This window comes from Aureimonas sp. AU22 (genome assembly GCF_001463745.1).
In the GTDB taxonomy this organism is placed as follows: Bacteria; Pseudomonadota; Alphaproteobacteria; order Rhizobiales; family Rhizobiaceae; genus Aureimonas.
Window position 1 is genome coordinate 55,850 of sequence record NZ_BBWJ01000032.1, and the last position, 57,671, is coordinate 113,520.

48 protein-coding genes and 2 pseudogenes (2 of these 50 running past the window's edge) are annotated in these 57,671 nt (G+C 67.3%); 32 read left to right on the forward strand and 18 right to left on the reverse strand.

Annotated elements, in window-relative coordinates:
* Window positions 1–956, forward strand: partial view of an acyclic terpene utilization AtuA family protein gene (locus AUL34_RS10940; protein WP_061933749.1) — the 3' portion only. The gene continues 439 nt to the left of window position 1, outside the view; only the last 956 of its 1,395 coding nucleotides appear in the window; the start codon falls outside the window, past its left edge; the stop codon is at window positions 954–956.
* Window positions 949–1,269: a hypothetical protein gene (locus tag AUL34_RS10945; RefSeq protein ID WP_061933750.1), complete on the forward strand. Its 321-nt coding sequence runs from the start codon at window positions 949–951 to the stop codon at window positions 1,267–1,269. Before AUL34_RS10940 ends, AUL34_RS10945 begins: the two co-directional genes overlap by 8 nt.
* On the opposite strand, the gene AUL34_RS23090 is transcribed toward AUL34_RS10945, so the two are convergent.
* Window positions 1,262–1,474 carry a hypothetical protein gene (locus tag AUL34_RS23090; protein WP_061933751.1) on the reverse strand — a complete coding sequence of 71 codons (213 nt, stop codon included), beginning with the start codon at window positions 1,472–1,474 and terminating at the stop codon, window positions 1,262–1,264. The genes AUL34_RS10945 and AUL34_RS23090 overlap by 8 nt on opposite strands.
* A 204-nt stretch (window positions 1,475–1,678) precedes the next feature.
* Here AUL34_RS23090 and AUL34_RS22735 point away from each other — a divergent pair.
* Window positions 1,679–1,834, forward strand: a pseudogene (locus tag AUL34_RS22735) (IS5/IS1182 family transposase); the annotation flags it as partial.
* A gap of 27 nt (window positions 1,835–1,861) precedes the next feature.
* Here the strand turns inward: AUL34_RS22735 and AUL34_RS10955 are convergent.
* The 8 genes from AUL34_RS10955 to AUL34_RS10990 form a co-directional block, all read right to left on the reverse strand.
* Entirely contained in the window at window positions 1,862–2,878 is a 1,017-nt protein-coding gene (locus AUL34_RS10955; RefSeq protein ID WP_082653307.1) for an ABC transporter permease, read from the reverse strand.
* Window positions 2,879–2,911: 33 nt separating this feature from the next.
* Complete coding sequence (locus AUL34_RS10960) at window positions 2,912–4,438, reverse strand: sugar ABC transporter ATP-binding protein (protein WP_061933752.1); 1,527 nt, start codon at window positions 4,436–4,438, stop codon at window positions 2,912–2,914.
* Between the two features lie 72 nt (window positions 4,439–4,510).
* A complete protein-coding gene (locus AUL34_RS10965; protein ID WP_061933753.1) occupies window positions 4,511–5,587 on the reverse strand; it encodes a sugar ABC transporter substrate-binding protein in 1,077 nt (358 codons plus the stop codon).
* Window positions 5,588–5,773: 186 nt separating this feature from the next.
* Window positions 5,774–6,487 (reverse strand): ribose 5-phosphate isomerase A, encoded by a 714-nt coding sequence (rpiA, locus tag AUL34_RS10970; RefSeq protein WP_061933754.1) that lies wholly within the window; start codon window positions 6,485–6,487, stop codon window positions 5,774–5,776.
* 53 nt (window positions 6,488–6,540) lie between these two features.
* Window positions 6,541–7,380 carry a MurR/RpiR family transcriptional regulator gene (locus AUL34_RS10975; RefSeq protein ID WP_061933755.1) on the reverse strand — a complete coding sequence of 280 codons (840 nt, stop codon included), beginning with the start codon at window positions 7,378–7,380 and terminating at the stop codon, window positions 6,541–6,543.
* 5 nt (window positions 7,381–7,385) lie between these two features.
* The gene (locus AUL34_RS10980) at window positions 7,386–8,072 is read right to left on the reverse strand and encodes an HAD-IA family hydrolase (RefSeq protein WP_061933756.1); all 687 of its coding nucleotides are present in this window, start codon (window positions 8,070–8,072) and stop codon (window positions 7,386–7,388) included.
* 24 nt (window positions 8,073–8,096) lie between these two features.
* Complete coding sequence (xylB, locus tag AUL34_RS10985; protein WP_061933757.1) at window positions 8,097–9,617, reverse strand: xylulokinase; 1,521 nt, start codon at window positions 9,615–9,617, stop codon at window positions 8,097–8,099.
* 4 nt (window positions 9,618–9,621) lie between these two features.
* Window positions 9,622–11,079: an aldehyde dehydrogenase gene (locus tag AUL34_RS10990; RefSeq protein ID WP_061933758.1), complete on the reverse strand. Its 1,458-nt coding sequence runs from the start codon at window positions 11,077–11,079 to the stop codon at window positions 9,622–9,624.
* A gap of 760 nt (window positions 11,080–11,839) precedes the next feature.
* Here AUL34_RS10990 and dld point away from each other — a divergent pair.
* On the forward strand, window positions 11,840–13,627 hold the full coding sequence (gene dld / locus AUL34_RS10995; protein WP_061933759.1) for a D-lactate dehydrogenase: 1,788 nt from the start codon (window positions 11,840–11,842) through the stop codon (window positions 13,625–13,627).
* A gap of 384 nt (window positions 13,628–14,011) precedes the next feature.
* On the opposite strand, the gene AUL34_RS11000 is transcribed toward dld, so the two are convergent.
* Genes AUL34_RS11000 through AUL34_RS11025 form a run of 6 tightly spaced genes read right to left on the reverse strand, consistent with a single transcriptional unit; the run spans window position 14,012 to window position 19,145 of the window.
* A complete protein-coding gene (locus AUL34_RS11000) occupies window positions 14,012–14,785 on the reverse strand; it encodes an SDR family NAD(P)-dependent oxidoreductase (RefSeq protein WP_061933760.1) in 774 nt (257 codons plus the stop codon).
* 19 nt (window positions 14,786–14,804) lie between these two features.
* Window positions 14,805–15,686, reverse strand: a complete 882-nt coding sequence (locus AUL34_RS11005) for an SIS domain-containing protein (RefSeq protein ID WP_061933761.1) — start codon at window positions 15,684–15,686, stop codon at window positions 14,805–14,807.
* Window positions 15,687–15,743: 57 nt separating this feature from the next.
* Window positions 15,744–16,628 (reverse strand): MBL fold metallo-hydrolase, encoded by an 885-nt coding sequence (locus AUL34_RS11010; RefSeq protein ID WP_061933762.1) that lies wholly within the window; start codon window positions 16,626–16,628, stop codon window positions 15,744–15,746.
* Complete coding sequence (locus AUL34_RS11015; RefSeq protein WP_061933908.1) at window positions 16,625–17,551, reverse strand: NAD(P)-dependent oxidoreductase; 927 nt, start codon at window positions 17,549–17,551, stop codon at window positions 16,625–16,627. The genes AUL34_RS11010 and AUL34_RS11015 overlap by 4 nt, the downstream gene beginning before the upstream one ends.
* 5 nt (window positions 17,552–17,556) lie before the next feature.
* Window positions 17,557–18,519 (reverse strand): shikimate dehydrogenase, encoded by a 963-nt coding sequence (locus AUL34_RS11020; protein ID WP_061933763.1) that lies wholly within the window; start codon window positions 18,517–18,519, stop codon window positions 17,557–17,559.
* Entirely contained in the window at window positions 18,516–19,145 is a 630-nt protein-coding gene (locus AUL34_RS11025) for a glucose-6-phosphate isomerase (RefSeq protein WP_061933764.1), read from the reverse strand. The genes AUL34_RS11020 and AUL34_RS11025 overlap by 4 nt, the downstream gene beginning before the upstream one ends.
* 269 nt (window positions 19,146–19,414) lie before the next feature.
* Here AUL34_RS11025 and AUL34_RS11030 point away from each other — a divergent pair, with 269 nt between their 5' ends.
* The 25 genes and pseudogenes from AUL34_RS11030 to AUL34_RS11150 all read left to right on the forward strand — a co-directional run bounded on the left by AUL34_RS11030 (window position 19,415) and on the right by AUL34_RS11150 (window position 50,728).
* The gene (locus AUL34_RS11030) at window positions 19,415–20,359 is read left to right on the forward strand and encodes a substrate-binding domain-containing protein (protein WP_370539042.1); all 945 of its coding nucleotides are present in this window, start codon (window positions 19,415–19,417) and stop codon (window positions 20,357–20,359) included.
* A 78-nt stretch (window positions 20,360–20,437) separates the two neighbouring features.
* A complete protein-coding gene (locus AUL34_RS11035; protein ID WP_061933766.1) occupies window positions 20,438–21,955 on the forward strand; it encodes a sugar ABC transporter ATP-binding protein in 1,518 nt (505 codons plus the stop codon).
* Window positions 21,952–22,941: an ABC transporter permease gene (locus AUL34_RS11040; protein ID WP_061933767.1), complete on the forward strand. Its 990-nt coding sequence runs from the start codon at window positions 21,952–21,954 to the stop codon at window positions 22,939–22,941. The genes AUL34_RS11035 and AUL34_RS11040 overlap by 4 nt, the downstream gene beginning before the upstream one ends.
* A 7-nt stretch (window positions 22,942–22,948) precedes the next feature.
* On the forward strand, window positions 22,949–24,457 hold the full coding sequence (locus tag AUL34_RS11045) for an FGGY-family carbohydrate kinase (protein WP_061933768.1): 1,509 nt from the start codon (window positions 22,949–22,951) through the stop codon (window positions 24,455–24,457).
* Window positions 24,458–24,493: 36 nt separating this feature from the next.
* Window positions 24,494–25,252 (forward strand): SDR family oxidoreductase, encoded by a 759-nt coding sequence (locus AUL34_RS11050; RefSeq protein ID WP_061933909.1) that lies wholly within the window; start codon window positions 24,494–24,496, stop codon window positions 25,250–25,252.
* A 96-nt stretch (window positions 25,253–25,348) separates the two neighbouring features.
* Window positions 25,349–26,482, forward strand: a complete 1,134-nt coding sequence (locus AUL34_RS11055) for a glycerol dehydrogenase (protein WP_061933769.1) — start codon at window positions 25,349–25,351, stop codon at window positions 26,480–26,482.
* Window positions 26,483–26,508: 26 nt separating this feature from the next.
* Window positions 26,509–27,525 (forward strand): galactitol-1-phosphate 5-dehydrogenase, encoded by a 1,017-nt coding sequence (locus AUL34_RS11060; RefSeq protein ID WP_061933770.1) that lies wholly within the window; start codon window positions 26,509–26,511, stop codon window positions 27,523–27,525.
* A gap of 9 nt (window positions 27,526–27,534) precedes the next feature.
* The gene (locus tag AUL34_RS11065; protein ID WP_061933771.1) at window positions 27,535–29,055 is read left to right on the forward strand and encodes a ribulokinase; all 1,521 of its coding nucleotides are present in this window, start codon (window positions 27,535–27,537) and stop codon (window positions 29,053–29,055) included.
* Window positions 29,052–30,041 carry a sugar-binding transcriptional regulator gene (locus tag AUL34_RS11070; protein WP_061933772.1) on the forward strand — a complete coding sequence of 330 codons (990 nt, stop codon included), beginning with the start codon at window positions 29,052–29,054 and terminating at the stop codon, window positions 30,039–30,041. Before AUL34_RS11065 ends, AUL34_RS11070 begins: the two co-directional genes overlap by 4 nt.
* Before the next feature lie 107 nt (window positions 30,042–30,148).
* Window positions 30,149–30,910, forward strand: a complete 762-nt coding sequence (locus AUL34_RS11075) for a DeoR/GlpR family DNA-binding transcription regulator (RefSeq protein ID WP_061933773.1) — start codon at window positions 30,149–30,151, stop codon at window positions 30,908–30,910.
* A gap of 169 nt (window positions 30,911–31,079) precedes the next feature.
* Window positions 31,080–32,009, forward strand: a complete 930-nt coding sequence (gene deoC / locus AUL34_RS11080; RefSeq protein ID WP_370539043.1) for a deoxyribose-phosphate aldolase — start codon at window positions 31,080–31,082, stop codon at window positions 32,007–32,009.
* A gap of 2 nt (window positions 32,010–32,011) precedes the next feature.
* A complete protein-coding gene (locus AUL34_RS11085) occupies window positions 32,012–34,402 on the forward strand; it encodes an aldehyde dehydrogenase family protein (protein ID WP_061933775.1) in 2,391 nt (796 codons plus the stop codon).
* Window positions 34,403–35,436: 1,034 nt separating this feature from the next.
* Window positions 35,437–36,627, forward strand: a complete 1,191-nt coding sequence (locus AUL34_RS11090) for a carbohydrate kinase family protein (RefSeq protein ID WP_061933776.1) — start codon at window positions 35,437–35,439, stop codon at window positions 36,625–36,627.
* 32 nt (window positions 36,628–36,659) lie between these two features.
* The gene (locus AUL34_RS11095; protein ID WP_061933777.1) at window positions 36,660–37,412 is read left to right on the forward strand and encodes an ATP-binding cassette domain-containing protein; all 753 of its coding nucleotides are present in this window, start codon (window positions 36,660–36,662) and stop codon (window positions 37,410–37,412) included.
* 62 nt (window positions 37,413–37,474) lie between these two features.
* Window positions 37,475–38,461: an autoinducer 2 ABC transporter substrate-binding protein gene (locus AUL34_RS11100; RefSeq protein ID WP_082653309.1), complete on the forward strand. Its 987-nt coding sequence runs from the start codon at window positions 37,475–37,477 to the stop codon at window positions 38,459–38,461.
* A gap of 171 nt (window positions 38,462–38,632) precedes the next feature.
* Window positions 38,633–39,550, forward strand: a complete 918-nt coding sequence (locus AUL34_RS11105) for an ABC transporter permease (protein ID WP_192845732.1) — start codon at window positions 38,633–38,635, stop codon at window positions 39,548–39,550.
* The gene (locus AUL34_RS11110; protein WP_061933779.1) at window positions 39,547–40,527 is read left to right on the forward strand and encodes an ABC transporter permease; all 981 of its coding nucleotides are present in this window, start codon (window positions 39,547–39,549) and stop codon (window positions 40,525–40,527) included. Before AUL34_RS11105 ends, AUL34_RS11110 begins: the two co-directional genes overlap by 4 nt.
* A complete protein-coding gene (locus AUL34_RS11115) occupies window positions 40,528–41,490 on the forward strand; it encodes a carbohydrate kinase family protein (RefSeq protein WP_061933780.1) in 963 nt (320 codons plus the stop codon).
* Window positions 41,483–42,463: a hypothetical protein gene (locus AUL34_RS11120; protein WP_061933781.1), complete on the forward strand. Its 981-nt coding sequence runs from the start codon at window positions 41,483–41,485 to the stop codon at window positions 42,461–42,463. Before AUL34_RS11115 ends, AUL34_RS11120 begins: the two co-directional genes overlap by 8 nt.
* Window positions 42,460–43,476 carry an SIS domain-containing protein gene (locus AUL34_RS11125; protein ID WP_061933782.1) on the forward strand — a complete coding sequence of 339 codons (1,017 nt, stop codon included), beginning with the start codon at window positions 42,460–42,462 and terminating at the stop codon, window positions 43,474–43,476. Before AUL34_RS11120 ends, AUL34_RS11125 begins: the two co-directional genes overlap by 4 nt.
* An 879-nt stretch (window positions 43,477–44,355) precedes the next feature.
* Window positions 44,356–45,519 (forward strand): sugar ABC transporter substrate-binding protein, encoded by a 1,164-nt coding sequence (locus AUL34_RS11130; protein ID WP_082653311.1) that lies wholly within the window; start codon window positions 44,356–44,358, stop codon window positions 45,517–45,519.
* 129 nt (window positions 45,520–45,648) lie between these two features.
* Window positions 45,649–47,184 carry a sugar ABC transporter ATP-binding protein gene (locus AUL34_RS11135; RefSeq protein WP_061933915.1) on the forward strand — a complete coding sequence of 512 codons (1,536 nt, stop codon included), beginning with the start codon at window positions 45,649–45,651 and terminating at the stop codon, window positions 47,182–47,184.
* Window positions 47,181–48,161 carry an ABC transporter permease gene (locus tag AUL34_RS11140; protein ID WP_061933783.1) on the forward strand — a complete coding sequence of 327 codons (981 nt, stop codon included), beginning with the start codon at window positions 47,181–47,183 and terminating at the stop codon, window positions 48,159–48,161. Before AUL34_RS11135 ends, AUL34_RS11140 begins: the two co-directional genes overlap by 4 nt.
* A complete protein-coding gene (locus AUL34_RS11145; protein WP_061933784.1) occupies window positions 48,158–49,147 on the forward strand; it encodes an ABC transporter permease in 990 nt (329 codons plus the stop codon). The genes AUL34_RS11140 and AUL34_RS11145 overlap by 4 nt, the downstream gene beginning before the upstream one ends.
* A gap of 2 nt (window positions 49,148–49,149) precedes the next feature.
* A pseudogene (locus AUL34_RS11150) lies at window positions 49,150–50,728 on the forward strand (isochorismatase family protein).
* Window positions 50,729–51,028: 300 nt separating this feature from the next.
* Here the strand turns inward: AUL34_RS11150 and AUL34_RS11155 are convergent.
* The 3 genes from AUL34_RS11155 to AUL34_RS11165 form a co-directional block, all read right to left on the reverse strand.
* A complete protein-coding gene (locus AUL34_RS11155; protein ID WP_061933785.1) occupies window positions 51,029–52,411 on the reverse strand; it encodes an aspartate aminotransferase family protein in 1,383 nt (460 codons plus the stop codon).
* Window positions 52,412–52,439: 28 nt separating this feature from the next.
* Window positions 52,440–53,933, reverse strand: a complete 1,494-nt coding sequence (locus AUL34_RS11160) for an NAD-dependent succinate-semialdehyde dehydrogenase (RefSeq protein WP_061933786.1) — start codon at window positions 53,931–53,933, stop codon at window positions 52,440–52,442.
* Window positions 53,934–54,024: 91 nt separating this feature from the next.
* Window positions 54,025–54,543, reverse strand: coding sequence for an Lrp/AsnC family transcriptional regulator (locus AUL34_RS11165; RefSeq protein WP_061933787.1), 519 nt, complete (start codon window positions 54,541–54,543; stop codon window positions 54,025–54,027).
* Window positions 54,544–54,626: 83 nt separating this feature from the next.
* On the opposite strand from AUL34_RS11165, the gene AUL34_RS11170 reads away from it, so the two are divergent.
* The 3 genes from AUL34_RS11170 to ehuB all read left to right on the forward strand — a co-directional run.
* Entirely contained in the window at window positions 54,627–56,009 is a 1,383-nt protein-coding gene (locus AUL34_RS11170; RefSeq protein ID WP_061933788.1) for a PLP-dependent aminotransferase family protein, read from the forward strand.
* Between the two features lie 122 nt (window positions 56,010–56,131).
* Entirely contained in the window at window positions 56,132–56,917 is a 786-nt protein-coding gene (gene ehuA, locus AUL34_RS11175) for an ectoine/hydroxyectoine ABC transporter ATP-binding protein EhuA (protein ID WP_061933789.1), read from the forward strand.
* Between the two features lie 24 nt (window positions 56,918–56,941).
* A protein-coding gene (gene ehuB, locus AUL34_RS11180; RefSeq protein ID WP_061933790.1) for an ectoine/hydroxyectoine ABC transporter substrate-binding protein EhuB crosses the window boundary here: on the forward strand, window positions 56,942–57,671 show its 5' portion. 116 nt of this gene lie beyond the right edge of the window; the window shows 730 of its 846 coding nt (coding positions 1–730); the start codon lies at window positions 56,942–56,944; its stop codon lies beyond the right edge, outside the window.

The window sequence follows — 57,671 nt, forward strand, 5'->3', positions numbered from 1 at the left end:
CCAACGCCGCGGAGATCGTCTCGGCCAACGCCTATATCGGCGCCCAAGGGATCGCGCAGGGGCTCGATGCGGGGGCCGACGTGGTCGTCGCGGGCCGCGTCGCCGATCCCTCGCTGGCGCTCGGGCCCTTGATCCATGCCTTCGGCTGGCGCCTCGACGACTGGGACCGCCTTGCCGCCGGAACGCTCGCCGGCCACCTTCTGGAATGCGGTTCGCAGGTCACGGGTGGATACTTCGCCGATCCCGGTATGGCTGAGGTCCCAGACCTCGCCGAAGTCGGCTACCCCATCGCGGAGATCCTCGCCGACGGCACGATCACGCTGACCAAGCCGCCCGGGACGGGCGGCCGCGTCGACCGCGAGACCGTCACCGAGCAGCTTCTCTACGAGATTCACGATCCCGCGGCCTATCTCACCCCGGACGTCGTCCTCGACCTCACCGAGGTCGCGATCGAGGTGGTCGGCAAGGACCGTGTGAGGGTGGCCGGTGCGCGCGGTCGACCAAGACCCGAACGCCTGAAGGCGACGGTGTGCGTCGATGGCGGCCATCTCGCCGAAGGCGAGATCTCCTATGCCGGCGCGAACGCCGCGCGCCGGGCGGCCCTGGCGATCCAGGTCGTGCAGGAGCGGATGGCGCGGCGCTGCCCGGGTCTCGTCGTGCGCGCGGACGCGATCGGCATCGCCAGCCTGTTCCACCCTGCCGGTCCCGCGGCGCTAGGTCCGGCTCTGGCGGCCTCCCGCTGCGAGGACGTTCGCGTCCGCCTGTCGGCGGCCTCGTCCGACCGGGCGGGTCCGGAGGAACTCCTGCACGAGGTTCGCGCGCTTTACTGCGCCGGTCCCGGTGGCGGCGCGGGCATCCGCACGCGCCTCACCCACCGCGTCGCCAGTGCGTCGTGCCTGGTGGAGCGCGAGCGCGTAGAGCCCCGCATGTCGATCCTGGAGGCGCACCATGGTTGAAACGACGCTCCGGTCCCTGGCTCACGCCCGTTCGGGCGACAAGGGAAACCGCGCCAACATCGCGGTGATCTGCCGTGATCCCGCGGACTACGAGCGCCTGCGCCAGACGGTTACGGAAACCTTCGTCGCAGAGGTCTTCGCCGCGCGGCGGCCCACGAGGGTCGTGCGATACGAACTGCCGCGGCTGGCCGCTTTCAACTTCGTCCTCGACGGCGTTCTCGAAGGCGGTGTCAACGCGAGCCTTGGGCTCGACGGCCATGGCAAGTCCCTGTCGTTCCAGCTCCTGTCCGCGAAGTTGCCACCAGCTAACTGAATGTCTGGACCATGACGGTCTCGTCCGGCGTCCCCTGCCGGCAGACGCGGCCGGCGCGCATCGCGACGATGTGGTCGGAATGCCAGGAGGCGGCGTTGATGTCGTGGAGGACGACGCGATGGCGCGAATGCCCGACCAGCGCATGCGCGAGGCTCGCGACCGGTAGGCCGAAGGGGGCGAGCAGGCCGAGGGTAATCAACGGCATCCTGCGGCGGTTTCGGACCGGGTCGTCCTGGTGCGACGTTCGTTGCGATCGACCACGCTAGTAAGTCGGCTTGGATCCCGGCAGATGCGCTTCGACATGATCTGCGAGGCAACAGCATCGAGCACCGCCTCACCAAGCCGGACCATCCGTGGAGTTCGATGGATCAAGAAACGATCCAATCCACCAGATGCCAGGACTGAACGGTTCCGAGACGCTCTTGAAGCGAAGGGGATCGAACCCTGCATTTCAGGCCGAAAGGCCCGAAATGCACCGGTGCGCTACGACAGACGCCGCAACCGCCTCGAGATCATGTTCGGGCGACTGAAGGACTGGCGACGGATTGCGACCCGCCATGACCGGCGCCAGTTCGGCATCGGCGCCGGGGGATCAGCTGAAGTAGCGGACCCGGAGGGCGTCGATCGCGACCGCGATGAAGATCATGAAGCCACCGATCATGCCGACGTAGAAGGACGGCACGTTGACGATGGCAAGGCCCACCTGGATCACGGTGAGGAGCAGGACGCCGCCCAGCACCCCGACCACGTTGCCGCGTCCGCCGAAGACGGATACGCCGCCGATGATGGGCGCCGCGATGGCGTAGAGAAGGTAGCTCGACCCCTGGTTGGATGTGATCGCCATCTGCCAGGAGGCCAGCAGGAACCCCGCGACGCCCGCCAGGAAACCGGCGATCGTGTAGGTCGCGATCTTGATGCGGTCGACGCGGATGCCTGCCGAGTTGGACGCCACCGCGTTGCCGCCGACGGCATAGATGCTGCGGCCGAGGATCGTGCGGTTGAGGAGCACGGCCATGGCGATGAGCGCGACCACGAAGATTGCAGGCATCACCGGCCAGCCGCCGATCGTCGCCTGGCCGATCCAGATGTAGCCGTCCGACATATTGGTGATGGTTCGCCCCTGCGTCAGCGCCAGGAGCGAGCCTTCCAGAATGATCATCATCGCAAGCGTCTCGATCAGGGACACCATGCGCAGCTTGGTGATGCAGAGCCCGTTGAAGAAGCCGATGAGGGTCGCGACCCCGACGCCCGCCAGCATCGCCACGAACCACGGCAGTTCGAGGTTGGAATAGGCGAGCGCGCCGATGGCCGAGGAGAAGCCGAGATTGGCCGGCAGCGACAGGTCGATCTCGGCGACCAGAAGCGGCAGCGAGACGGCGAGCCCGATCATGCCGAGCACGGTCGCTTGGACCATGATGTTCTGCAGGTTGAACAGCGTGAAGAAGTAGGGGTTGAAGACGCCGAACAGGACGACGAGCGCGATTAGCCAGATCCAGACGACGTTGTGCAGGATCCAGCCCGTGACGGAGCGGCCGACGGGCTTGGGCGTCGCCGGCTGCGGCACCGTGGCGACGGGGGGCGAGGGAAGGGTGGCGGCGGCGGGCTTCATGGGCTTGTCCTGTGGCATGCGTGCTGACGCTTCTTAGGCTTCGGCGAGGCCGCGCAGCCTCTCGGTCGTGATGTCGGAGCCGGAAAGCTCACGCGTGATGCGCCCCTTCTCGAAGAGGCAGACCCGGTCGGCGATGCGCACCATCTCGTCGGTGTCGGTGGAGACGACGATCACCGACACGCCGTCCCTGGTGAGGGCGTCGATGATGCGCAGGACGTCCTGCTTGACGCCGACGTCGATGCCCCGCGTCGGCTCGTCGAGGATGAGAAGGCGCGGCTGGGTGGCGAGCACGCGGCCGAGGCAGACCTTCTGCTGGTTGCCGCCGCTCAGCGTGTCGACGGCGGCGTCGGGCCCTGCCGCCTTGATGCCCATGGCGGCGAAGTAGCGGGCGGAAAGGGCGGTCTCGGCGCCCTGCCGGAAGAAGCCGCCGCTGGAGACGCCGCGCAGCGACGACAAGGAGAGATTCGCGGCGATCGACATGCCGCCGACCGAGCCGTCGCGGCGCCGGTCGTCGGACAGGAAGGCGATGCCCCGGTCGAAGGCCTCGCGCGGGTCGCGCGGCAGCGGACGGGCGGCCTCGCCGCCAAAGGCGACCGTGCCGGACTTCGCGGGAAGAAGGCCGAAGATCGCACGCGCCAGTTCCTTGGCGCCCGCGCCGGGCAGGCCGGTGAAGCCGAGGATCTCGCCCGGCCGGATGTCGAGGGTGGGAACGTCGAGCGATCCGGCCCTGATGCCCTGCAGGCGAAGCGCGGGGGCGCCGTCCGGAAAGCCCCGGTGCTCGCGCTGGAAGAGGGTGAGGCCCCGACCGAGCACAAGCTCGGACAGCTTCTCGGAGGTCAGCGAGCGCACGTCGTCCGTGCCGCCGGCGAGCTGCCCGTCGCGCAGCACCGAGCAGGCGTCGCAGATTTCCAGGATCTCGTCGTTGTAGTGCGAGATGAAGACGAAGGTGACGCCGTCCGCCTTCAGGGTGCGCATGAAGTCGAACAGCTGCACCCGGTCGTCGACGTTGAGCGCGGCGGTGGGCTCGTCGAGGATGATGACCTTGCCGCCGCTGAACATGGCGCGCAGGATATTGAGCTTGCGGCGCGCCACGGCGTCGAGCTTGCCGGCGGGGGCGGCGGGATCGATGCCCGAGCCCGCCAGCATGCGTGCGGCCTCGGCCCGCAGGCGCTTCCACGCGACGAAGCCGAAGCGTCGGCGCGGCCAGATGCCCAGCATCAGGTTCTCGGCCGCGCTCATGTGGTCGACGATCATCGGCTCCTGGGTGACCAGGAAGACGCCGGCCTTCTCCATCGCCTTCACGTCGGCATGCTCGACGGGCGCGCCGTCGAGATAGATCGTGCCCGAGGTCGGCTGCCGCTGGCCCGAGATCAGGCCGACGAGTGTCGATTTGCCCGCCCCGTTCTCGCCGAGGAGCCCGTGGATCGTGCCGCGACGGATTTCGATGGAAACGCCCGCGAGCGCCAGGACGCCGCCGTAGCGCTTTTCCAGGCGGTCGGTGCGCAGCACGACGGAGCCGTCGGTCTGGGCCTCGGGCCGAGGATGAAGGGTGGTGGTCATGACGTCCTCCGCCGGAACCCAAACGGCGGCGCGAAGGCAGGAGGCTCCCGCGCCGCATTCCGAGATGAGGGATCAGGAGTAGGGGATGCCCCAGTCCTTCTCGGCGATCGTACCCCAGTGGCGCTTGTCGTTGGCGTTGGAGCCGTCGATCACGAAGGGCGGGATGATGAGCGTCGGGCCGGTGGCGCCGTCGACGATCTCGCCCTTCTCCCAGAAGTACTTCGTGTTCTCGTAGGTGCCGAGCGGCACGGCCTGGCCAGGAATGGCGTGCTTGTGGAGCATCTCCACCGCGATCTCGCCGTAGGCGATCGGGTCCTGCGAGACGCAGGCGTCCATGTAGCCTTCCTGGATCCACTTCAGCGCGACCGGCTCGCCGTCGATGTTGACGAAGATCACGTGGCCGTCCTCGCCGACCTTCTTCCAGCGGTTGCGCTGCTGGAGGGCGGTGACGATGCCGCGCGAGGGCGAGTCGCTCGGCGCATGGACCGCGTCGAGATCGGGGAACTCGGACAGGGTGGAAAGCGTGACCGCGAGCATCTGGTCCAGCGCGCCCTCGGTCGGGCGGGCGAGATACTTGATGTCCGGGTACTTGGCGAACTCCTCGTCCATGCCCTCCTTGCGCTGACGCCAGGCGACGCTCTGCAGCGCGCCGAAGCAGTTCAGCACCGTGCCCTTGGGGCTGCCGTGCTTTTCGGTCAGGCGCTTGACGATCTCCTGCGCCGCCATGACGCCGCCGAGCTTGTTGTCGAACGACACGGTGATGGCGACGTCGCCGCCGTCGGCCGGGGTGTCGATGATGGCGACCGGGATCTTGCGCCCGTTGTAGCGGCGGATGGCGCTGACGATGGCCTGGCTGTCGATCGGATCGGAGACGATGGCGCTCGGCTGGCTGAGCATGAGGCTCTGCCACTGCTCGAGCTGCCGGGTGTTGTCGAAGCTCGCGTTCGTCGCCTGAAAGCGCCACTTCTGCGCCTCGACCGCGCGCTTCACCGCCTCTTCCTGGATGACGAAGAAGTAGTAGTCGAGGCTCTTGTTGCTGTAGGGCACGAAGCCCGCTTCCTGCGCGAAGGCGGCACGACCGCCGACGAGGGCGGTGGCGCCCAGCGCGGCGCCGGCCTGCAAGAGATGGCGACGATTGATCTGTGGCATGGGGCTGCTTCTCCTCCCAGAGCGGTTGATGTAGTAATACTAGACGTCGGAACGAGCCGTCAAGAAGGCCCGTGGTCGGGGCCCGAAATGCTGCAGGGGCTGGAACGGTGAGAGGCGAATGCCGGCCGGCATCGGTCGTTCGCGGCCGGCTTCTCGTCCCGCAGCGTGGAAGAAAATCTTGCTTTACTAGATTTTGCGCATCTGCACGTCGGACGTGCCGTCGAACTTGCCGACGACCATGCCTGCCGACTCGCGCGTGAAGAGGCCGTTTTCCACCACGCCGGGAATACGGTTGAGGGCGATCTCCAGCGGGGCGGGTTCGGCGATCACCGGTCCGCAGCGGCAGTCGAGGATGAAGTTGCCGCTGTCGGTGACGACGGGCTGGCCGTCGCGCATGCGCCGCTCGATCGCAGCGCCCTCGATCCCATGTTCGACAAGGGCTGCCTCCACCATGCGCTGCGTCTGCTTCCAGGCGAACTGCACGACCTCGACAGGCAAGGGGAAGGTTCCCAGCCGGTCGACGATCTTGGTCTCGTCGCAGATGGTGATCATCCGCTTGGAGGCGTGGGCGATGATCTTCTCCCAGAGAAGGCAGGCGCCGCCGCCCTTGATCATGTTGAACTGGCGGTCGATCTCGTCGGGCCCGTCGACCGTGAGGTCGAGTTCGCCGATCTCGTTGGGATCGGTGAGTTCGATACCGGATTCGCGTGCGACCTGGTTGGTGGCGCGCGAGGTCGTGGTGCAGGTGAGGCGCAGGCCGTTCGCCACGTGCTTTCCGAGCTCGCGCACGAAGAAGTGCGACGTCGTGCCCGAGCCGAGGCCGAGCTTCATGCCGTCGGTGACGAACTCCTCGATCACGCGGCGCCCGGCCACGCGCTTCGCCTCGTCCTGTGCGCTCATAGGATTCTCCATGCTGGCCCGCGGGCCTTTGGGTTGGACGGCCGATCCGGCCTTCAGATCTTCTCGGTCTGCCAGCTGTCGAGCGCCGGCAGCTGGTCGGGGAACTCGCTGCCGCCGATCATCGCGATCGAGGTGACGAGCATGTTGACGACGAGGTGGTGGTTGAGCCGCGAGGCGAGCGGGGTCAGCAGCTCGGTCCGGTCGTAGGGCACAACGGCCACAAGTGCGTCGGTCACCGCCGAGAGCGGGCTGTCGGCGGCCGTCACCGAGACGACGGCGGCCCCGCCCGCGCGTACCGCGGTGGCGATGTCCACCATCTGCTTGGTGTGGCCGGACTGCGAGAAGATCAGCGCGACCTCGCCCGGCCGCGAGGTCTCGGCGTGGAGCCACTGCTTCTTGCGTCCGATCAGCGCCTCGCAGCGGATGCCGAGGCGCTGGAACTTGTGCTCGGCGTCGAGCGCGGTGATCTCGGAAATGCCCGAGGCGTAGATGCCGATCCACGTCGCCGCCTGGAGGCGCTTGGCCGCTTCCTCCAACTGCGGCGGCTCGAGATCCTCGAGCGCGCGCCCGATGGCGTTCAGCGAGTTGCGCGCCGTCTTGCGCACGATGTTGGCGATGGAGTCGCCCGGGATGATCTGCTCGTAGGCGAAGGGGGCGGAGGGCACGAGGCTCTGGGCCAGGAAAAGCTTGAAGTCGCCGTAGCCCTCGAAGCCGAAGCGGCGGCAGAAGCGCATGATCGTGGGATCGCTGACGCCGGACCTCTGCGACAGCGTCGCCATGCTCATGTGGATCACGGCGCCCGGATCGGTCGCGACGATGTCGGCGACGCGCCGCTCCGCCGCGCCCATCATCTCGCGTTCCGACAGGATGCGCTGGAGAAGGCTCGTCGTCATCGGCGTCAGGCGGTCCGGCGGGTGGCGGCGGGCTTGAGCGCCATGAGGTCGGCGAGCCGCTCCAGACGAAAGGCGTCGTCGACCTGCAGGAGCGAGCCGCCGCCCCAGGGCACGGCATGGAAGGGAATGCCGGCGCCCCTTGCGGTCGCCTGGTCCACCGCCGTATCGCCGACATAGGCGACGCGCGCGGGCGCGGCGTCCATGCGCTCGCACACCGCCAGGAGATGCGCCGGATCGGGCTTGCAGGCGGGTGCGGCGTCGGCCCCGACCACGGCCTCGAACAGCGGCGCGATGCCGAGAAGGTCCAGCACCTTCAGCGTCAGGGCATGCGGCTTGTTGGTGCACAGGCCCAGCCGGAATCCAGCATCGCGCAAGAGCCGCAGGTCTTCCTCGACATGGGCGTAGAAGCGGGTGTGGCGCGCCGGGCTTCGCTCGTAGTTGGCGATGTAGGTCGGTACGGCCTCGTCCACCAATGCATCGTCGTGCGGCAGGCCGACGGCCTTCAGGAGGTCGAGGAGCAGCCGCCGCGGGCCGTTGCCGATGAAGCCCTCGACGAAGGCCGGATCCTGCTCCGGCCAGCCCTTCGAGGCGAGGTATTCGTTGACGGCCGCCGCGATGTCGTGGGCGCTGTCGATCAGCGTGCCGTCGAGATCGAAGATCAGGACGTCGGCGGTGGCGGAAGGGGAGGGCATCGGCAAGGGACTCCTAGCCTTGGATCACGGGTCCAGGCGCGGGTGGCCAAGATCGGTCGAGGCCTGCGCGAGGGCGGAATGAAGGGTGCGGTAGATGCGGTTCGCGGCCTCGTAGACGGTGCCCGTATCCGGGTTCGGCTCGTCGCGCGTCACCGCGCGGCAGACGGCGGCGGCGCTCGCGGCGTCCGTCCAGACACCGATGCCGACCCCGGCCAGAAGCGCCGCGCCGAAGGCCCCGCCTTCCGCCGCGCCCTCCGTCGTCACGACGTCGCAACCGAAGAGGTCGGCCTGCATCCGACGCCAGAGCGGCGCGCGGGCGCCGCCGCCCGACGCCTTGACGATGCCGCGCCCGATGCCGGCTTCTTCCATCACGGCGAAGATGTCGAACAGCCCATGCACGACGCCTTCCATCACGGCGCGCGTCATGTCGGCTGCCCCGTGCCGGGCCGTCAGGCCGACGAAGGCGCCGCGGGCGGCGGGGTCGGGGTGCGGGCACCGTTCGCCGAAGAGATAGGGCAGGAAGAGGAGGCCCTTTGCGCCGGCCGGGCTCGTTGCCGCGCGCGCCACGAGGGCGTCGAACGAGGGGGGCTCGCCACCCGCGAAGTCGGCGGCGAGGCCCCGGAACCAGCTCATCGCCCCTCCCGCGTTCAGCGAGACGCCCATGCAGTGCCACTTGGCGGGGTCGACGTTGCAGAAGACCTGAAGCCGGCCGCCGGGATTGTCGCTGGGCCGGTCGAGGGCGCAGGCGACGATGCCGGCCGTTCCGATGGTGGTCTGGATCTCGCCGGGTGCGATGACGCCCGATCCGAGCGTCTGGATCACCGCGTCGCCGCCGCCGCCGACGACCGGGATGCCCTCGGAGAGCCCAAGCAGCGCCGCGCCGGACGCGCTGAGGCGCCCGCTCACCGTGGCGGATTCGTGGGCCGGCGGCAGGAGATCGGGCGAGAGGTCGAGGCGGTCCAGAAGTTCGGCCGACCAGCGGCGTGCGCGCGTGTCGAAGAGACCCGTGCCGGAGGCGTCGGAAACCTCGGTCGCGCGTTCGCCCGTGAGGACGAGGCGGAGATAGTCTTTCGGGTTGAGGACATGGGCGAGCCGGCCGAAGAGTTCGGGCTCGTGCGCGCGCATCCAGAGGATCTTGCCGCCGGTATAGCCCACGAGCATCCGGTTGTTGGTGAGCGCGAGAAGCGCCGCCTCGCCGCCGGCCCGCTCCGTCGCTTCAGTGCATTCGGCGCCGTTGCGCTGGTCGTTCCACAGGATCGCCGGGCGCAGCACGCGGTGCGCCGCGTCGAGGGCGGTGAGCCCGTGCATCTGGCCGGACAAGCCGATCGCCTTCACCGACAGGCCCGGTTTCTCGGCGAGAAGGGCCCCGACGGCGCGGCGCGCGCCATCCACCCAGTCGGCGGGATCCTGCTCGCTCCAGCCGGGCCGCGGCTGGGACAGGGGATAGGTCTCGGTGCGGCTTGCCAGCACCGCGCCGTCGAATCCCGCCAGAAGCGCCTTGCAGCCGGATGTTCCGATATCGATCCCGAGGAGGCACTCGGTCATGGGATCAGCGCGCCTGGTCGTAGCGGATGCGGATGTGCTTGAAGTTCAGATACTCCAGCATTCCCTCGCGACCATGCTCGTAGCCGACGCCGCTCTGCTTGCGCCCGCCATAGGGCGCGTTCATCACGCCGGCATCGACGTTGTTCACCGCGACGTTGCCGTAGTCGAGCCTGCGCGAGAGGGCGCGCACCTCGTTCATGTCGCGGGCGTAGACATAGGAGGCGAGGCCGTAGGGCGTGTCGTTGGCAAGGTCGGCTGCTTGCGTCAGCGTGTCGAAGGGCGCGACGCCGACGAGCGGACCGAAGGTCTCCTCCGTCATCACCTTCATGGCGTGGGTGCAGTCCGCAACGACGGTCGGGCGGAAGAAGTGCCCGCGCGAGAAGGCCTCGCCCTCCGGCGCCGAGCCGCCCGCTACGAGCCGCGCACCTTTCTCCAGCGCGTCGGCCAGATGCGCCTTGGTCTTCTCCAGCGGCTCCGCCGAGGCCATGGCCCCGAGATCGGCGTCGGCCTGTTCCAGCCCGTTGGCGATGGTCAGCTTGTCCACCACCACCTTCAGCTTGTCGAGGAAGGCCTCGTAGTGCGGCCGGGCGACGTAGATGCGGTTCACCGCGATGCAGATCTGGCCCATGTTGCGGAAGCCCCGCCGCGCGGCGCCCTTGGCCGCGGCGTCGAGATCGGCCGAGGGCGCGACGATCAGCGGGCAGTTGCCGCCGAGCTCGAGCGACATGCGCCGCACGATCGGGGTCGTGCGCTGGATATGGAGGCCGACGGCGCTGGAACCGGTGAAGGCGATCTTGTCGATGTCGTGGTGCTCCACCAGCGCCTGTCCGACCTTCGACCCCTTTCCGGTGACGATGTTGACGACGCCGGCCGGGATCTTCGCCGCGATGCAGGCCTCGGCGATGGCGAGCGCGGTGAAGGGCGTGAGCTCGGCCGGCTTGATGACGACCGTGCAGCCGGCAGCGAGCGCGCCGCAGAGCTTCCAGCCGATCAGCTCGGCCGGATAGTTCCAGGGGGTGATCGCACCGACGACGCCGATCGGCTCGCGCACCACCATGCTCTCATGGTCGGTGGTCGCGCCCGGCACGATCTCGCCGTGCACGCGCTCGGCCTCCTCGGCATAGAAATGGCAGGCTTCGGCAAGCTTGAGGATCTCGCCGCGCGCCTCGTTGAGCGGCTTGCCCTGCTCCGAGGTCATGATGCGCGCCATCGTGTCGGCGCGGGCCGCGATCACGTCGCCGAGCCGGTGCAGGGCGGCAGAGCGTTCCTTCGGCGCAAGCATTGCCCAGGGTTGAAAGGCCGCGCGCGCTGCCGCGACGGCAGCGTCCACCTCGGCTCCGGTCGCCGCGGCGATACGGCCGATCACCTCTCCTGTCGCCGGGTTCTCGACGGGCAGGGTCTCGCCCGCTCCCCGGCGCCACTCGCCGGCGATGAAGAGCTGGGAGTCATAGGCTGCGAGCATGGTGCGTCCTGAGATCTCGTATGCCCGACGGCGCGCCGCCGGCTGCTTTCGCTTCGATCTAATATAGCTTTACTACATACCGCAAGCGGGAAAACGATGGGGATCGCATCGAGCCCTGGAAGGACGAAACCGGTTGTCAGGCATGGCTTATGTGTAGAATTCCTGTTCGATGCGCTATTCCATCGTCCCAGTGGACGCTTGCTCATTCCGGCAACCCCCGCTATCCAGACGCTCGACAGAATAGTTTTGCTACGTTCGAGATTTAGATGCTCCCAGATAGGTCGGACGGCTCCACACTGGTCGGACCCGTCTGGCGTCCGGGCCCTGGCGGCTCCTCGGTCGCAATCCTCAGCGGTGGCTCGGTGATCGAGGTCATGCCATTCGCACCGACGAGGGCTGATCTTCTCGACGCCGACTCGACTGCCCGCTTCGATACACCGACGGGCGAGGACCAGGGTGCGGTCGATGCTTTGCTGCACAAGCCCGTCGAGATCGGCCGAGAAGGGAGCGCGCCTCACCTTCCCGCCGCGCTCCAAGAACCCGGCCTACGTGTTCATTGCCGGGAACTGCCCGTCGCTGCCGGCGACAGCCGCCGAAATCGTCCGCGTCCTCATCCTGCGATGAGGGGCTCGTTATCGTCCCGAATGATACCCGCCTTGCCGGATGAAGATCTTAGTTCGTGCTGCCCGCCCCGGGGGTGGCCTCCATCCGCTGCGGCGGCAGGAAGCCTGTCCGGGGAACGATCGAAAGACTGGCCTTCATGACGACGACCCTGATCGACCGGCTGCGCACGATTGCCGGCCCGACCCATGTCCATGTCGGCACGCGTGCCACGCGCCGCTTCCGGAAGGGCTACCGTTACGGCGACGGCACGATCGCGGCGGCCGTGCAGCCCGGAACGCTCGTGGAGCAGTGGCGCGTTCTGCAGGCCTGCATCGCGGCGGACGTCGCCATCATCATCCAAGCCGCCAACACGGGCCTCACCGGGGGCTCGACGCCGTTTGGCACCGGCTATGACCGGCCGATCGTCATCGTCAACACAATGCGACTGAAGCGCATCGACGTCATCCGGGACGGGGCGCAGGTCGTCTGCCTGCCCGGCGCGACGCTGGAAGGCCTCGAGCGGCTTCTCAAGCCTCTCGGCCGTGAGCCGCATTCGGTGATCGGATCAAGCTGCATCGGTGCCTCCGTCACCGGCGGCATCTGCAACAATTCGGGCGGTTCTCTGGTGCAGCGCGGGCCTGCCTATACCCAACTCGCCCTGTTTGCGCGCGTCGATGAGGAAGGACGGCTCGAACTCGTCAACCATCTCGGTGTCGAACTGGGGGAGGCCGCGGAAGACATTCTCGCACGGCTGGATGCCGGCACCTACGGTCCGGCCGACATCCACGAGGAGAACGGCGCCTGGGCGTCCGACCGGGAGTACGCCACCTATGTGCGCGACATCCACGCCTCGACGCCCGCCCGCTTCAACGCCGATCCCCGGCGCCATTACGAGGCGTCCGGTTCAGCCGGCAAGATCGCCGTCTTCGCTCTGCGCATGGATACGTTCGTCGCCGAGCCACAGGAGCAGGTCTTCTATGTCGGGACCAACGACCCCGCCGTGCTCCAGGATATCCGCCGGCACGTCTTGAGCCGGTTCCGGCATTTGCCCATCGCCGGCGAATACATGCATGCCGACGCATTCCGCGCCGCGCAGACCTACGGCAAGGACCTGTTCGTCTTCATCCGCCGCTTCGGCTCCGTGAACGTGCCGCGCGCTTTCGCGGCCAAAAGCTGGTTCGACGGGCTGACGGAATCGCTCGGGCTCGGCAAGACGCTATCCGACCACCTCCTCCAGGGTCTATCGAGGGTCCTGCCGCAGCACCTGCCGGACCGCCTCCTCGCCTATCGCGACCGCTACGCCCATCATCTCATCCTGCGCACCGGAGGCGCGGGCATCACGGAGATGCACGACTACCTCTCGTCGATCCTTCCAAGCGATCCCACGGCTTCGAGCGAGCCCGGATCGGTCCGCGACGGCGGGTTCCTCGAATGCACGGCGGACGAGGGGCAGGCCGCGCTTCTCAACCGCTTCGTGTCGGGTGGGGCGGTGGTGCGCTACCGCGCGGTCCATCGCTCGCGCATCGAGGACATCGTGGCCCTCGACGTCGCCCTGCCGCGCGACACGCAGGACTGGTTCGAGACGCTTCCCCCTGAGATCGATGCGAAGATCGCGCTGAAATTCTACGTCGGCCACTTCCTCTGCCAGGTCATGCACCAGGAATATCTCGTCCATAAGGGCGTCGACTGCGAGGCGCTGGAACACGCGATCCTTGAGACCCTCGACGCGCGCGGCGCGGAATATCCGGCGGAGCACAATGTCGGGCATCTCTACGAAGCCAAACCGGCGCTGAAGGCCTTCTACCGCCAGCTCGACCCCACCAACGCCTTCAATCCCGGCATCGGCAAGACCTCGCGCCTTCGCCGCTGGGCTGGGGTGGACACCACAGGCACGCACGCATCACAAGGATGCGGCTGCGGGGCGACAGAGGATCGCCCATCGTAGCCTCCGCCGGAGCATGCGGATGTCTGGTCCTGCGAGCGGACAGAAGACGAACCGGTGTCGAGTGAAGCCTCGCCACGGTCGACCAGGGCTTGGGATCCGGTCGGCCTACGCCCCGAAGTTTTCCATGTCCGCTTGCAGGAAGGCGAGGTGTGCGGGGCACGTCCATGACGGGCGGAAAGCGGGCTCGCCGAGAGCGTTTAGAAGTTCGACATACGGGCGGCAGGGTTCAAGGACGACTTCTGTGAATGCTGAAGAGGCTCCTCCTCGAACGGGATGACGGCCCGGAGGATCGTCCGACCGACAGGGCAGGGCGCGAACCGGTCGCGAGCTGTTGCCAGCGGCCGGCCTCTGCCATCATCTGAAAGGCTCATTCCGCCTGGCGCGTCACCAGCAGCTGTACCCGCCGTCGGCTGCGACGATCGACCCGGTCATCAGGCTCGACGCCTCGGAGGCGAGGAACAGGATCACCGACGCGATCTCGTCGGTGCGGCCCATCCGGCCCATCGGCGTGCCGCCGATCCAGTGCTTCATCAGTTCCGGGTCGTCGTAGACATAGGCGGTCAGCGACGTCTCGATATAAGTGGGCGCCACGGCGTTGACGCGCACGCCACGCGACGCCCATTCGGCGGCGAGCGACTTCGTCAGGTGATGCACGCCCGCCTTCGAGGCGTTGTACTGCGCCTGCTCCTGCGGCCGGTTGACGACGAAGCCGGACATCGACCCGACATTGACGATGTTGCCGCTGCCGCGTTCCAGCATCGAGGCGCCGAAGGCGCGGCAGCACCAGAAGAGCCCGTTGAGATTGACGTCGACGACCTTCAGCCAGACATCGTCCGTCATGGTTTCGGCCGGGCGATTGCTGATGGCGATGCCGGCATTGTTGACGAGGATATCGACGTGGCCGTGCTTTTGCAGAATGGCCTGCCGCACGCGCTCGACGTCGTCGGACCGCGTCACGTCGAGGCTCATCCCCTCGGCCGAGCCGCCCGACTGGCGGATCGCATCGGCGGTGTCCTCCGCCGCCGTGCCGTTCATGTCGGTGACGACCACATGGGCGCCGGCCTCCGCCAGCGCCTCGGCGGTCGCCCGGCCGATGCCTTGCGCCGCGCCGGTGACGACGGCGATCCTGTCCGTCAGCTTGAAGCGTTCGAGATACAAGAGACTTCCTCCGGTTTCATCATTCGTCGGTGAGACGAAGGTTGTTCAGCCGCCGCTTCATGAGGTCGAAGCGGTCGGCGGCGCCATCGCTGCGGCGGAGCGCGACGGCGGTCGACAGGATGTCGATGACGACAAGCGCGGCGATGCGCGAGATGGTCGGCGTGTAGACGTTGGTGTTCTCCAGCGTCTCGACGACGAGAGCGATGTCGCAGAGGTCCGCAAGCGCGTTGCGCGAGCCGGTGATGGCGATCACCTTGGCGCCGCTCTCTCGCGCGACGGTCGCGATCTCGATCAGCGAGCGGGTGCGCCCGGTGTTGGAAATGACGACCGCGACGTCGCCCTCGCGCATCACCGAGGCCGACATGATCTGCTGGTGGGAATCCAGCTGCGCCCCGCAGGGCACGCCGAAGAGCGGGAACTTCTGCTGCGCGTCGCGCGCGACGATGCCGGAGGCGCCGAAGCCGAAGAACTCGATCGAGCGGGCCGTCTCGAGGAGCGCGATCGCGGCTTCCATCGCCTGCGGATCGAGATTGCGCCGCGCCCAGTCGAGGCTGGTGATCGTGTAGTCGAAGATCTTCTCGACCACCGAAGCGGGGGGATCGGTCGGCAGGAGCACGGAATGGGTCGCCGGCGTGCCGAGCGCGAGGCCGTGGGCGAGACGAAGACGGAAGTCCTGATAGCCGGCGCAGCCCAGCGCATTGCAGAACCGGATCACGGTCGGCTGGCTGACGCCGGCTTCCGCCGCCGTGTCGGCGAGCGTCGCGCCGAGCACCCGCTGGGGATCGGCGAGCACGAGATCGGCGACCTTGCGCTCGGATTTGCGCAAGGTCCCGTGGGACGTGCGCACGACGTCGAGGATGTTGCGCAAGGGGCCCTGCGGCTCCGTGTCGAGTTCCGTCAAGCCGTGCCTGCTCCATGCCGTTTCCGGGCGGAGAATGGCTGCGTGTTCCATCCGTCGTCAACCGAGCCGGGGCGCGGCGCACAGCCGATATTCGAGCCCGGTTCGCGCCCGCTCCATCCTGAGGGGGGACACCGTGGCCGCGAGGGCATCGATGGCTTCCGGTTCAGCCGTGTTGAAGGCGAACAGGCCGTAATGGTGGGCGAGCATCGCGGGGATGCCGGCCGCGCGGCAGAGCGCAGCCGCCTCGGCGGCGGTGAGGTTCCCCGCGACCCCGGCGGCCGTGAGGGCGGCGCTTCGGCCGTTGACCGGCAGGAGGGCGAGGTCCGGCCGGAGCGCTGCGACCTCCTCCGCCTGTCCGGGAAAGGGGACGGTGTCGCCCGAATGGAAGACGGTGACGCCTTCCGCCTCGATCGCGAACCCCAGGAAGCGGTGGCGCCCGTCCGCGTCCCGCTCCAGCGTCTCGTGCGCGGCGCGTGTCACGCAGATCGCCACGCCCGGCAGGATCTCGTGTCGCTGTCCGGCATCCACGGCGAGAAGCCGGTCCGCTTCGATGCCGGCGCGCCGAAGCGCTTCGCCTCGTTCCGCGGCCGGCGCGACGAAGCGAAGATCGTCGAAGCGCCGTGCCAGCGGCTGCAGGGTCTCCGGGTCCATGTGGTCGGTGTGGCGATGGGTCAGAAGCACGGCGTCCACCCGGCCGATCGTCTCCGGCGCGACCGGGGCCGGCATCATGCGCTCGTGCGGGGTGGCGCTGCCCGCATATTTCGCCGCCAGCGAATCCGACAGGTAGGGGTCGATCAGGAGACGCCGTCTGGCGGCTTCCAGGACGAAGCCCGCCTGGCCGAGCCAGAACAGGGCGACCTCGCCCGCCTCCGCCAGCGGCTCGCGCGCCAGGCGCTCGGCGAGACTTGCCGAAAGCGCAGTGGCGGTGAGGCGGGCGCTCAAGGCCGCAGCGTCCGAAGGAGGTTCTCCACCGCGAGTTCCGTGACGCGATCGACGCTTTCCTGCGTGAACCCGCCGATATGGCTCGTCGCGATGACGCGCGAATGGCCGGGAAGGCGGTGCGAGCGCGGCGGCTCCTCGGGAAAGACGTCGGTGGCGTAGGCGAAGACCCGGCCGCAGTCCAGGGCCTCGATCATCGCGTCCTCGTCCACGAGGCTGGCACGCGCCGTGTTCACCACGATCGCCTCGTCGCGCAGCGCGGCCATCGCTGCCCTGTCGAGAAGCGGCCGGTTGTCCGGCATGGACGGGCAGTGGAAGGTGACGAGATCGGACTCCCGGAACAGGGTTGGCAGGTCGGTCCAGCGCAGGCGATCGCCTGATATGGCGAGGGCGGGCCGCGCCGGATCGTGGCCAAGGATCGAGGCGCCGAGCGCTGCGAAGAGCCGGGCGACCTCGCCGCCGATGGCGCCGCAGCCGACGACGCCGACCGTCCGCCCGCGGATCTCGCGCCCGCGCCGGCGACGCCATTCGCCGCCCTTGAGGCCGTGGTCGGCGAAGGGAATCTGGCGCAGGGCCGAGAGGGCGAGCGCGATCGCGAGTTCCGCGACGCCGGCCGCATTGCCGCCGTCCGCCCGGCAGACGGCGACGCCCCGCGCGGCCAGAAGCGGCATGGGCAGGTTGTCGACGCCGCTGCCGTTGCGGCTGACGACGCGCAGCGCGTCCGCCGCCTCGATCGCTGCGGCCGATACGGGCTCGACGCCCGCGAGCCAGCCGACCGTGCCGGGCAGAAGCCGGCGCAGCTCCGCTTCGTCCGGCAGCGCGTTCGGGGTGCAATAGACGACGTCGAAGCGCTCCGCGCGCAAGCGCTCCACCGCCGGATGCGGCGCGGCGGTGAGCGAGCGCGGCGTGACGAGAATCCGCTCCACCGCGTTCACGCTTTCGAAGCGCGCGTCGCGATCGCCGAGATCTCGTCGAAACGCGGACCGCTGGAGGGGATATCGATGTGGAAGACCTCCGCGATGACCTGCGTCCAGCCGTAGAGGAAGTAGGTCCAGCCGTCCTCGACCTGAAGCCGGCGCGGCTCGGCCTGGGCTCGTGCCTGATCGAGGAAGACGAGGTCACCGCGATAGTTGAGGTCCCAGGCAATGCCGGCCTCGGGGAACACGGCGGCGTCGCTCAAGGGAGAGCCCGGCGCGTCCTTGCCGAGGCCCGTTGCGTTGATCACGAGCGAGCCGGGCTTGAGGGACGCCAGGACCGCGTCGTTGTCCTCAGGCCTCGGCGCGAGCGCGTAGTCGACGGGCACGTCGGAGCCGATGGCCTCGTGGATGCGGCGGATCTCGTCGAGCCGTCCCTGGCTCCGGTTCGACACAAGGATGCGCGACGGGCGGTCCGCGCCCCGGCTCGCCTGCATCATGTGCCAGGTGAGCGCGATGGTGGAGCCGCCGGCTCCCATGGAGAAGAGTTCGGCGCCGGTCCGCTCGAAGTGGCGCTCCGGCAGGAAGCCGTCCAGCGCAAGGCCGGAGGTGATCGGGTCCTTGGCATGGCAGACGAGGCGACCGCCTCGCTTCGAGATGCAACTCGTCTCGTCCATCAGCCGCGCGTGGGGATCGATCTCGTCGAAGAGATCGTGGGCGGCCTTGAAGAGATCGATCTTGTGCGTCGTCACCAGCGCGCCGACCGAGTTCGGATCGTCGCGAATGAAGGCGACGACCTCGCGATAGGCGGCGGGATCGGCGTGCAGGGGCAGGTCGATCCCGCGTATCTCGGCGTCGAGGCCGAGATACTGACCCCAGGCCGGAAAGACCTTCATGATGGAGCTTTTGCCCGTGGTGACGCCGACGAAGTAGAAGGTCGGGCGTGCCGCGGGCGGGTAGGGCGATCGGATCGTCGTCATGCCGCCTGCCCGTAGAGCGAAGCCACGAGGTCGGCGGGGCGCGGGCGCCAGGAGGTGTTGTCGACCGCCGTCCAGCCGCCCGCCCCGTCGTCGACGATGCGCTGGCGCATGCCGCCGGCCTTCGCGATGATGTCGTAGTCCTGGCCGGAATCGGCGGGATAGGCGAAGGTCATCACCAGGTCCTCGGCGCCGACATTCACCGAGCGGTGGATCCAGAAGGGCGGCACGTAGCAGACGGTGCGCGGCCGCATCTCGACCACGCGGACCTCGCCGTCAGGCGATTCCAGCAGCATCAGGCCGTACCCGGCCTCGCCGTAGTACATCTCCGGACGGTTGGCCTTGGCGTGGATATGGCCACGCGTCAGGAAATACTCGCGCCCCACCTTGCCGGGGATCATGCGCGTCACCCCGATGATCATGTCGCCGGCGTCGGACGAGGGCTTGTGGTCGGTGACCTCGTACATGACGGCGTCGGCGCCGCGCTCGGCGAGGAGGCGCTCGAAGGCAGCGTCGTCCTCGTAGAGTCCCTGGAGGTCGCCGAGCGTCTTGCGGTATCGCGTGCCCGCGCCGCGCAACTCGCCGGCCACGGCGTCGACGGTGAAGATTCCTGGCTCGCGCAATTTCATCCCGGGTCCTCCAGTTTGTAGAAATGCTACAAATAGAACGGGACGAACGCAAGGGGGTGCCTTCCGCAGACGGTCGCCACTCTACCGCTGCGCGATAGAAACGGTTATTGCAGCGCAATAACTCCCACATACGAACAATCCGATCACGGATGTGCGGATCTGGAGGGCTTGACGGTCTCGTACCAATGTAACTACGCTACAAGAAGGGCTGAGGGAGACACGCCCTTTTCGTGGAGGAACTGATGAAGACGTTGTCCCTTTCGGGCTGCATGCTCGCCGTCGCATGCGTCGTCGGCACCGCCGGCTCCGCCAGTGCGGCCGACTGCAAGGTGGGTGTCGCCATGTACACCCTCAGCGCGCCCTATTTTGCCGCCCAGCAGGCCGCCGCGCTCGACCAGGCCCAGAAGGCCGGCTGCGAGGTCTCGACCTCCGATGGCCAGAACGACATGAACAAGCAGATCGCCGACGTCGAGGACATGGTCGCCAAGGGCGTGAAGCTCCTGATCCTCAATCCGCGTGATCCCGAGGGCCTCGTCGCCGCCGCCAACGCCGCCTCCGCCGCGGGCGTCAAGGTCGTGGTGATGGACTCGTCCATCAACACCAGCGCCAACGTCGTGACGCAGGTGCGCTCCTCCAACGACCAGAACGGCTATCTCGTCGGCCAGTGGCTCGCCAAGCGGATGCAGGGAACGCCGATGAAGATCGCGCTCCTCTCGGGATCGCAGGGCAACGAGGTCGGACGCGACCGCCGTCTCGGCGTGTTCAAGGGTGTCGTCGAGGGCCAGCTTACCAACGAGGGCAAGTCCACCTTCGAGGTCGTCGGCCAGGGCTGGGGCAGTTGGGAGCAGGAGGGCGGCCTCAAGGCCATGGAAGACCTTCTCACCGCCCATCCGGACGTCAACGTCGTGATCGGCGAGAACGATTCCATGGCGCTCGGCGCGATGAAGGCCCTCGAAGGCGTCGGCTCCACCGACGTCCTCGTGCTTGCCGCCGCCGACGGCCAGAAGGAGGCGCTCGCCGCCATCAAGGAAGGCAAGTACGGCGCAACCGGGCTCAACGACCCCGACCTCGTCGCCCGCACCGCCGTCGACATCGGCCTGAAAGCGATGAACGGCACGCTGGAGGCCGACTTCCCGAAGCTGAAGCTCACCGACCCGGCCGTGATCACGAAGGAGAACGTCGACAAGTACTACCGCGCCGACGCGGTGTTCTGATCGGTCCTTCGTAAGGCCTGACAGGGCGGCGGCTTCCAACGGGCCGTCGCCGCTTCCATGGTTCATGCGGGAGACGTCATGACCGAACTCGCCCGATTGTCGGCCATCACCAAATCCTTCGGCGGCATCCACGCGCTGCGCGGCGTCGATTTCGACGTGCGCGCCGGCGAGGTGCATTCGCTGCTCGGCGAGAACGGTGCCGGCAAGTCGACCCTGATGCGGGTGCTGGGCGGCGAACTGACGCCGACGAGCGGCACGGTCGAGGTCGGTGGCGAGACCGTGACGATGCGCGACCCGCGCGAGGCGCGGGCGCGGGGCATCGCCGTGATCCATCAGGAACTGGCGCTGGCCCCCGATCTCACCGTCGCGGAGAACATCTTCCTCGGTGAATTGCCGGGCGTCATTTCGTGGGGCGCTTTGAAAGGCCGCGCCAAGGCGCTTCTCGACCGGCTGGGTTTTGCCATCGATCCCGGCCGCACCGTCGGCAGCCTCGCGGTCGCCCATCAGCAGGTGGTCGAGATCGCCAAGGCCCTTGCGCGCGAGGTGCGCATCATCGTCTTCGACGAGCCGACCGCCGTCCTGTCGGCGCAGGACGCCGAGCGTCTCCACGGCATCATCGCGGGCCTTCGCAGGAACGGCGTCGGCATCGTCTACATCTCCCACCGCCTCGACGAGGTGATGCGCATCTCCGACCGCATGACCGTGATGAAGGACGGCCAGCTCGTCGGGACGGTCGAGGCGTCCTCCATCACCGTGGACGAGCTGATCCGGATGATGGTGGGGCGGCCGCTCGCCGCGATGTTCCCGGAAAAGGGCCGGCGCGCCATCGGCGAGACCGTCCTGGAAGCGACGAATCTCCGGCGCGGCGCCAAGGTCCGCGGCGTGTCCTTCTCGGTGCGGGCCGGCGAGGTGGTCGGCCTCGGTGGCCTCGTCGGCGCGGGCCGCACCGAGGTCGCGCGCCTCGTCTTCGGCGCCGATCCCCTGGAGAGCGGGGAGATCCGCCTCCGCGGCAGACAAGTCCGCTTCGCGAGCCCGCGCGACGCGGTGCGCGCCGGCATCGGCCTCGTGCCCGAGGATCGCAAGCACGAGGGCGTGGTTCTCGACAACGCCATCCGCATCAACGCCACCATGGCGCGCATGACGTCCGTCACGGGGCCGCTCGGCTTCCTCCGGCGCGGGCGGGAACGGGCGATCGTCGAGGACCTCGGCCGGTCGCTGCGCCTGAAGTCGGCCGGCGTCGACGCGCCGGTGTCGAGCCTGTCCGGCGGCAACCAGCAGAAGGTGGTCCTCGCCAAGTGGTTTCACGCCGAGGGCGACGTCATCATCCTGGACGAGCCGACGCGCGGCGTCGATGTCGGCGCCAAGACGGAAATCTACGCGCTCGTCCACAAGCTTGCCGAAGCCGGCAAGGCAGTGCTCGTCATCTCCTCCGAACACCAGGAGCTCTTCGGCCTGTGCGACCGCGTCCTCGTGATGAGCGAAGGCGAGATCCGGGGCGAACTCCTGCCCGAACGCTACAGCGAGGAAAACCTCCTGTCCCTGGCCATGATCCGATCGGTGGCCGCTTCCCAGACGATGCAGGGTGACGCAGCATGACCACGGTCTCGCAGACGCAGAGCCGCGAAACACGCAAGGTCGATTTCGCGAACGTCATCCAGCATTTCGCGACGCTGGCGATCTTTCTCGTGCTGGTCGTCGCCGCGAGCGTCTGGTCCGACGCCTTTCTCAGCCGCGTCAACATCCTGAACGTGCTGCGACAGGTCGCCGCCGGCGCCGGCATCATGGCCGTCGGCATGCTCTTCGTCATTCTGACGCGCGGCATCGATCTTTCGGTCGGCTCGATCGCGGCGCTGGGCTCGGTGCTGACCGCGCACTTCATCCACTTCATGGGCTTCGGCCAACCGGCGTCCATCGCCTTCGTCATCCTGGCCGGCATGGGTTGCGGACTGGTGACGGGCTTCTTCGTCGCCTATCTGCGCCTGCCGTCCTTCGTCATGTCGCTGGCGATGCTCGCCATCGCACGCGGCCTCTCGCTGATGATCTCCGACGGGCGGCCGATCCCGCTGGGCGAGGCGGGCGCGGCGATCTCGAACTTCGGCTCAGGGTTCGCCTTCGGTCTGCCGCTGCCGGTCTGGCTGATGTTCGCCGTCTTCCTGATCGGCGGTCTCGTCCTGAATTTCACCCGCTTCGGCCGGATCGTGAAGGCGATCGGCTCCAACGAGGAGGCCGTGCGCCTCTCCGGCATCGCGGTGCCGCGCTACATCCTCACCGTCTACGTCGTCTCCGGAGCGCTCGCGGCGATCGCCGGCATCATCTCGACGGCCCGCACCGGCGTCGGCTCGGCGCAGGTCGGCGTCGGCGCCGAGCTCAACGTCATCGCGGCGGTGGTGATCGGCGGCGCCAGCCTGATGGGCGGTCGCGGCGGCGTCATCAACACGCTGCTCGGCGCGCTGATCATGGGCATCATCGCCAACATCATGAATCTCGGCGGCGTGCCCGGCTACCACCAGCAGGTCTACATGGGCGTCATCATCGTCATCGCGATGCTGCTGCAATACGGAACCGGCCGGCTGAAGGTCTGACATCGCCATGGCCGCGCGCGATCTCACGCTGTCGATCGATGTCGGAACGGGCAGCGTGCGCTCTGCCCTCGTGGATGGCTCGGGCCGCATCCTCCACGTCGTGGCCCGCGAGCACGACCAGATCGTGCCGGCCTTCGGCTGGGCCGAGCAGCGCGCCGACGACTGGTGGACGGGCGTCGCGCAAACGGTTCGTGGCGTCCTTGCCAAGGTCGAGGGCGGTCGGGACCGGGTCGCGGTGGTGGCCGCCTGCGGCCAGATGCACGGCACGGTTCTGGTCGACGGCAACGGCCAGTTGACGCGAAGCCACGTGCCGCTCTGGAACGACAAGCGCACCGCCGGGCTCGTCGCCGAATTTGAGCGGGCCTTCCCGGACGCGGACTATCTCACTGCTAGCGGCAATCCGCCGACGCCGGCCTGGCCGGGCTTCAAGCTGCAATGGCTGCGCGACAACGATCCAGCGGCTTATCGCGCCGCCGAAACGCTGCTGATGCCGAAGGACTTCATCAATCTCCGCCTCACGGGCGAACGCGCCATGGACACCGGCGACGCCTCCTGCTCGTTCCTGATGGACCCCACGACGAGGAACTGGTCGGACGCGATGCTGGCGCGGCTTGGCCTCGATCGGGGCCTCCTGCCGCCGATCCGCGAGCCGATGGAGATCCTGGGCGCCGTCAGTCAGCAAGCCGCTGGGGAAACCGGCCTCACCGAGGGAACGCCCGTTCTCGTCGGCGGAGCGGACTATCCGGTGGCGCTGCTCGGCTCCGGCGTCTGCCGGCCGGGCCTCGCCTCGGACGTCACGGGCACGTCCTGCATCCTGACCCTGATCGCCGAAAGGCCGCTGCTCGATCCCGAAATCTGCAATGTCGCGACGGTCGAGGGCCATTGGGGCGCGTTCGTGCTTCTGGAGACCGGGGGCGACGCGATGCGCTGGGCACGCCGGGCCTTCCACGAGGGCGCTTTGAGCTACGAGGACATCGTCGCGCGCGCGGCGGAAGCCCCGGCCGGCGCCGACGCCCTGTTCTTCGTGCCCTACCTCACCGGCGAGCGGCTCGGGCTCCACCGCAATGCGCGGGCGCAGTTCTTCGGCCTTGGCGCAGGCCATGGCCTGGCGCATCTCCACCGCGCGGTGATGGAGGGCGTCGCCTTCGCCTCGGCGCGGCATCTCAAGGTCATGGAAGCGGCCGCCGGAACGCGGCTCGAACGGGTCGTCGCCTCCGGCGGCGGCGCCAAGACCGCGCTGTGGCTGAAGATCAAGGCGAGCCTCTACGGCATCCCGGTCGTCGTGCCCGAAGAGGCCGAATGCGGCCTCGTCGGCTGCGCCGTGATGGCGGGCGTTGCGACCGGCCGCTTCCGCGATGTCGAGGAGGCGGTGTCCGCGCTCGTGCGCCACACAACGGAGATCGCGCCGGATCCGGCCTGGGCCGAGCGTTACGCCCGCATGCAGCCGATCTTCGACCGGCTCTACCGCGGGGCCCAGGACTTCTACGACGACCTCGACCGTCTCGCCGCCGACTGAGGCGGACAGAACGGCTTTTCGCGGAAAGAAAGCATGATGCAGGAAATCACATCGACCTTCCGACCGGACCTGTTCGCGGGCAAGCGCGTCCTCGTCTCCGGGGCCTCCACCGGCATCGGTGCCGCCATCGCGCGCGGCTTCGCCGTCCTGGGCGCGGAGGTCGTCGCCACCGGCTCCTCGCCGCACAAGCTCGACGCCGCGAGAGCAGATCCCGCCAACGCGGGCATCCGCTTCGAGCAGCTCGACGTGCGCGACCGCGCCGCTGTCGACGCCTTCGTCGGGGCGCTGCCCTCGCTCGACGTCCTCGTCAACAGCGCCGGCATCGTGAAGCCCGACCTCGAATACGAGGAGGAGCCTTATCTCGAGGTCATCGACGTCAATCTCAACGGCGCGATGCGGCTCTCCATGGCCGCCTATCCGCTGCTCAAGGCTTCGCGGGGTGCCATCGTCAACACCGCCTCGATGCTGAGCTTCCTCGCCGACGAGCGGGTGCCGGCCTATGGCGCCTCGAAGACCGGAATCATGGGCCTGACGCGGGCGCTGGCCCACCGCTTCGGCGCGGACGGCATTCGCGTCAACGCCATCGCTCCCGGCTACCACAAGACCGACATGACCAAGGATCTCTGGACCCATGACGAGCATGGCCCGACCATCGCCCGCAAGGCAGCGCTGAAGCGCTGGGGCACGGTCGAGGATCTCGTCGGCACCGTGGTATTCCTCGCGTCGCCCGCCTCCGTCTTCGTCACGGCGACGACCCTGCCGGTCGACGGCGGCTATGTCGTCAGCGGTTGGTGACGCCGATTCACATTTGTGATTTACATAAGCATCCGTGAAAACTAGGGTGGAGCCCGCGCTGGCCGGAGCCAGCGCGACTCACCGGAAAGGACGCCCATGACGACCGCCATTGGATGGCAGTCCGCGGAAGGCCGCGCCTATGGCGGCCCGGGACGCTACGTGCAGCGCGCCGGCGAGATCGACCGGTTGGCCGAACACTTGCGTGATCTGGGCCCGCGGCCGTTCCTGCTGGTCGACAGGATCGTGGCCGAACATCATGACGCGGCGATCCGCCGGTCCTTTGTTGAGGCGGGGGTCGAGGCGCGGATCGAACTCTTCGGCGGCGAATGCTGCACCGAGGAGATCGATCGCGTGGCGGCGCTCGTCGCCGAGGCGGGGGCCGATGTCGTCGCCGGCGTCGGCGGCGGCAAGACGGCGGATACGGCCAAGGTGGCCGCCGTCCGAAATGGCGCGCGCATCGCCGTCGTGCCGACCATCGCCTCGACCGACGCGCCCTGCAGCGCCATCGCGGTCCGCTATTCCACCGAGGGCGTGATGCAGGAGGCGATCTCGCTGCCGCGCAATCCGGACATCGTGATCGTCGACAGCGCGCTCGTCGCCAAGGCGCCGGCGCGCTTCCTCGTCGCGGGCATGGGCGACGCGTTGTCGACCTATTTCGAGGCTCGCTCCAATCTGGAGTCCCGTTCGCCGAACTTCATTCGTCCCTATCTCCCGGCGCCGCTCGCCGGCATCGCCATCGCCCGCACCTGCCATGAGGTGCTGATGCGCGACGGCCTCGCCGCCAAACTCGCCGCCGAGCGCGGTCTTCTGACCCCGGCGGTGGAGAACATCATCGAGGCGAACACGCTCCTGTCCGGTCTCGGCTTCGAGAATTGCGGCGTGTCCGGCGCGCACGGCATCCATGACGGCCTGACGGTGCTGCCCGAGACGCGCCGCTTCTTCCACGGCGAGAAGGTCGCCTTCGGCACGCTCTGTCTCCTGATGCTCGAAGGGCGGCCACTCGCCGAAATCGAGGAGGTGGCAGGGTTCTGCCGCGCGGTGGGCCTTCCAACGACGCTCGCCGACCTTGGCCTCGATCAGACCACGCCGGACGACATCCTGCGCGTCGCCGAGGCTGCGCTGAAACCCGGTGCCATCATCTGCCGCGTGGCGACACCGCTGTCGCCGACGATCGTGCGCGACGCGATCCTCGCCCTCGACGCCTACACGTCGCGCCTCCAGGCCGCCTGACATCTTCCGACAAGGACACCAAGACCATGCGCGCAGCCGTCATGTACACGCCGGGCGACATCCGCCTGGAAGACGTTCCCAAGCCGGTCGCCGGCCCGGGCGAAGTGCTCCTCAAGGTCGATGCGGTCGGCGTCTGCGGGTCCGACCTGCCGCGCATGCTGACGAAGGGCGCGCACAAGATGCCGATCATCTGCGGCCACGAGTTTTCCGGCCGCATCGAGGCGCTTGGGGAGGGGGTCGAGGATTTCCGCGAGGGCGAACTCGTCGCCGTTGCGCCCCTGATCCCGACCGACCCTTGCGACCAGTCGCTGACCGGCAACTTTTCGCGGGCGCGCAACTACGATTATTTCGGCAGCCGCCGCGACGGGGCCTATGCCGAATATGTCGCCGTGCCGACCGGCAACCTCCTTCATGCGCCCGCCGACGCCGACCCGCGCGCCGTCGCCATGACAGATCCCGCTTCCATCGCGCTCCACGCGATCTGGAAGGCCAAGCCCACGATGGGCGACCGGGGCGGCGTCATCGGCTGCGGCCCGATCGGCCTCTTCGCCATCCAGTGGATGCGCATGATGGGGTGCACGGAGATCGTCGCCGTGGACGTGTCGGAGCGCAAGCTCGAACAGGCGCGCGAGGCCGGAGCGACCTACACCTATCTCGCCGGCGAGACCGTGCCGGCGGACCACGCCTGCGACCTCATCATCGAGGCGGCGGGCCATCCCTCCTCGATCAACGCGGCCGTGCGCATGGCCGCGCCCGGCGGTCATGTCGTCTTCATCGGCATTCCGGTCGCCGACGTGTCGCTCGAGAACAAGACTTTCCAGCATTTCCTGCGCCAGGAGGTCTCGCTGCACGGGTCCTGGAACTCGTTCGGCGCCCCGTTCCCCGGCAAGCAGTGGCGGGTGACGCTGGACGCGCTCGTCACCGGCAAGCTGAAATGGGATTTCATGATCAGCCACGAACTGCCGCTGGAGGAGCTTCCCGCCATGTTCGAGACGCTGAAGGGCGGACACGACTTCTTCTCCAAGATCATGTTCCGGCCCTGAGGCGCTGGGATGGCGCTCCTCCTCGGCCTCGATTTCGGCACCGGCGGCGTCCGGGTCGGCGTCTTCGATCTCGCCGCCCGGCGCATGCTGGCCGAGCGGGAGGAGCCCTATGCGACGCGCCATCCGCAGCCCGGCTGGGCCGAGCAGGCGCCGGCCGACTGGTGGGAGGCCCTGGGGCGTGCCTGCCGGGCGGTGATGGCCGATCTCGGGTCACCCGAGATCGCCGGCATCTGCGCGGCGACGACCGCCTCCACGGTCGTCGTCTGCGGCCGCGACGGCACGCCGCTGCGCCCGGCGCTGCTCTGGATGGACTGCCGGGCGGCGGCCGAGTCCGACCGCACCGCGGCGGCCGAGCATCCGGTCCTCGGCTTTTCCGGCGGCAGCGACGCCGCCGAGTGGCTGGTGCCGAAAGCCATGTGGCTGAGCCGGCACGAGGCGGAGACCTACGCCCGCGCCGAGGTGATCTGCGAGTGCCTCGACTGGATCAACTTCCAGCTGACCGACGCCTGGGTCGGCTCGCGCATGAACGCGACCTGCAAGTGGAATTTCGACAGCGTCGAACACCGCTTCCACGACGATCTCTTCACCGCGCTCGGTGTTCCGGATCTCGCCACCAAGCTGCCGCAGCCGATCCTCCCGGTCGGCGCCCCCATCGAACGCCTCGGGGTGGTCGCGGCCGACCATCTCGGCCTCCGCAACCGTCCGGTCGTCGCGCAGGGCGGCATCGATGCGCATATCGGCATGCTCGGGGCGGACACGATGGCGTCGGGCGATCTCCTGATGATCGGCGGCACCTCGGTCGTCCACCTCTTCCAGCTGACCGAGGAGCGGCCCGTCACCGGGTTCTGGGGGCCCTATCCCCATGCGCTGGTTGACGGTCACTGGCTGGTGGAAGCCGGCCAGGTTTCGGCCGGCTCGGTCCTGTCCTGGTTCTCGCGCGAGATCTTCGCCCTGGACGGGACGGGCCACGACGAACTCTGCGAGGCGGCGAGCCGCATCCCGGTCGGCGGCAGCGGCCTTCTGGCGCTCGACTACTTCATGGGCAACCGCACGCCCTATCGCGATCCGCACCTGCGGGGCGCGGTGCTCGGTTTGTCGCTCGGCCACGACCGTGCGGCGCTCTACCATGCGGCCGTCGAAGGCGTGGCGCTCGCCTCCGCCAATGTCCTGAAGCGTATGGACGAGCTCGACGTGCCTTGCCGGCGGATCGTCACCTCGGGCGGCTATTCGAAGAATCCGCTCTGGCTGAAGGCGACGGTGGACGCCATCGGCCGGCCGGTGGAACTGCCCTCGCGGGCCAACCTGACGATCATCGGCGCCGCGGCGTCGGCCGCGGCGGGCGCCGGCCTCGTGCCGGACCTTCATGCCGCGGCGAAGGCCGTGGTGCAGCCCGGCCGGATGATCGAGCCCGATTTGGCGGCCCATGCCCGTTACAACGAGCTTCTCGGCGACTATCTTGAGGCGACCGAGCTTCTGGCGCCCCTGTCGCGCCGGCTCGCCGCGCGCCAAAGGGAAAAGCCGCCTGCATGAGCCTCGAACCGGTGGATCGCGACATCCAGTTCCGCTCGATATCGGGCGAGCAGCGCGAGTCGCTGATGATCCAGGTCGCCAAGCGCTACTACGACCTCGGCATGACCATGGCGGACCTTGCCAAGGAACTGGGGCTGACGCGCTGGCAGGCGAGCCGCCTTCTGACGGAAGCCCGCGAGAGCGGCATCGTGCGCATCGAGATCATGCCGCGCGCGCCGCGCCTGCCTTCGCTCGAGAGCCGCCTCCAGCGTCGATGGGGTCTGAAGGAGACGGTCGTCGTCGCGATCGATGGCGAGACCGACGAGCGTCTCGTGCTCAACGCCGTCGCCAAGGGCGCCGCGCAGTTCATCGCAGGTCTCGGCCGCGTGCCGCTGATCGGCGTCTCCTGGGGGCGCACGATGAGCGCCGTCGCCGGCCATCTGCCGCCCTTCTGGAACGAGGGCGTCGAGGTCGTGCTCCTCAACGGCGCGATGAACATCCGCGCGCCTTCGGTGCGCACCAACAACACGGCCGAACTCTTCGCCCGGTCCGCCAACGGCACGGCGACGCTGCTTCCCGTCCCCGCCATTCTCGGCCATGCCGCGACGCGCCTGGCGCTCGAACAGGACCCAACCATCGCCGGCGTTCTCGATCTCGGCCGCCGCGCGCCCGTCATCTGCTTCGGCATGGGCACGATCGGGCCGGACTCCGTCCTCGTCCAGTCGGGCTTCGTCACGCAAGCCGAGACGGCGGCGCTCCGGGGCAAGGGCGCGGTCGGCGACGTTCTCAGCCGCTACATCGACGAGAACGGCGGGATCGTCGACCCGGCGATCGACGAACGCACGATCGCGCTCGATCTGCGCCTCGCGCTCTCGCGCGACCTTTCGATCGGAATATGCGCCGGCATCGCCAAGCGCGCGGTGGCGCTTGGCTGTCTTCGCGCCCGTTATCTCAACGTCCTCGTGACCGACGAGGAGACGGCCCTGTCGCTGCTCGACGAGGCTTGAGCCTTCGTGTGACCACGGGACTGGCATTTGTCACGATCCTAACATAATCTCGCTCGATGTGGGCGCGACCGGCATGATGGCCGGCCGCGCGGATGGTTCGGCGAGACATGCGAAAATCGAAGGCGAGCAGGATCGAAAGTCTCGGCGAGGCGCTGAGCGTGCGCGGGGTCCTGCATCTGCGCGAGGCGGCCGATCTTCTCGGCGTGTCCGAAATGACCGTGCGGCGCGATATCGCCGCCCATGGCGAGCGCTTCGCCTATCTCGGCGGCCATATCGTCAACGCCGCCGATCTCGGGACGGGGGGCGGTGCCGGCTCCTATGTGTTCGCCGACGAGGCGGACAGCCATGCCAAGGCCAAGCGCGAGGCATGCGCCCATGCGCTGGGACTGGTGTCGCCCGGCGAGACGATCTTCATCGACTGCGGCACGACGCTCTTCCATCTCGCGGAACTGATTCCGCCGGACATGCCGCTGACGGTCGTCTGCTATTCGTTGAACGTCGCCGATCCCCTGCGCGCCAAGCGCAACGTCCGCCTGGTGCTGCTCGGTGGGGTCTATCAGCCGGGTTCCGATTCTTTTTCCAGCGACGACAGCCTGGAAAGCCTCGGCCGTATCGGCCTGGACGCAGCCTTCGTCTCGGCCGGCGGCATCCATGCCGAGCGCGGGGTGAGCTGCTCGCACTTCCATGAGGTCGCCTACAAGAAGCGGGCGATGGGCGCTGCCTCGCGCCGCTACCTCGTTGCCGACACGAGCAAGACCGGGCGCATTCGCCCGGCCTTCTTCGCAGTCCTTAGTGAGTTCGACGCCCTCGTCACCGAGGACGGCGTGACCGCGGGGGAGGGGGCCGAGATCCCGCGCAAATCGGCTTGACGATCATCGGGAATAGCCGATACAAAAGTCACAAATGAAAGAATCATAACATAAAGGCGCGGCCCTTCGCGCCGGATGGAAGGAGGTCTGGATGCCGGTCCATGCGATCGCATCGCCGGTTCGGCCATCGGGTGCGCAGCCCCATGCCGAACTGCCGCGCAACGAAGGCATGCCGCTCGATCTCGGCTGGTTGTCGGCGACGAGAGTGAATCTCTCCGCCGCCGAGCGGCGCGTCGCGACGCTTCCCGGCCGCCGCAGCGTCAAGAAGGACGCGCAGGCCGCCTGGCTCCTGAAGGCCGTCACCTGCATCGACCTGACGACGCTTTCCGGCGACGACACCGAAGGGCGCGTGCGCCGGCTCTGCGCCAAGGCCAGGAACCCGGTGCGACAGGACCTGCTCGACGCGATGGCGATGGGCGACCGGGGCATAACCACCGGCGCGATCTGCGTCTACCATCGCTTCGTGGCGGCGGCGGTGGATGCGCTGAAGGGCTCGGGCATCCCTGTCGCGGCCGTCTCCACCGGCTTTCCCGCGGGTCTCGCCCCGCATGACGTGAAGCTGCGCGAGATCGAGGCCTCGGTCGCGGACGGCGCGGCCGAGATCGACATCGTCATCACCCGCGAGCACGTGCTGACGGGCAACTGGCAGGCGCTCTACGACGAGATGCGGGACTTCCGCCGTGCCTGCGGCCCGGCCCATGTGAAGGCGATCCTGGCGACCGGCGATCTCAAGACGCTGCGCAACGTCGCCAAGGCCTCGCTCGTCTGCATGATGGCGGGGGCCGACTTCATCAAGACCTCGACCGGCAAGGAGGGCGTCAACGCGACGCCGCTGGTGACGCTCGCCATGCTGCGCCAGATCCGCTCGTATCACGACGCGACGGGCTTCATGGTGGGCTACAAGCCGGCCGGCGGCATCTCGGCCGCCAAGGACATCCTGACCTACCAGTTCCTGATGAAGGAGGAGCTCGGCCGCCGCTGGCTGGAGCCCGACCTCTTCCGCATCGGCGCCTCCAGTCTTCTCGCCGACATCGAGCGCCAGCTCGAACATCACGTCACCGGCCGGTACTCGGCCTTCAACCGGCATGCGGTGGGATAGTCATGAACGTGGCGCACTACTTCGACACGATGGATTACGGTCCGGCCCCGGAAGCCGATGGCCCGGCGCGCGAGTGGCTGTCGCGGCACTCGGACGGCTTCGGCCACTATATCGACGGCGCCTTCCGCCCGTCGGATGAGGGCGGCAGCTTCGAGACCTTCGAGCCGGCGACGGGCAAGTCGCTGGCACGGCTCGCCTCGGGAACGGTGGGGGATGTCGATGCGGCGGTCGCCGCCGCGCGTCGGGCGCAGGGGCCCTGGGCCAAGCTCGGCGGCCACGGCCGGGCCCGGCACCTCTACGCGCTGGCCCGCATGGTGCAGCGCCATGGCCGGCTGCTCGCCGTCCTGGAGGCGATCGACAACGGCAAGCCGATCCGCGAGACGCGTGATCTCGACGTGCCGCTCGTCGCCCGCCACTTCTACCACCATGCCGGCTGGGCGCAGCTGCAGGAGAGCGAGTTCGTCGGTTATTCGCCGCTCGGCGTCGTCGGCCAGATCATTCCCTGGAACTTCCCGCTCCTGATGCTCGCCTGGAAGATCGCCCCGGCGCTGGCGCTGGGCAACACGGTCGTCCTGAAGCCGGCCGAATACACGTCGCTGACGGCACTTCTGTTCGCCGAGCTCGCGAGCGAGGCGGGCTTGCCGGACGGGGTCCTGAACGTCGTGACCGGGGCCGGCGAGACGGGCGCGGCGATCGTCGAGCACGCCGGCATCGACAAGATCGCCTTCACCGGCTCCACCGAGGTCGGCCGGCAGATCCGCGAGAGGACGGCGGGCTCGGGCAAGCGCCTGACGCTGGAGCTCGGTGGCAAGTCGCCCTTCATCGTCTTCGAGGATGCCGATCTCGACGCCGCCGTCGAAGGCGTGGTGGATGCCATCTGGTTCAACCAGGGCCAGGTCTGCTGCGCCGGCTCGCGGCTCCTCCTGCAGGAGGGCATCGCGCCCGAGTTCGTGCGTCGCCTGAAGCGGCGCATGGAGGTGATGCGCGTCGGCTCGCCGCTCGACAAGGCGGTGGACATGGGCGCGATCGTCGATCCCGTGCAACTGGCCCGCATCGAGGAACTCGTCGCGGCCGGCGTCCGGGAAGGCGCGGTGCTTCATCAGGCGCCGGTCGCGATGCCGGAAGGCGGAGGGTCCTTCTATCCGCCGACGCTGCTTACCGAGGTGCATCCCTCGTCGATCGTGGCGCGCGAGGAGATCTTCGGGCCGGTCGCGGTGGCGATGACCTTCCGCACGCCCGACGAGGCGGTGATGCTCGCCAACAACTCGCGCTACGGCCTTGCCGCCAGCATCTGGAGCGAGACGGTGGGCCTTGCCCTCGACATCGCGCCGAAGCTGCAGGCGGGCGTCGTCTGGATCAACGCCACCAACCTCTTCGATGCCGGCGTCGGCTTCGGCGGGTATCGCGAGAGCGGGTTCGGCCGAGAGGGCGGCCGCGAAGGCGCGCTCGAGTATCTGAAAGCCAATGCTTGGGGCCGGCGCCGCCCGCGCGAGGCGGTCTCCGCATCCGATTTCCCGCAGGCGGGACCGCGCGGCTTCGAGCCGCGCGCGATCGACCGCACCGCCAAACTCTTCGTCGGCGGCAAGCAGGCGCGCCCCGACGGCAACGGCTCGCGGGTGATCCGCTCGGCCACGGGCGCGGTGATCGGCGAGGTCGGCGAGAGCAACCGCAAGGATCTGCGCAACGCCGTCGCAGCGGCGCGCGCCGCCGAGGGGTGGTCGCGGGCCTCGACGCACAACAGGGCGCAGATCCTCTATTATCTCGCCGAGAACCTCTCGGCCCGCGCCGAAGAGTTCGCCGCGCGCATTGCTCTGGCGACCGGCGTCGAAAGCGCGAAGGCATCAGTGGAAGTCGACATGGCGGTGTCGCGCCTCTTCACCTACGGCGCCTTCGCGGACAAGTTCGATGGCGCGGTGCATTCGCCGCCCCTTCGCGGCGTCGCGCTGGCCATGCACGAGCCGATCGGCACGGTCGGGGTCGTCTGCCCCGACGAGGCGCCGCTGCTGGCCTTCGTCAGCCTCGTCGCGCCCCTGATCGCGACCGGCAACCGTGTCGTCGCCGTGCCGAGCGAGCGCCATCCGCTCAGCGTCACCGATCTCTATCAGGTCTTCGAAACCTCGGATCTGCCGGCCGGCGTCGTCAACATCGTGACCGGCAGCCGGGAGGCTCTGGCCAAGGATCTCGCCGCCCACGACGATCTCGACGCGCTTTGGGTCTTCGGCTCCAAGACGGCGTCGCGCGAGGCGGAGCGCCTGTCGGCCGGCAACCTCAAGCGCACGCTCGTCGACAACGGCCTCGCGCTGGACTGGGCCGATCCCGCCGCGGCCGAGGGGCGCATCTTCCTGAACCATGCGGTGCAGGTGAAGAATATCTGGATCCCCTACGGAGACTGATCCTCGATGAAATCCGTCGGGATCTCCCCTGGACGCGGGATGGAGTCGAACGCGTCCAGGCAGATCGCTTCGCAATTCGGTGCGGCATCGAAAGAGATGGTCAGTTCCGGCCTATGGCGGATCGGATAGCGATGATCCGGTCGTGTTCGGTGTCGTTGAGCGCCATGCCTTCGGCCTGATCCTGATGCCAACCATGGGATAGCGCTGACGCAGTTCGACGGCGTCTCGGGGTTGACGCAGGTCCCACGGCTTGGCGTCGTGGAAGGGGCTTTCGACTGCAGACTTGCGGCTTGGACAGCATGCGTGGTCGTGCCGCCGCCTCGACGAACCGGTCCCTCGTGCTTCTTCGCAGTCCATGGAAATGGACCGGACCATCCAAAACCGCGATCGAGCGGCGATAGGAACGACATTGTCGGAGGTCTGGACCGACGCCGCGCCAACGACGGCCGTGCGCAATCGACCGTCGGTATAGACCGGCACATGGCATGTGCGGCCGACGATCCGCTTGGCACCGTTGCGACCGCGTGGCCCGCCGCTCTTGACGGTCCGGGCCGTCCGTCTGTCCATGCCCCACCGCGATGGGCGAAGCTTGGCGGCTGAATCGCTCCAGATCGGCCGGGATCGACCTGATGGCCAAGACCTTCGAGCAGGCTCGTTACGGAAGCGGCGGAACCAGTCCCAGACCCTGCTGCGCGCCAGAAAGCGTTGGGGTGGCGTACACTGGCGGCCACACGCCGAAATCCCGGGGCATCGAATACCTTCACGGGATCTGCCGAACGCCAGCCGCTCAACTCTTTCGGGTTGGCTGCCCATGATGGGTGTTGCTCTGGCCTGTGCTCGAACAGGCGACCAAGCCCAACTGCCGACGATTTTGCAACGCAACATAATTGAAGATATTCAATAAAACGGCGCGAGATTGAGCAGTTATTTCCTGATTTTGGGGAAAATATCCGCTTGCACGCAGCAAAATCGTATGTTCATCTTGAAGCGCTTCAATCGAGAAGATTGAAGGCTCCTGGCATTTGGGTGGAAAGATGGATCGGCGCAGACCCACGATTGCCGATGTCGCCAGGACGGCTCGCGTGTCCGTCGGGACGGTCTCGAACTACCTCAACGGCACGGCGAACGTTCGCCCGGAGACCAAGTCGCGTATCGATCAGGCTGTCCAGGATCTAGCCTACCGCAGAAGCACGTTCGCCCGCGCCCTTTCCCTGGGCGGTGTTCTTCGGGTGAGCGAGCATCGTTCGACGATGCCGCGCCTCGTCGTCGTCGGGTACATCAGCGTGGACTACATGTGCCGCGTTGACGTTCTGCCGCACCGCGATGACCGGGTGACCGCTCAGCGTATCGAGAAGGCTTTGGGCGGGCCGGCGGCGAACCTGGCGGTTGCCGCGGCCGGTATCGGCTCGAACGGAACGTTCGGAATGGACGTCGAGCTTGCGACGGCTCTCGGCGACGATCCCGATAGCGACTGGGCCTTGGGCGAACTGGCGCGCAAGGGCGTACATGCCTTCCCGATCCGCCGTCCCGTCAACAATCGTCTGTCGCGCTGCATCGTTTTCATCGAACCGAACGGCAGCCGAACCATCGTGAACGAGCCTTTCGAACTCTCGGACGTGGATCTGGCGGACCATGTCCGGCTCGCTCCCGAAGAGCGGCCGCGTTGCCTTCATATCGAAGGCTACCACTACGAACGGATGCACGAATCCATCGAGCGCTTTCGACAGGCGGGATGGAAGATCACCCTGCATTCCGCCGGACTGCCTGCGAGTGCCAGAACGCCCGAAGGGTTCATGGATATCGTCGCCCGATGCGACGTGACCTTTGCCGGGCATGCCTTGATCCGCGAGATCTTCGACTTTCGCATGTCCGACGAGGAGCTGCCGCACGCAGTCGCGGATCGGCTTTCGAAGATGAAAGCGCGTGGGCACTTCGTCTTGACGCTCGGCCCGTCCGGTGCCGTCGTGTTTCCGGCAGAAGGGAGCGCTCCGGTCCGTGCGGCCGCGCTGCCGGTTCGCGTCATCGACGCCACGGGGGCGGGCGACAGCTTTGCCGGCGTCTTCCTCGCCTACTGGCTCAACGGCGCCAGCCTGGAGGCCGCCGCTCGCTTTGCCGCCGCGGCGGGCAGTCTGACGACGACCGCGGAAGGCGCTCAGGGCGCCGTGGCCTCGCACGAGGATCTCCTGGCCAGCCTTGCCGACAGGCCGCTTCGACGCGCGTCCTGAGCAACTGCCGAAGACGACACAAGGATCGAGCAATGGTTTTCAGAATGTCCGGCATCGTCAAGCGCTTCGGCGGATTGACCGCCCTCGACCATGTGGACTTCGCCGTAGCGGGCGGCGAGGTGATGGCGCTCGTCGGCGACAACGGTGCCGGCAAGTCGACCCTCATCAAGACCATGTCGGGAGCCCATGCGCCGGACGAAGGTACGATCGAGATGGAAGGGCGGCAAGTCCGCTTCCGGTCGCCCCAGGAGGCCTGGGAAAGCGGGATCGCTACCATCTACCAGGAACTGGCGCTGGCGGGAAAGATGACGGTGGCCGACAACATCTTCCTCGGCCGAGAGATCAAGCGACCTGTCCTCGGCATTCCGTTTCTCGATCGCGCCGCCATGCGCAAGCGGACGAGCGAACTTCTGCATCAGCTGGACGTCCACGTTCCCAGCATCGACTCCTGGGTGGAGTCGATGTCCGGAGGGCAGCGTCAGGGGGTCGCCATCGCGCGTGCTCTCAACATGGACGCCCGGCTGATCATCATGGACGAACCCACGGCCGCGCTTGCCGTCGCCGAGGTCCGCAAGGTGCTCGACTTCATCAAGCGCCTGCGGGAGCAGAAGAAGTCGGTGGTGCTCATCTCCCACAACATTCAGGACGTGTTCGAGGTCTCGGATCGGATCTCGGTGATGCGTCACGGGCGCTGCATCGCCGTGCGCGAAACCAGGCAGACCACGCCGCAGGAAATCATTGGCCTCATCACCGGGGCGCATGAGGTGCGGGCCGTCGCGTCCTGAGGACCAGAAGGGCGGTTGGCCCTGCGTTAGCCAGTTCAACAACGAGAGCAGAGGTAGCAGTCATGAAATCCGCATTCACGACGTTCACGATGGGTCTGCTTGCTGCAGCCGCATTCGCCACGGGCGCGCTGGCGCAGGAAAAGACCCGTGTCGCCTTCGTGCCTCAAATCCAGGGCATTCCTTACTACGTGGCCATGGAGCAGGGCGCCGCGAAGGCCGCCGCTGCGTTCGACGTGGATTACACGCAGCAAGGCCCGACCAGCACGAATTCCGCCGACCAGCTGCGCATCTTCGAAAGCTTCGTCAACCAGGGCGTCGACGTCATCGGTGTGTCGCCGGTGGATGTGGAGACCCTGAAGCCCGCCATCGCCAAAGCGCGGGCCGCAGGCGTCCATGTGATCACATCGGATGCCGATGCCGCTGGAAGCGAGCGCGAGTTCTATGTCGCTCAGGCGCTCGACCGCGATCTCGGCTACACCATCCTCGATGAAATGGTGAAGCGCACCAGCCCGAACGCGAAGATCGCGATCATTTCCGATGCGCCGACCATCGCCAGCCTCAACGCCTGGATCGCGGCGATCCGCGAGCGCGCCGAAACCCAGTATCCCGAACTCGAGATCGTGTCCGTCGACCACACGGACGGCACCGCCGCGCGCGCATTCCAGTTTGCCACGGATGCGATGACCCGAAACCCCGATCTTGGCGGCATCATCGGCATCGCTTCCACGACGTGCCCGGGGATCGGCCAGGCCGTGGAAGCTGCGGGACGTCAGGGCCAGATCGTCACGACCGGATTCTGCTCGCCCAATACCGTGAAGGATTATGTCCTCAGCGATGCCATGACGTATTCCGTGCTGTGGAACCCGGCCGATCTCGGCTACCTCACGGTCTGGGCCGGCAAGCAGGTGGCCGATGGAAAGCCGTTCGAGGCCGAGCCGTCGGTCGAAGGGCTCGATGCCAAAGTGCGTTGGATGCCGGACGAGAAGACCCTGCTCCTCGGTGCCCCGGCGGTGTTCACCAAGGAGAACATCGAGCAGTTCGACTTCTGAGCCGACGAGCCGGGTGTTCCGTCCTGGGACGCCCGGCTCATGGTCGCAGGTCTGCGCATCCGTGACCGTTCCCGCAGCGTCGGTCACGACAAAACTTCGAGGCTATTCATGACATCTGTGGCGGATCCGCGCCCAACCCTGCGTCTGGTATCGCCGACGGCTTCCCGTGAGATGGCGCTTCTGGTTGCGATCCTGGTCGTCGGCGCCGTCTTCACGATCGCCTCGCCGTACTTTCTGACCGTGAACAACCTTGTCCAGACGTTGCGCGCGGGGCTCGAGCTGTCGATCGTCGCAGCGGGAATGACCCTCGTCATCATCATGGGCGGGATCGACGTCAGCGTCGGCGGCATCCTGGCGGTGTCCGCCATCGTGATCGGCAAGTCCTATCAGGCTGGGCTGCCGGCCTACCTCGTCGCGCCGCTCGGGCTTTTCGCAGGCACGACCTTGGGTGCCTTCAACGGCTTGATCATCACCAAGCTCAAGGTGCCGGCGATCATTGCGACGCTCGGCAGCATGTACGTCTTTTCCGCCATCATGTTCCTTGTGATCGGCGGTGCCTGGATCTCGGGACTGCCGGGCACGCTGTCGCCTCTGGTCAACGGATGGATCGGCTTCGTTCCTGCCTCCGCGATCGTGATCGCTGCCGTCTATCTCGCGGCCTGGATCGTCCTGCGCAAGATCCCGTTCGGCAACCACGTCTATGCGATCGGTTGCAGCGAACAGTCCGCGCGGCTCGTCGGTATCAACGTCGATCGCACCCGGATCCTGACCTACGCCTTCCTCGGCTTCCTGGCGGGTCTTGCGGCGCTTCTCTATGTGGCCCGGCTTCGCAACGTGGAGATCAACATCGGAACCACGATCGCTCTGGAGGCCATCGCCGCGACCATCCTGGGCGGGACCAATATCCGCGGCGGCGTCGGCAGCCTGCTTGGCACACTTCTGGGCGTTGCCTTCATTCGCATCATGCAGAACGGTCTCGTTCTCACCGGCATCTCCTCGCTGTGGGAAACCGTGATCATCGGCTCGCTGCTCGTGGTCGTCCTCACCGCCGACGCACTCCGCAACCGCAACAATCCGAGGGCGCAATGACCGCTCGCAATTTCGGCCTTCGCGCATCCGACCCCCTCAAGGCTCGGCTGCTTCTTCTGGTGGCTCTCCTGATCGTGTCGATCGGGGTGATGAGCGTCCTGTCGCCCTACTTCCTGCAGGCGAGTACCGTACCGTATCTGCTGCAGTATGTGCCGATCCTGGGTCTGCTCGGGCTTGGTCAGACACTGGTGATTCTGGCCGGCGGGCCAGGGATCGATCTGTCCGTCGGCTCGATCGTGTCTCTGGTCAGCGTCGCTGTCGGCGCGTTGTTCTCGATCGGCGTCGATATCTGGCCGGCCTGCGCGATCGGACTGGCGTTTGGCGCGGTTCTTGGTCTCGTCAACGGATTGTTGGTCAACGTCCTGCGCATCCCCTCGTTGATGGCGACCCTGGCGACCATGTTCGCCTTCGGCGGGCTTGCGCTGGCCACCACGGCCGGTCGTCCGATCGGAGGCTTCCCCGCCGAGTTCGCATGGCTCGGGCAGGGCCGCACGCTTGGGCTGCCCAACGCCTTTCTGTTCGTGCTCCTTCCCGTTGCGGCGATACTGCACGTCATGCTGACGCGCACAACGATTGGACGCCATATCATCGCGGCCGGGAACGACGATCGAGCAGCCCATCTGTCCGGGCTGAACGTGGTGCGGATACGCGTCGGACTGTATGTGCTGTCCGGTTTCCTTTCGGCGCTGGGTAGCATCATCGCGCTTTCATGGTTTCTGGCTGCGCGTCCCGACGCGGGCAAGGGCATGGAGCTGCTGGCCGTGACCATCGCCGTTCTCGGCGGAACCCACATCTTCGGAGGCACCGGAGGCATCCCGGGAACGATCGTGGCGATCCTTGTCGTCACCACTCTCCAGATCGGTCTGCAACTGGCCAACATATCCGCCGCGTGGCAGCTGGGAGTGATTGGCCTGCTTCTGATCGCCTCGGTGTCGAGTGTGGCGGGCTTGCCGTTGCCCAAGCGCAGAAAGATCTGAATGTCGGCTATCGATGTGCTTTGCATCGGGGACCTCGACGTCGACCTGTTCGTCTCGGTTCCCGAGATCCCGGGTTTCGACCAGAAGGTCGCCGGGTTCAATCATGGGCAGAAAGCGGGGGGAATGGCCGCCAACTGCGCCGTCGCGGTTTCCCGGCTCGGTCTCAGGAGCCGTCTGATCTCGGCTGTCGGCGCCGATCCGGCTGGCGGCTTCGCGCAGGAGTGCCTCAAGCACGATGGGGTTGATCTCGACTTCCTCGCTTGGCGGGGCGACGCGCCGACGTTCATGTGCATCGTGCTCCTGTCCCCGGCCGGCGAGAAATCCCTCATCAGGCTGGAAACGGACGCCTATCTTCCTCGCGTTTCCGATCTCGTTCCGGAAGCCTTCGAGGACGTGCGCCATGTGCACGTGACGTACGGCTCGCCGGAATTGTCTCTGGCCGCCCTGCGGATGGCGATCGAGCGAGGCATGTCGACTTCGATGGATCTCGAACCCCCCGATATCGCGCGCAATCCTTCTCTCCTGCGGACCGTCCTGCCCCTCGTCGATACGCTGTTCCTCAACCGAGAAGCATATGACGCCGTGCGCGGGGTTCTGGGAGAATCGCTCGAGCCAGATCGTCTGCGTCCCGCCGGCGAGATCGTCGTGACGCTCGGCGCAGAGGGGTGCCGTCGTCTGACCGCGGCGGGAAGCGATTTCGTGCCCGGTTTTGCCATCGATTCCGTGGATACGACCGGTGCCGGAGATTGCTTCGCCGGGGCCTATCTGGTCGCGGGCTTGTCGGGGATCGCCGGCGACGAACGGCTGCGTTTTGCCAACGCGGCCGCCGCTTTGTCCACGCGTCGGATGGGCGCCCAGGCAGGCATGCCGATCCGCGGCGAGTTGGACGATTTCCTGGCGAGCCGGCGGACGTCTCGATCCGACAAGCATGGTTTTGAAGTCAAGGGAGCTGCTCGTGCCTGAGCGACGTTTCGAACACCTGAACGAGGTTCGGCAAGCCGGGCTTTCCGCGCCCGACGAGCAAACGATGCACTTCCTGTGGCAGATCGTGGACGAAGGGGTGCTGGGCGCCAGCCGGCATGTGGAGCTCGGCAATCAGCTGATCCTGCACCTCATCGGGCAGGGAAGCGAGGGGCTGCAACGCGCCCGTCTGGTTGCTGCCTTCATCGCGCGCACGCGTGGGCAGGATACACCTGTCATCGGCAACAGCCTCACCCTTCTGCTTGCCGGGCTGGACGAGGTCGCTCCGGACGCGCAGGCCGACCTTCTGAAGCAGAGGGTGCTGGACTGGAGCCGTGCAGCCAAGGCCCGAAAGGAGCGCCTCGTTCAAGCCGCCACGCGCCATCTCGTCGGCAAGCGCGGCATCATGGCTTTCGACTACTCGAGCACGGTATCGGCTGTGGTGATCGAATTGGCCAGGCTCGATCCGGGTCTTCAGGTCGTCGTTCCCGAGAGTCGCGCCATCGCGGGCGGCGTACGCTACCTCGAAGAGTTCCTGCCAGCCGGCATCGACGTCCGGTTCATCCCGGACGCGGCGATCGAATATGGATTGGAGCGTTGTGATGCGGCCTTGTTCGGTGTCGAGACCCTTCGCTGCGACGGCAGCTTTTTGAATACGATCGGCAGCCGGATGATCGCACGGCTGGCACAGGGGATGGGTGTCGAGATCTTCGGTGCGACGGATCTCCTCAAGCTCGACACACGCAGCTACGACGGTCACCGACCGGCCCCCGCGACACGCTCCTATGACAAGGTTCTGACGGACGGCATGGCGATCTCAGGCGCAGGGCGCGTCGACACGCGCGCGCCCGAACTCGACGTCATACCCGCGGCACTGACGAGCGCCCTCCTGACGGAGTTCGGTCCCGTCCCTCCGGCTGCGATATGGGCCCTTGGGCGCAGCGCCTTCAAACTCAATGACGGGTCGGCAATATGAACGAGATGATGGCGCGCGAGATCGCCGCGCAACCCGAACTGCTCCTATCGATCCAGTCCGAACTGGCACAGATCTGCGATGGGCTGCCCCGGCCGAGCGGGCGTATCTTCGCCGGTGGCTGCGGCGACTCCGCTTTCGCTCCGAAGGCATTGGCCGGCGTGTTCCGCAGAATGGGAACGCCGATCGCTGCCTGCAGCTCCATGGATCTCGTCGGCTTCGTCGATCTCGACCCCAGCGACACGATCATCCTGTCGTCGATATCGGGAGGAACCAAGCGCAGCATCGAAGCGGCGCGAGCGGCGAGCGAGCGGGGCGCGCGCGTCATCGGCGTTACCTGCAACGGCGAAAGTGCGCTTGCCGCGCTTGCCGACCAGACAGTTGTGTTGCCGTTCAAGCCCTTGAGCCGAAAGACGCCGCATACGCTCGACTACGCTGTCACGCTCCTTGCGCTGGTGGAGATCGCAAGGAGTTTCGCTCGCCTTCCGTCCGACGCTACCCGCTCGGTCCTGCACGGATTGCCGATGTCTTTGACAGACGCCGAGACCGAAGCGTCCGGAGTCGCTGCGTCGTGGCAGAATGAAAGCCGACTTTTCCTTCTGGGCGCCGGCCCGGGATTGGGAACGGCGGAGTACGGCGCTGCGAAGTTCCATGAGGCCGGCGGTCTCGTCGCCATCGCCGCCGAAACGGAAAACTTCGTGCACGGCATGAACTTCATGCTGGAGCCCGCCGATCTCCTCGTGGTGTTGGGTGGATCTGACGTGGCGGAACGGCGGGGACGCGAGGTCGTCACCGCGTTCGCAAAGCTGGTGTCGAAGGCGCATCTGCAGGTGCCGCCGGACGGAGCGCCGTCCTGGCAGGCAGCCTTTGGGTCGGTGCTTCAGCAGACATTCTTCCTGCAGTCGCTATGCCTGCGTGTCGCCGACCATCTGCGGCTGGCTTTGGAAGAGCCGCGGGCTGGGCGATCACTGGGTGGGGCTCACTTCGCTGCGCAGTCGAGCGTTATGGCGTCCTGAGATTTCAGGGCCCCTCGTGAAGGGGACGAGTGGCCGGCGTCCGACCGACTCCGTGGAGATGATCGGAGGGCTCTTGGAGACGGGCACGCGGACGCCAGCCGCCCGAGCGCCGTGCAAGGAGCGCCCTTCGGGCGATCCGACCGCCGTCGAAGGGCGTCGATGGAGCCCGTGCTGCCGACGGCGGCTCCGATCGGTCGGCCTCGGGCTTGGCGGGGGCGGGAAATCGCCAACGCGCGGTAGGGGACCCCACCAACGCATTGCCAAGATTGACGGTCTCCATCCGGTCGCCATGGACGCGAACCTGCTCTCCTCCGGTTCTCCATCGCAATGGCTTGATATCGGACCGGATGGGCCGGCTGCATTTCAGCTGTTGGCCGTGGCCGGCCCATGAGTGCCATCTGCTATTTTCGCTATTGTTGTTTATTTATGGACTAAAAATAGGAAATCGTACTAACAAGAATGTTTACTGTATTTTTCAGGAGATGTTAAGAAACAAAGAAATATCTTCTCGATAAGTATAATTCGAGTGATCGTGACCGATAATCACCCGATATCTGCGGATTGACCGGACTTTATCTTGGCGGCGCGTGGCTTGCCAGGTGTGCGGGCAGTCTGCGTCCTTGACCTCAACCAATGCAAATAGAGTGCGGGGGGGAACAGTAGAAATTCCCTTGCCGCTTCGACAAGAGTCGTATCCTAATAAGCTTGTCTAAGTTTTCGAGGAGGGCTGGGAGGCGGCCTCGAAGCTCGTTCCGAGGTGTCCGGCAGGCTGCGGTCGATGCGTGTGCGCTGAGTGACTGGTCTTGGAAGACAGCCCCGTTGTCCCAAGGGTAAAGGCGATGGGGATCGTTTGATCGTATCCTGGGGAGGAACCATCACATGACAATCCAGCTCACAGCCTTGAAGAACCGATGCGCCGTCGGTCTCGTCGCAGCCTTCGCAACGACCGCGGCCGTGCTGGCCATCACGGCCGGGGCCCGGGCTGCCGGTCCCGAGATCGTCTCCGGTCCGAGCGCCGATCCCGAATGCTACAAGCCGCTGACCGCCGAGACGAAGTTCTTCCAGTATGCGAAGAAGGAAGGGCCCTATCGCATCGCGCTCGCCAACGGCTTCATCGGCAATACCTGGCGCATCCAGATGGTGCAGACTGCGAAGGCCTATGCCGAGCAGCCGGAGGTGAAGGCCAAGCTGAAGGAATTCAAGGTGGTGTCGACGGGGGACGACGTCGCGGCTCAGATCGCCGCCGTCGATAACTTCATCAACTCCGGCTACGATGCCGTTATCGTCAACGCGCAGAACCCGACGGCCTTCAAGCCCGTGATCAAGCGGGCCAAGGCGGCCGGCGTGGTGTTGGTCGCCTTCGACAACACGCTGGACACCGACGAGGCGATCAACGTCAACGTCGACCAGAAGGGCCTCGGCAAGCTCTGGGGCGAGTGGCTGGTGAAGAACGTGCCCGGCGGCAAGGGCAAGCTCCTGGAAGTGCGCGGCGTGACCGGCACCTCGGTCGACCGCGACCGGCACGATGGTATTCAGGAGGTGCTCGCCGCCTCGCCGGGCCCATGGGAGAGCGTCGAGGTCGTCGGACGCTGGGACGACGGCACCGCTCAGAAGGTCGTTGCCGACGCGATCGCGGTCCACAAGAAGTTCGATGGCGTGTCCGTCCAGGGCGGCTCGACCGGGACGGTCCGCGCCATGATCGACGCCGGCCATCCCTTCGTGCCGGTCGGCGGCGAGACGGAGAACGGTTTCCGCAAGCTTTGCGCGGAGCATTCCAAGGACGGGTTGAAGTGCACGTCGGCCGGCAGCGGTCCGGCCCAGGTCGCCGTCGCGATGAAGACCGCGCTCGCTGCGCTCGACGGACAGGTCGTACCGCAGTCGATAGCCTTGCCGCTGTCGATCGTGTCCGACCCCGACTTCAAGGACGGCGAGAACTTCTACTCCAAGGAGACCGACAACTTCTTCGTCGGCAATTCCTTTCCGACCTGCGGCATCAACTTCACCGCGCAGGAGATCATGGGACAGAGCCAGGCCAACCAATAGGCTCGGCCGCAGCAAGTCCGGACCGGCGGTCGCTCCCTGCTGCCGCCGGTCGCCGTTCCACGACCTTTGTCGGAAAGGGCGTCTTCGTTGCGCGATCTCTCCATCTTGTCCAACGCGGATCCGGACACGATGTCCTCGCCCGCGGACTTCGAAGCGGTTCCGATCCTCGAGTTCCGCGGCGTGTCCAAGCGATACGGCGGCGTCGCGGCCCTGACGGGCGTCGACTTCGCCGCGCGCCGCGGCATGATCCACGCCGTGCTCGGCGAGAACGGCGCGGGAAAGTCGACGCTGATCAAGATCGCCTCGGGCGTCACCGATCCGAGCGAGGGCGAGATCCTTGTGGAAGGGCGGACGGTGAGCTTCCGCAACCCGACGGAGGCGATGGAGGCCGGCGTCGTCTGCGTCTTCCAGGAACTCTCGCTGATCCCGGATATGACGGTTGCCGACAATCTCTCGATCGTCGATCCTCCCCGTCGCTTCGGCCTGATCTCCGGGCGTGCGCAGCGACGGCGCGCCCGCGAACTTCTGGCGCTCGTCGGCTGCGAGGACGTGCATCCCGGCGAGTTGGTCAAGAACCTGCCGCTGTCGCGTCGGCAGATGGTCGAGATCGCGAAGGCGCTCGCCAAGAAGCCGAAGGTGCTGATCCTCGACGAGGCGACGTCGGCCCTGACGACCGAGGACGTGAAGCGCGTGTACGCCATCATCCGGCGGCTGCGCAGCGAGGGCGTCGCGATCCTTTACGTCTCCCATCGGATGAAGGAGATCGAGGATCTCGCCGATGCGGCGAGCGTCTTTCGCAACGGCCGGCATATCGAGACCTTTCGCAAGGGCGCGCGCTCGGTCGACGAGATCGTTCAGATGATGATCGGGCGCGAGGTGACGCATCCCTACCCCGATAAGCCTGCCCCGTCCGGCGACGCGCCGGTCGCACTTTCGGCCCGCGGCCTGTCCTGGGGACGCGAGCTTCGCAGCGTTTCCCTGGAGGTCCGAAAGGGAGAGATCGTCGGTCTCGGCGGCCTCGACGGCCAGGGCCAGCGCGAATTGCTGCTCGCTCTGTTCGGCGTTCTGAAGAACGTGTCAGGCGCCATCGAGGTCGCAGGCAAGCCCGTGAGCTTCACGGGACCGCGCGCGGCGATGCGCTGTGATCTGCCGCTGGCTCTCATCCCGGAGGATCGCAAGACCGAAGGCCTGATGCTGCCGATGAGCGTCGAGGACAATATGAGCCTCGCCGCTCTGTCGCGGTTCCAGCGCGGCCTCTCCATCGATCGCAGCCGTGAGGCGGCCGCCATCGCGGAGATGGTGGAAGGTCTGAAGGTCAAGGCCGGCGATCTCCGCGCGCCCGTCTCCAACCTTTCCGGTGGCAACCAGCAGAAGGTCGTCCTCGCGAAGTGGCTGATGACACGCCCCGGCATCGTGCTTCTCAACGATCCGACGCGCGGGATCGACGTCGGCACCAAGCAGGAGATCTACCGACTGCTGCGCGATCTTGCCGGGCAAGGTCTCGCCGTTCTCCTCTACTCCACCGACTATGCCGAACTGATCGGCTGCTGCGACCGCGTGCTCGTCATGTATGGCGGCCAAATTGCGCGCGAACTGTCCGGCGACGGTTTGAACGAGACGACGATGATCGAGACCGCGCTGAACGTCGGGGAGCGCGCGGCATGACGGACCTCGGATACTTCGTTCGGCACCAGCGCGGACTTCTCGGCGCCATCGCGCTCTTCGTCGCGATGTTCTCGATCTACATCGCGAACCATCCCGTCGGGCTGACGCCGGCGGTGGCGACGACGGCGGCCAACAAGGCGGTGCTTCTTGCGCTGGTCGCGATGGCGCAGACGCTGCCCGTCCTGACGCGGGGGCTCGATCTCTCCGTCGGCATGGTCTTCGTTCTCGCCAACTGCCTCGCCTCGACGCTGGTCGTCGGAACGCCTTCGGAAGGGGCTCTCGGCATTCTGGTCGTTCTCGGCGTGGGAGCGGTGGCCGGGTTCCTCAACGGTGCGATCGTCGTCTTCGGGCGGCTGCAGCCGATCATCACCACGCTCGCGACGGGAGCGATCTTCTACGGCCTTGCGCTTCTCGTCCGGCCGGGTCCGGGCGGTGACGTGCAGTCGGACATTGCCGATCTCCTGACGGGGCAGATCTTCGGCACCGTGCCAGCCGCGCTCCTCGTGCTGCTCGCGGTGGTGCTTCTGGTCTGGGTCCCCTTCCGACGTTCCGTGATCGGGCGCGCCGCCTACGCCACCGGATCGAACGAGCAGGCGGCCTACATGTCCGGGGTGCCGGTCGAGCGCGCCAAGCTTCTCGCCTACACGCTGTCGGGATTGCTGGCCTCGATCGGCGGCCTGATGCTGACGTTCAACACCTATTCCGGCGAGGCGTCGGCACCGATCGCGGGCACCTACACGCTGAATTCGATCGCCGCCGTGGTGATCGGCGGCACTTCGCTCTTCGGCGGCTGGGGGTCGGCCATCGGCTCGATCTTCGGCGCCTTCGTCCTGCGCACGATCGAGGATCTTCTCTTCGTCTTCGATCTCGATCCCTTGTGGCAGCCGCTGTTCCAAGGCGTCGTTCTGCTCGCCGCGATCTCGCTCGGCGCCTTTCGCGTCCTTCGCATCCGCAACCGGCTGGAGATCCTGGCATGAGCGCCACAGCGCCCCGCGCCGCCGGCCCGTCGCGCCTCGTTCGCCTCGGCCTCGACCGGTCCGTCCTCATCGCCTTCGCCTGCATCGTCGTGCTTCTGGCAGGCGGAGCACTCTACTCGCGCGAGTTCCTGTCGCCGGAGTACCTGCTCCAACAGTTGCAGATCAGCGCCTTCCTCGGCGTCATCGCTTCCGGTGCCATGATGGTCATCCTCATCGGGCATATCGATCTTTCGATCCCCTGGACGGTGACACTCGGTGCGATGATGGCGACGGCGGTGGCCGGATGGTACGGCACGCCCGGCGAGATCCTCGCCATTCCCGTCGGCATCCTCTGCGGTGCGTCGGTCGGGCTCGTGAACGGGCTCGGCGTCGCCTATCTCCGCCTGCCGTCGATGATCTTCACGCTCGGCATGAATGCGGTCGTGCAGGGCCTGATGGTTCTGCACACCGGCGGCTCGGCGCCGCAGGACCATGCGACCGACGCCATGCACTTCCTTGGCGTCGGCCGGCCGATCCTTGGCATTCCCAACGCGCTCTTCATGTGGATCCTTGTCGGGGCCGGGGTCATCTTCCTCCTCAACCGCACCGCCTTCGGCCGGCGGGTCTATGCCGTCGGCAACCGGGAGCGGGCGGCCTACCTGTCCGGCGTCGATACGAACGCCATCATCGTCGGCTGCTTCGTCCTGTCCGGCGCGGCGGCAGCCTTCGCCGGGGTCCTTCTCGCGGGCTACTCGACCAAGGCCTATCAGGCGATGGGCGACAGCTATCTCCTGCCGGCCATCGCGGCCGTGGTTCTCGGCGGGACGAACGTCCTCGGCGGGCGCGGCAACTACCTCGGCACCATCGCGGGCGTCATCCTCATCACGCTCCTGCAGTCGATCCTCTCGGTCATGCAGATGGAGGAGGCGGGCCGCCAGATCATCTACGGCACCGTGATCATCGCCATGCTGCTCGCCTACGGGCGCGGCGACCTCAACCGGAAATAGCCATGACGACACCGGCAACACCCAGCGGCGCGTTCGGCAGGCTGATCGATCCATCCGCGCAACTCCGCTGCCTCGGCACCGGCTTCGACTTCATCGAGGGTCCGGTCTGGCATCCGGTGGAGCGGCACCTTCTCTTCTCCGACATGCCGGGCGATGTGCGCCGGCGGTGGAGCGTGGAAGACGGCGTGGTCGAGGTCGCCAGGCCAACCAACAAAGGCAACGGCATGGCCTACGACGCGGCGTTGAACCTTCTCGTGTGTGAGCATTCGACATCCCAGGTCGTCCGCCTGCGTCCGGACGGATCGCGCGAGATCCTCGCCAGCCATTTCGAGGGGCGCGAACTCAACAGCCCGAACGATCTGTGCGTGCGGTCCGACGGGTCGATCTACTTCTCGGATCCCTGGTACGGGCGAATGCCGGGCTTCGGCGTCGAACGGCCGCGCGAACTGGGCTGGCAGGGCGTGTTCAGGATCCCCGCGGGCGGAGGGGAGCCGCAGCTTCTCGTCGAGCGCGACCTCTTCACCCAACCGAACGGCCTTTGCTTCTCTCCGTCGGAAGATCGTCTCTACGTCAACGACACGGTCCAGGCCAACATCCGGGTCTTCGACATGCGGACCGACGGCCTCCTCGGGCCTGGACGCGTCTTCGCCTCCGATATCCAGGAGGCGGACGTGCCCGGCGTTCCCGACGGAATGAAGTGCGACCTGGACGGCAACGTCTGGGTCACGGGCCCAGGCGGTGTCTGGATCTTCGATCCCGAGGGGCGGCACATCGGACGCGTCCGCGTCCCCGAAGAGGTCGCCAATCTCTGCTGGGGAGATGACGACGGACACACGCTGTTCCTGGCCGCCACGCATTCGCTGTTTGCCGTAACGACCCGCATCGGCTCCCGCCTCGAGCCGCACATGCGTCCCTGACGAGCGCCCTCGCCAGTGTCCGACGCCATTTGGAAGGAACGCCATGGCTACCGATGATCTCGTGCTCGATGCCGCCCGCTGCGTCCTCCTCATCCAGGATATGCAGAACGACGTCGTAGCGGACGGCGGTGCGTTTGCAGATTCGGGCGCCCCGGCCCACTGCCGCGAACAAGGAACCGTAGAAAACATACGGCGTCTCGCCGAGCGCTGCCGCGACCTCGGGATACCCGTCGTCCATGTCTGGTTCATCGTCGAGGCGAACGGCCTCGGGATGACGCGCAACGCGCCGCTCTTCACCGGAGCCATCGAGCAGCGTGCCATGTTGCGCGGTTCCTGGGGGGCGGAACCGGTCGCCGGCCTCGAAGCCCGACCGGGCGACCATGTCGTCGAGAAGAACCGCATGAGCGCGTGGGAAGGCACGCGGTTGGAGACGATCCTGAAGTCCGAGAAGCGGGATGTCGTCATCGACACCGGAGCCTGGACCAACATGTCCATCGAGCACACCGCCCGCACCGGTGCTGACAAAGGCTACGTCATTGTCGTCCCGGAAGACGCCTGCTCGACGATGAACGCCGATTGGCACCGCGCCTCCATCGATTTCGCCATGCGCAACGTTGCGGTGGTGACCACGACGGATGCGGTGCTGGAGGCGTTGCGTCCCTGAAAGCCGGTGCGATCCCTGTCGGCGGTGGGCCGACGAGGAATTTTTCGTGGCTGCGAGGAGCCGAGCGTCGGCTGGTCCTGCCCCGGACATCGGCTCACCACGCATTCGTCGCGACCCGGGCCATCTAACGGGGACAGGCCTCGGCCCGTGGGCGCTTTCGAGCCATGGAACGACGATTGTCGTCCGCTTTCGGGCGATTGCCGGAGACAAGCAGCTCTCGCTCGGCGATCGGGAAACCCGCCTGTTTCGAATGCGGATCTCCCCGGGGGCGGGGACGTGGGCGAATGCCCTCCGACGCTCTCAGGACATTTCGGCCATCACGGCTTCCACGGCCTCCGTGGTCTTCTGAACCACGGTGTCGGCTTCCTCCCGCGTCAGGCAGAAGGGCGGCGCGAAGCCGAGGATGTCGCCTTCGGGCATGGCTCGGGCGATGACGCCCCGCTCCAGAAGCGCGGCGGAGATGCGGGGACCGACCTTGGCCGAGGGGTCGAAGAAGCGTCGGTCGTCGCGGTCGGCAACGAACTCCACGGCGGCAAGAAGCCCCTCTCCGCGCACCTCGCCGACATTGCGGTGGCCGCCGAGAGCCGCCGACAGGCTCGAGCGGAAATGGGTGCCGACCGTTCGGACGTTGGCCAGGAGATCCAACTCGTCGATGAGGTCGAGATTGGCCACCCCGGCCGCCGCGCACAGCGGATGGGCCGAGTAGGTCCAGCCGTGACCGATGGGCCCGAGTTCGTCGGATCCCTGGACGAGGATGTTCCAGAGCTTTTCCGAAACGATCGTCCCGGACAGCGGCGCGTAGGCGGAGGTCAGACCCTTGGCGATGGTGATGAGGTCCGGCCTCATGCCGTAATGGTCGGAGCCGAACATCGTGCCGAGGCGTCCGAAGCCGGTGACGACCTCGTCCGCGATCAGCATCACGTCGTAGCGCTGGAGAACCGCCTGGATCTTCTCCCAGTACCCGGCAGGGGGCGGCACGATGCCCCCGGTGCCGAGCACGGGCTCGCCGATCATGGCGGCGACCGTCTCGGGACCCTCGGCGAGGATCGTCTCCTCCAGCTTGTCGGCGCAGAACTGCGAGAACTGTTCCTCGTCCATGGAGCGGTCGGGGCGGCGGAAGTAATAGGGCGCTTCCGTATGCAGGATCGGCGCGCGCGGAAGGTCGAAGGCGTTGTGGAAGAGCTTCAGTCCGGTGAGCGATCCCGTCATCACGCCCGACCCGTGATAGCCGCGCCAGCGCGAGATGATCTTCTTCTTTTCCGGCCGGCCGAGGATGTTGTTGGCATACCAGACGAGCTTGATGTTGGTCTCGTTGGCGTCCGAGCCCGAAAGACCGAAATAGACGCGGCTCATGCCCGCCGGCGCTCGGTCGACGATCATCTTGGCCAGCCGGATCGAGGGCTCCGAGCCGTGGCCGACATAGGCGTGGTAGTAGGGGAGCTTGCGGGCCTGCTCGGCGATCGCCTCCGCGATTTCCTCGCGGCCGTAGCCGACGTTGACGCAGTAGAGGCCGGCGAAGGCGTCGAGGCTCTTGCGCCCGTTGCGATCGACGATCGTGCAGCCCTTGGCCCCGGTGATCACGCGCGTCGGCGTCTCCCCGCGCGCGTGCATGCCCATGTGGGTCGAGGGGTGGAAGAAGTGGTCGCGGTCGAAGGCGGTCAGGTCGTTGGCGTGGTCGAGCATTGCGGCTCTCCTTGGAAGGTGAATGGGGTCAGCCGCGGTCTAGGCAGACGTATTGGATGTCGGTGAAGGCCTCGAGGCCGTGGCGCGAACCCTCGCGCCCGAGTCCGGACTGCTTGGTGCCGCCGAACGGGACTGGCGCGCCGGTGATCTTCACCCGGTTGACGGCCACCATGCCGTAGTCGAGCGCGGCGCTCATGCGAGACGCGCGGGCGCTGTCCCGCGTGACGAGATAAGCGACGAGGCCGTATTCGGTGTCGTTGGCGCGGGCGAGGACCTCCGCTTCCGCGTCGAAGGGGGCGAGGGCGGCGACGGGGCCGAAGGTCTCCTCGTGCATGATGGCGGCATGCGGCGGCACGTCGGCTAGAACCGTCGGCTCGAAGAAGAGCCGCCCGGCGGGATGGCGCCCGCCGCCGCACAGGAGGCGCGCTCCCTTCGCAAGGGCATCGGCGACGTGCGCCTCGCATTTGCCGACCGCCCGCTCGTGCATCAGGGGGCCGATCTCGGCTCCCTCGTGAAGCCCGGGGGCCACGGCCAGAGCCTTCGTCCGTTCGGTGAAGGCGAGGGCGAAGGCGGCGTAGGCCGGACGCTCGACGAAGATGCGGTTGGCGGCGAGGCAGTCCTGCCCGGACGTCGCGAATTTGGCGTCGAGCGCGATCTCGACCGCGCGGTCCGGATCGGCGTCGGCGAAGACGATCAGGGGCGCGTGACCGCCGAGTTCCATCACCAGCCGCTTGACCGTCGGCGCGCACTGCGCCGCGATCAGCCGGCCGACTTCGGTCGATCCGGTGAAGCTGAGGGCGCGCACGCGCGCGTCCTCGCACAGCCGCCCGACAATCGTGGCAGCATTGCCCGTCACCACGTTGAAGACGCCGGAGGGGAAGCCCGCATGGCTGGCGAGTTCGGCGAGCGCCAGCGCGGACAAGGGCGTATGACCTGAGGGGTGGGCGACCACCGTGCAGCCGGCGGCGAGCGCTGCAGACGCCTTGCGCGTCAGCATCGCGGACGGGAAGTTCCAGGGCGTGACGAGACCGGCGACGCCGACCGGGCGGCGCGTCAGCCGCATCTCCGCATCCGGCAGATGCGAGGCGACGCTCTCGACGCCGACGCGTTTGGCTTCCTCCGCGTAGAAGGCGACGAAGGACGCGGCGTAGTCGATCTCGCCTCGTGCCTCGGCCAGCGGCTTGCCCTGTTCGAGGGTCATCAGCAGGGCGAGGTCGTCGCGCGCGGCGACGATCGCTCCGTGCCAGCGCAGCAGCACGGCCGAGCGTTGCTGCGGCAGGAGGCCGGCCCAGGCGGGAAAGGCGGCCTGCGCGGCGTCGATCGCGCGGGTGGTCTCGTCGGCTCCGAGCGAAGCGACATGGGCGATGGTCGTTCCATCAGCCGGATCGGTGACCGCGAAGCGTTCGCCCGCCCCGCTTGGCCTCCAGCGCCCGCCGACGAAGGCGTCCTGCCGCAGGAGACGTGGGTCGGCGAGACGGCCAAGAGCCTCGTGCAGGGGCGGGCCGGCCAAGTGTGCGTTCATCGGGGACCTCCCTCGGGTGCGTCCCGAAGTTAGCCCCGCGGCGCTGGAGGATCCGTCCGAAACGGACAGGGCGCGGAGACAGGTCCTCTTTTTAAGCCGCCGGCGACGGAGGAATCCTCTCCTCCGACGCCCGGCCGGAGGCGAAGAGGTGGGCCGGCGGGTCGATGCCGTCCTTGACGAACTTGGTCACGACGTAGGTGAAGTAGCGCTGGATGCCGATCTCGCGTTCCAGCCATCCGTCGACCAGTCGCTGGTAGGCTTCGACGTCCCGCGCGACGACTTTCAGCACGTAGTCGACGCCGCCGCCTGTCGACCAGCAGGACACCACCTCCGGCTCCGCCCGCATCACGCGTTCGAACCGGTCGAAATCCGCCTGCCGGTGGCCGCCGAGCGTGATCTCGACGATCACCGTGGTGATCGGAGCCACCAGCCGCCAGTCGATCCGGGCGTGGTAGCCCGCCACGATCCCCGCCTTTTCCAGACGTTTCAGGCGCATCCAGCACGGCGTGGCGGACAGGCCGACGCGCTCCGCCAGCGCCGTCTTGGCGATCCGACCCTCGCGCTGGATCTCGGCCAGGATTTTGACGTCCGTCGCGTCGAGCTGGTGCATGGCTTCTCGAAAAGAGCGCGTTGCGGGCGCCGACAGCGCGGCGTCCCCTTGTCGAATGTCATGATTTCAGGAAACGTGCAGTCATGACAATGTGGTTCATCGATCAGGCCGCTTTAAAGCGTCCCGTCTACCTGTCGCTGGCCGACCAGATCAACCGGGCCATTTCCGACGGTCGCCTGGCGGATGGAACGCGCCTGCCGCCGCATCGGGTGCTCGCCGACAGCCTGAACGTATCGGTCCAGACCGTCAGTCGCGCCTACGAGGAGCTCATCCGCCGCGGTCTCCTGTCCGGTGAGACGGGGCGCGGAACCTTCGTGCGGCGCGAGGAACCGGTCGGCCAGCTTCCCTACATCCCCGAGCGGCTCGGCGAGGTGATCGACTTGTCGATCCTGAAGCCGGTCTGCGAGACGATGCATCTCGACCGGATGAAGGCGGCGCTTGCCGATCTCTCGATCGACCTGCCGCCAAGCGTCGCCTTGTCGTTCCGGCCCAACGTCATCTTTCCCCGTCACCGAGCCATCGCGGCCGACTGGCTGCGGCTGTGCGGACTGGACGTTTCGCCCCACAACGTGTGCCTCACGAACGGGGCGACTGCCGGCATGACGATCGCGCTGATGAGCGTGGCGCAGACCGGCGGCGTGGTGGCCACCGAGGCGATCGGCCACCACACGCTGACGCCGCTCGCCGCCTATCTCGGGCTGAAGCTCGCCGCCGTGGAAATCGACGACGACGGGATCGTGCCGGACGCTCTCGACGCGCTGTGCCGTGCGGAAGGCGTGCGTGCGGTCTTCGTCCAGCCTTCCGGCATCAATCCGACGGCGGTGGTCATGAGCGCGGGGCGGCGGGAGGCGATCGCGGCGGTGGCGCGCGCGCACGACCTCGCCATCATCGAAAACGACGGGCTCGGTCCCCTCGTCGAGGATCGCCCGCCGCCGCTCGCCGCGTTCGCACCGGAGCGAACGCTCTACGTGACGAGCTTCACGAAGATCGTGATGCCGGGCCTGCGGACCGGCTATCTCGCCGTGCCGGACCGGATGCTGGCGGCCGTCACCAACCGGCATCTCGTGACCAACTGGATCGCGACGCCGCTGATCGCCGAGATCGCGACGCGCTGGGTCGCCGACGGCACCGCGATCGAACTCGTGCGCTGGCAGCGCGGTGCCCTGCGCCGGCGCCAGGCGGTGGCCGCCGAGATGCTGGCGGGCATTCCCTATCGCTCCCACGCGCAGGCCCTCCACGCGTGGATCCCGCTGGAGAGCCGCGCGGCGGAAGACCTGTTCGTCGCGCAGGCGCGCCTGCGCGGTGTCGCCGTGGCGCCCGGCCGATCGTTCCAGACGGGGACTGCCGAACAGCCTGCGGTGCGCGTCTCTCTGGGTTCCACGACCGAGCAGGAACTGCGCTCCGGATTGCGGATCATGAGCAACCTCATCCGCAGCGATCCGGAACCGCTTCTGCTCGCCATCTAGGCGTTGCATGCCGCCGTGGTGGGCATTGAAATGATAATTGTCATGAGATTATTTTGCAAATTGACATGATTTAGGTTGGGCATCATCGTCGGGGCATCGAACGGAACCCAGAAGGGGATGCCGTGACTGCGCCGATCATCCAACTGCAGGACGTGTCCAAGCGCTTCGGCGAGCTGACGGTGCTCGACAAGCTCTCGTTCGACGTCGCGCCCGGCGAGAAGCTGGCTCTGATCGGTCCGTCCGGTTCGGGAAAGACCACGATCCTGCGCCTCCTGATGACGCTGGAAACGCCGACCGACGGCCTGGTGCTGGTGGAGGGCGAGCCGCTGTTCCACCAGCGCAAGGGAGGTGCGCTGGTGCCGGCGGGCGAGCGGCATCTGCATCGGATGCGCGAGAAGATCGGCATGGTCTTCCAGCACTTCAACCTGTTTCCGCACAAGTCCGTCTGCGAGAACGTCTGCCTGGCTCCGGTCCTGACGCAAGGCGTGAAGCCGGCGGATGCCAAGCGCCGCGGGATGGAGCTTCTCGACATGGTGGGGCTGTCGGCCAAGGCCGATGCGATGCCCGCGCAGCTATCGGGCGGCCAGAAGCAGCGGGTGGCGATCGCCCGTGCGCTGGCCCTCCGCCCGAAGATCATGCTCTTCGACGAGGTGACCTCGGCGCTCGACCCGGAACTCGTCGAGGAGGTGCTGAACGTCATGCACATGCTCGCCCGCGAGACCGACATGACCATGCTTCTCGTCACTCACGAGATGGGCTTCGCCCACGACTTCGCCGACCGCGTCCTGTTCTTCGACCGGGGCCGGATCGTCGAGGAGGGCGCGCCCCAGGACATCTTCAAGAACCCCCGGCACGAGCGGACGAAAGGCTTTCTCAGGAAGGTCGTCGCAGCCGGTCATCGCGTTTGACATCAGCCCTGGAGGAAGTTTCCCATGCGTTTGCATCGTTTCGCCCGCCCGCTGTTCCTCGGTGCGACCCTCGCCCTCTCGTTCGGTGCCGCCTCGGCCCCGGCAGCCGATCTGGACGCTCTCAAGGAGCAGGGGTTCGCTCGCATCGCCATCGCCAACGAACCGCCCTTCACCGCCGTCAAGGCCGACGGCACGGTGTCGGGCGCCGCTCCGGACGTCGCGCGCGCCGTCTTCAAGCGTCTTGGCGTCGATGACGTCGTCGCCTCGATCTCCGAATACGGCGCGATGATCCCCGGCCTTCAGGCCCGCCGCTTCGACGCCGTCACCGCCGGCCTCTTCATGAAGCCGGAGCGCTGCAATGCCGTCAGCTATTCCGAGCCGATCCTGTGCGATGCCGAAGCCTTCGCGCTGAAGGCCGGCAACCCGCTGAAGCTGACGAGCTACAAGGACGTCGCCGACAATCCGAACGCCAAGATCGGTGCGCCGGGCGGCGGCACCGAGGAGCGCCTGGCGCTGGAAGCCGGCGTGCCGCGCGAGCGGGTGATCGTGGTTCCCGATACGCAGAGTGGGCTCACCATGCTCCAGCAGGGCCGCATCGACGTCTACTCGCTGCCCGTTCTGTCGATCAATGCGGCGGTGAAGACGGCGAACGATCCGCAGATCGAAGTCGTGGCCCCAGTTCAGGGCGCGCCGGTCTATTGCGACGGCGCCGCCTTCCGCAAGCAGGACACGGCGCTGCGCGACGCCTTCGACA

Coding starts and splice junctions, on each gene's coding strand:
- AUL34_RS11025 (WP_061933764.1), bottom strand. CDS start 19,145: ATGAAATTGCGCGAGCCAGGAATCTTCACCGTCGACGCCGTGGCCGGC.
- AUL34_RS11140 (WP_061933783.1), top strand. CDS start 47,181: ATGACGGACCTCGGATACTTCGTTCGGCACCAGCGCGGACTTCTCGGC.
- AUL34_RS11160 (WP_061933786.1), bottom strand. CDS start 53,933: ATGAACGCACACTTGGCCGGCCCGCCCCTGCACGAGGCTCTTGGCCGT.
- AUL34_RS11040 (WP_061933767.1), top strand. CDS start 21,952: ATGACCACGGTCTCGCAGACGCAGAGCCGCGAAACACGCAAGGTCGAT.
- AUL34_RS11055 (WP_061933769.1), top strand. CDS start 25,349: ATGACGACCGCCATTGGATGGCAGTCCGCGGAAGGCCGCGCCTATGGC.
- AUL34_RS11090 (WP_061933776.1), top strand. CDS start 35,437: ATGGATCGGCGCAGACCCACGATTGCCGATGTCGCCAGGACGGCTCGC.
- AUL34_RS11165 (WP_061933787.1), bottom strand. CDS start 54,543: ATGCACCAGCTCGACGCGACGGACGTCAAAATCCTGGCCGAGATCCAG.
- dld (WP_061933759.1), top strand. CDS start 11,840: ATGACGACGACCCTGATCGACCGGCTGCGCACGATTGCCGGCCCGACC.
- AUL34_RS11050 (WP_061933909.1), top strand. CDS start 24,494: ATGCAGGAAATCACATCGACCTTCCGACCGGACCTGTTCGCGGGCAAG.
- AUL34_RS11065 (WP_061933771.1), top strand. CDS start 27,535: ATGGCGCTCCTCCTCGGCCTCGATTTCGGCACCGGCGGCGTCCGGGTC.
- AUL34_RS11085 (WP_061933775.1), top strand. CDS start 32,012: ATGAACGTGGCGCACTACTTCGACACGATGGATTACGGTCCGGCCCCG.
- AUL34_RS10975 (WP_061933755.1), bottom strand. CDS start 7,380: ATGACGACGAGCCTTCTCCAGCGCATCCTGTCGGAACGCGAGATGATG.
- AUL34_RS11070 (WP_061933772.1), top strand. CDS start 29,052: ATGAGCCTCGAACCGGTGGATCGCGACATCCAGTTCCGCTCGATATCG.
- AUL34_RS11060 (WP_061933770.1), top strand. CDS start 26,509: ATGCGCGCAGCCGTCATGTACACGCCGGGCGACATCCGCCTGGAAGAC.
- xylB (WP_061933757.1), bottom strand. CDS start 9,617: ATGACCGAGTGCCTCCTCGGGATCGATATCGGAACATCCGGCTGCAAG.
- AUL34_RS11115 (WP_061933780.1), top strand. CDS start 40,528: ATGTCGGCTATCGATGTGCTTTGCATCGGGGACCTCGACGTCGACCTG.
- AUL34_RS11125 (WP_061933782.1), top strand. CDS start 42,460: ATGAACGAGATGATGGCGCGCGAGATCGCCGCGCAACCCGAACTGCTC.
- AUL34_RS11030 (WP_370539042.1), top strand. CDS start 19,415: ATGCTCGCCGTCGCATGCGTCGTCGGCACCGCCGGCTCCGCCAGTGCG.
- AUL34_RS10965 (WP_061933753.1), bottom strand. CDS start 5,587: ATGCCACAGATCAATCGTCGCCATCTCTTGCAGGCCGGCGCCGCGCTG.
- AUL34_RS23090 (WP_061933751.1), bottom strand. CDS start 1,474: ATGCCGTTGATTACCCTCGGCCTGCTCGCCCCCTTCGGCCTACCGGTC.
- AUL34_RS11020 (WP_061933763.1), bottom strand. CDS start 18,519: ATGACGACGATCCGATCGCCCTACCCGCCCGCGGCACGCCCGACCTTC.
- AUL34_RS10945 (WP_061933750.1), top strand. CDS start 949: ATGGTTGAAACGACGCTCCGGTCCCTGGCTCACGCCCGTTCGGGCGAC.
- AUL34_RS11145 (WP_061933784.1), top strand. CDS start 48,158: ATGAGCGCCACAGCGCCCCGCGCCGCCGGCCCGTCGCGCCTCGTTCGC.
- AUL34_RS10980 (WP_061933756.1), bottom strand. CDS start 8,072: ATGCCCTCCCCTTCCGCCACCGCCGACGTCCTGATCTTCGATCTCGAC.
- AUL34_RS10990 (WP_061933758.1), bottom strand. CDS start 11,079: ATGCTCGCAGCCTATGACTCCCAGCTCTTCATCGCCGGCGAGTGGCGC.
- AUL34_RS11075 (WP_061933773.1), top strand. CDS start 30,149: ATGCGAAAATCGAAGGCGAGCAGGATCGAAAGTCTCGGCGAGGCGCTG.
- rpiA (WP_061933754.1), bottom strand. CDS start 6,487: ATGAGCGCACAGGACGAGGCGAAGCGCGTGGCCGGGCGCCGCGTGATC.
- AUL34_RS11155 (WP_061933785.1), bottom strand. CDS start 52,411: ATGCTCGACCACGCCAACGACCTGACCGCCTTCGACCGCGACCACTTC.
- AUL34_RS11035 (WP_061933766.1), top strand. CDS start 20,438: ATGACCGAACTCGCCCGATTGTCGGCCATCACCAAATCCTTCGGCGGC.
- AUL34_RS10960 (WP_061933752.1), bottom strand. CDS start 4,438: ATGACCACCACCCTTCATCCTCGGCCCGAGGCCCAGACCGACGGCTCC.
- deoC (WP_370539043.1), top strand. CDS start 31,080: ATGCCGCTCGATCTCGGCTGGTTGTCGGCGACGAGAGTGAATCTCTCC.
- AUL34_RS11095 (WP_061933777.1), top strand. CDS start 36,660: ATGGTTTTCAGAATGTCCGGCATCGTCAAGCGCTTCGGCGGATTGACC.
- AUL34_RS11135 (WP_061933915.1), top strand. CDS start 45,649: ATGTCCTCGCCCGCGGACTTCGAAGCGGTTCCGATCCTCGAGTTCCGC.
- AUL34_RS11130 (WP_082653311.1), top strand. CDS start 44,356: ATGACAATCCAGCTCACAGCCTTGAAGAACCGATGCGCCGTCGGTCTC.
- AUL34_RS10955 (WP_082653307.1), bottom strand. CDS start 2,878: ATGAAGCCCGCCGCCGCCACCCTTCCCTCGCCCCCCGTCGCCACGGTG.
- AUL34_RS11110 (WP_061933779.1), top strand. CDS start 39,547: ATGACCGCTCGCAATTTCGGCCTTCGCGCATCCGACCCCCTCAAGGCT.
- AUL34_RS11170 (WP_061933788.1), top strand. CDS start 54,627: ATGACAATGTGGTTCATCGATCAGGCCGCTTTAAAGCGTCCCGTCTAC.
- AUL34_RS11105 (WP_192845732.1), top strand. CDS start 38,633: ATGGCGCTTCTGGTTGCGATCCTGGTCGTCGGCGCCGTCTTCACGATC.
- AUL34_RS11045 (WP_061933768.1), top strand. CDS start 22,949: ATGGCCGCGCGCGATCTCACGCTGTCGATCGATGTCGGAACGGGCAGC.
- AUL34_RS11100 (WP_082653309.1), top strand. CDS start 37,475: ATGAAATCCGCATTCACGACGTTCACGATGGGTCTGCTTGCTGCAGCC.